Consider the following 55,481-nt stretch of genomic DNA (forward strand, 5'->3'; position numbering starts at 1 on the left):
AGATCTCGACGCATATCATCGTCGACCCAAAGTGGATCGCTGATGGTTTCTTCGGCCGTCTGCGCCTGTATTTCCGACATAGTCCTGCCGTGACGTGTTCTCATTCGGAGCACACCATGGCCCAAAATCATGAACAGAGGATTGGCGGGGACAGTCATTCCGTCGAACAGCGCAAGTATCCCCGACAAAATCGGGAAATCCGGCGCGCCGGATCGTTTCGGGCGCGCCGCCATCCGATCTCGGTTCAGCTCAAGTCGAGCACGATGCGGCCGTCGATCTTGCCCTCGATCATCCGATCGAAGATGGCGTTGATGTTGTCGAGCTTGTCCCAGGAAAAATGCGACTTCACCTTGCCTTCGCCGGCGAATTGCAGCGACTCTTCCAGGTCTTGGCGTGTGCCGACGATCGAGCCGCGCACGGTGATGCGCTTGAGCACCGTGTCGAACACCGGAAGGGCGATCTTGGAGGGCGGCAGGCCGACCAGCGACATGGTGCCGCGCGAACGCAGCATGTGGAACGCCTGCTCCATGGCGAGAGGCGACACGGCGGTCACCAGCGCGCCATGCGCGCCGCCGATCGCCTTTTGCACCTGCTCGGCCGCATCCTCCTGCCGGGCGTCGATCAGAAGATCCGCGCCGAGATCCCGGGCCAGCGCCAGCTTGTCTTCATGCACGTCGACGGCGACGACATGCAGGCCCATCGCTTTGGCGTATTGCACGGCCATGTGGCCGAGACCGCCGACGCCGGAGATCACCACCCATTCGCCGGGCCGCGCTTCTGTCTCCTTGAGGCCCTTGTAGACGGTGACGCCGGCGCAGAGCACTGGAGCGGCAGGGCCGAAATCCAGAGCGTCCGGCAGACGGCCGACGAAATCCGGATCGGCGAGACCATATTCGGCGAAGGAGCCGTTGACGGAATAGCCGGTGTTCTGCTGGCTGCCGCACAGCGTTTCCCAGCCGGTGCGGCAATGCGGGCAGTAGCCGCAAGCGGTGTGCAGCCAGGGAACGCCGACGCGATCGCCTTCCTTGACGCGCTTCACGTTCTTTCCCGCCTTGGCGACATAACCGACGCCTTCATGGCCGGGAATGAAGGGCGGGTTGGGCTTGACCGGCCAATCGCCATGGGCGGCGTGCAGGTCGGTGTGGCAGACCCCGGTGGCCTGGAAACGGACCAGGATCTGGTCGTCATCCGGTTCCGGGATCGGCAGTTCCTCGATCACCAGTGGCTTCTTGAACTCCCGCACGACGGCGGCTCGCATGAGATTGGACATGTCCGGCTCCTGATCAAAAGGGTCCCGTCGACTCGCCGCATGCGGACAAGCCCGGTGATGACGTGATCTGTGGTTGCACGGGCAATCTATCTGGATGGCGAGGGCGGGCCTTGATCAGGGTCAAACGATTTGCCTGTCGTCAAAAATTCATGAAGCGGACGCCGTGCCTCATTGACGAATTAGGGCGATCGTCCTAATTTTCATATTAGGGCATTTGTCCTAATGCCGAAGGGAGCAAATCATGGCGGGACGGCGCACGAGAAGCGAGATTGTCGCGGCGGCGGACGAGCTGTTCTATCGCATGGGATTCGAGCCGACCTCGTTTGCCGACATCGCGGAGAAAGTGAATATTTCGCGCGGCAATTTCTACCATCATTTCAAGACGAAGGACGAGATTCTCAACGAGGTGATTCAAAAGCGCGCCGCCGATCGAAGGACGATGCTGGACGCGTGGGAGCAGGAGGAGTCGACGCCCGAGAGGCGGATCGCCCGCTTCATCGATATTCTCGCGATCAATTGCGACAAGATCCGTCTGCATGGTTGCCCTATCGGCACTTTGACCGGCGAACTCGCCAAACTGGATCATCCTGCGCGGGAGGAGGCGACGGCGTTGTTTACGCTGTTCAGAAACTGGTTGAGCCGGCAGTTCGCGCAATTGGTTCCCCATAAAGAGGCCGATCGTCTCGCGATGGAGCTTCTCGCCCGCAGCCAGGGCGCGGCGACCCTCTACAACGCCTTTCGCGACGACGATTTCCTGCGTCGTGAGATCGCGGCGATGAAGGCGTGGCTCGCCGGGATATCCGCCGGGCGCAAATCTGCGCATGACTAGAAAATAACGATATATCAAATACCTGAAGGGGATTTCATCATGTTCGTCGTCTTTCTCAAGTTTTCAGCGGACCGCAGCCGCGCCGGCGCATTGCTCGACGGGCACAATGACTGGCTGCGGCGCGGCTTCGACCAGGGCCTGCTGATGATGGCCGGCAGCCTGCAGCCCAACCTAGGCGGCGCCCTGATCGCGGCGGGCGGCGACCGCGCCGTGATCGAGGCTTTCGTCGCCGAAGATCCCTTCGTGGCCGAGGGCGTGGTCGAGATCGAGATTTACGAGGTCGCGCCGAAACGGTTCGACGAGCGGCTGGCGTTCCTCGCCGCCTGAGCGGCGAACCTCGTTTTCTCGCCGTTGCAAAGGAATTTTTCGAATTCGTCGCTCCCCATTAAGACTGGTTAACGGGTCGTTAACCTTAATCGTCTTTACTCAATCCTAACGAATCCTGCCTGTGCCCGGCGCGCTGGCGTCAGCTTCAAGCAAGGGCGGATTTCTAGTTTCGGCGTTTGAGTTTTCGGGGATTTGGAATGAGCGAAAAGCATGTGGCGGTGTTGATGGGCGGATTCTCCTCCGAGCGACCGGTTAGCCTGTCGTCCGGATCCGCTTGCGCCGACGCTCTCGAGGCGGAAGGCTATCGCGTCAGCCGCGTCGATGTCGGTCGCGACGTCGCCTCCGTGCTCGCGGATCTCAAGCCGGATGTCGCCTTCAACGCGCTGCATGGCCCGTTCGGCGAGGACGGCTCGATCCAGGGCATTCTCGAATATCTGGAAATTCCCTACACCCATTCCGGCGTGCTCGCCTCCGCGCTCGCCATGGACAAGGGGCAGGCCAAGAAGATCGCCAAGGCGAACGGCATTCCTGTGGCCGAATCGAAGGTGATGAACCGTTTCGATTTCACCGCCGCCCATCCGATGAAGCCGCCATATGTGGTCAAGCCGGTGCGCGAGGGGTCGAGCTTCGGCGTGGTGATCGTCAAGGAAGATCAGAGCCATCCGCCGCAGGTCATCACCTCGACCGACTGGCGCTATGGCGATGCCGTCATGGTCGAGCGTTATGTCGCCGGCCGCGAACTGACCTGCGGCGTGATGGGCGATGTCGCCCTCGGCGTCACCGAAGTGGCGCCGCAAGGACACGCTTTCTATGATTACGATGCGAAATATGCCGCCGGCGGCTCTGTCCACGTAATTCCGGCGCAGATTTCACCAAAAATTTACCAAACTGTCCAAATGCTGGCCCTCAAGGCGCACAAGGCGATGGGCTGCCGCGGGGTCTCGCGTTCGGACTTCCGCTACGACGATCGTTTCTCGGAGGACGGAGAGCTGATCTGGCTGGAAATCAACACCCAGCCGGGCATGACTCCCACGTCGCTGGTGCCCGAAATGGCCGCTTATGCCGGTCACTCCTTTGGCGAATTCCTGCGATGGATGGTGGAGGACGCGTCGTGCCAGCGTTGAAACTCCTCGGCTCTCGAAAAACTACGCCGACGACAAGCTCTGGGCCGATGGTCCGGGCGAGGGCGGCGACAAGATGATCCTGCCGCGGCCCCTGCGCCGCGTGGTTCGCTTCATGGGCAGCCTGGCCGCCGGCCGGGTCAATATTCCGCGCCATCTCGGCAGCGTCTCGCTGGTCGCGTTTTACGGGTTGACGGCGACCTACGCCTTCTCGCTGAGCGGCGAGACCCCGGATGTCGCCCAGGCGGTGAGTTCGGTCGCCGGTTTCGCCATCAACAATGTCAAAGTGTCGGGCAATTACCACACCTCGGAAATCGACATTCTCGAAAAGCTGGGCCTAGACGGCGCGACGTCGCTGATGTCTCTCGACGCCCAGCGCACGCGCGAGGCGCTGAAGAGCCTTCCTTGGGTGCGCGACGCCGAAGTTCGCAAGATCTATCCCGACACCGTGGCGGTGAAGCTCGTCGAACGCGACGCCTTCGGCATATGGCAGCATGGCCAGGACCTGTCGCTGATCGAAAAGAACGGCAGCGTGATCGCGCCGCTGCGCGACAACAAATTCGCGCATCTGCCGCTGTTCGTCGGTCGCGACGCCGAAACCGGCGCCGAGGCCATCATGGTCGACTTCGACAAATGGCCGGATATCAAGGCGCGGGTGAAAGCCTATATCCGCGTCGCAGGCCGTCGCTGGGACGTGCAGCTCGACAATGGCGTGCTGATCAAGCTCCCCGAATACGACATGGATCGCGCCATGGCCGAACTCGCCGAACTGAACCGCGATCACCAGTTGGTGGAGCGTGACATCGTCGCCGTCGATTTCAGGCTCGCCGATCGCACCACCATTCAGCTGAGCGAAGGCGCGACGGAGCGCCGCGGCAAGGCCGTCGCGCTCCGCGCCAAGGCGCTCAAAAAGGCGGAGGATCAGATATGAGCATCTTCCGTCCCGCGGGCTCCGCCACGCCGCGCCTCAAGCCTCTGAACAACAAGCGCGCCCATACCGTGAGCGTTCTCGATATCGGCTCCACCAAGGTGGTCTGCATGATCGCCCGGCTGACGCCGCGCGAAGCCTCTGAAGTCCTGCCGGGCCGCACCCACAAGATCGAGATCATCGGCATCGGCCATCAGCGTTCGCGCGGCATCAAGTCCGGCGTCATTTCCGATCTCGACGCGCTGGAAGGCGTAATCCGCAATGCGGTCGACGCCGCCGAGCGCCAGGCGAAGCTGACGGTCGACAGCCTGATCGTCAACGTTTCCGCCGGCCGCCTGCAGAGCGACATCTATACCGCCTCCATCGATCTCGGCGGCCAGGAAGTCGATCAGGAAGACGTCCGCCGCGTGCTGGTCGCCGCCTGCCATCAGTCGCAGCGCCACGATCGCGCCGTGCTGCATTCGCTGCCGACGGGCTTTTCGCTCGACGGAGAGCGCGGCATCGCCGATCCGGTGTCGATGTTCGGCGACACGCTGGGCGTCGACATGCATGTGCTGACCGCCGAACGCACGGCGATCAAGAATATCGAGCTCTGCGTCAACCGCGCGCATCTGTCCGTCGAAGGCGTGGTGGCCACGCCCTACGCCTCGGGGCTGGCGGCGTTGGTCGAGGACGAGCTGGAGCTCGGCTGCGCGGCCATCGACATGGGCGGCGGCGCGACGACGATTTCGGTCTTCGCCGAAGGCAAGCTGGTGCATGCGGACGCCATCGGTCTCGGCGGCCATCACGTCACCACCGATCTCGCCCGCGGCCTGTCGACACGCATCGAAGAGGCCGAGCGCATCAAGGTCATGCATGGTTCGGCTTTGTCCAACTCCACCGACGACCGCGAACTCGTCTCGGTGCCGCCGATCAGCGAAGAAGATCACGAGCAGCCGAGCCAGGTGCCGAAGGCGCTGATCTCCAAGATCGTCCGCGCCCGCGTCGAGGAAACGCTCGAAATGATTCGCGACCGCATTCGCAGCTCGGGCTTCTCGCCGATCGTCGGCAAGCGTCTGGTGCTGACCGGCGGCGCAAGCCAACTCACCGGCCTGCCGGAACTGGCGCGACAGATCTTCGCCCGCAACGTCCGGATCGGCCGGCCAATGGGCGTCAAGGGTCTGCCGCCGGCCGCGAAGGGACCGGCATTCTCCACCGCCGTGGGCCTCTGATTTATCCGCAATTCGCGGATATCGAGATCCACGCCGCGGAGCATGGGCTTCTGTCTTCGCTTGCGGGCGGCAATGGCCGCATCGCGCGCATGGGGCATTGGTTGAAGAGCAGTTTTTGAGTTTCGCCGCGAGCGGGAGACCGCTCGCGGCGCGGAAGATCCCAACGCCCGACCGCCGGCGAAGCCGGTCCGGAACGGCATGTCAGGAATAAAGACCGGAACGGCGGTACGGTCGGAATACAGGAAGGACTGAGAACATGACCATCAAATTGCAGAAGCCGGACATCACCGAGCTGAAGCCGCGCATCACCGTTTTCGGTGTCGGCGGCGGCGGCGGCAACGCCGTGAACAACATGATCAGCGCCGGCCTGCAGGGCGTCGACTTCGTCGTCGCCAATACGGACGCGCAGGCGCTGGCCATGACCCGCGCCGAACGCATCATCCAGATGGGCGTTCAGGTCACCGAAGGTCTCGGCGCGGGCTCCCAGCCCGACGTCGGCCGCGCTGCCGCCGAGGAATGCCTCGATGAGATCATCGACCATCTCTCCGGCACGCATATGTGCTTCGTCACCGCCGGCATGGGCGGCGGCACCGGTTCGGGCGCAGCCCCCGTCGTCGCGCAGGCGGCCCGCTCCAAGGGCATCCTGACGGTCGGCGTGGTCACCAAGCCGTTCCACTTCGAAGGCCAGCGCCGCATGCGCATCGCCGATCAGGCGATCACCGAGCTGCAGAAGTCGGTCGACACGCTGATCGTGATCCCGAACCAGAACCTGTTCCGCATCGCCAACGACAAGACCACCTTCGCCGACGCGTTTGCGATGGCCGACCAGGTGCTCTATTCGGGCGTCGCCTGCATCACCGACCTGATGGTCAAGGAAGGCCTGATCAACCTCGACTTCGCCGACGTTCGCTCGATCATGCGCGAAATGGGCCGTGCGATGATGGGCACCGGCGAATCCTCCGGCGAAGGCCGCGCGCTGGCCGCCGCGGAAGCCGCGATCGCCAACCCGCTGCTCGACGAAACCTCGATGAAGGGCGCGCAGGGCCTGCTGATCTCCATCACCGGCGGTCGCGACATGACCCTGTTCGAAGTGGATGAGGCGGCAACCCGCATCCGCGAAGAGGTCGATCCCGACGCCAACATCATCCTCGGCGCGACGTTCGACGAAGCGCTCGAAGGCATCATCCGCGTCTCCGTGGTGGCCACTGGCATCGACCGCGCGCAGAATGCGGGGGACGCCCGCCCTTTTGAAGTTAAGCCGGCAGCAAGGCCGGTGATCCGCACCCAGGCGTCCGCGCCTGTAGCGCCGATCTCGCAGCCGGCTCCGCAGCCGGTCATGCAGCAGCCCGTGATGCCGGCGCCGTCCGCGCCGGCCCCGCAGCCGGTGATGCAGGCTCCCCAGCCGGTCGCGCCGCGCCATGACCCGGTGGCCGAAACCATCCGCGCCGCCGAAATCGACATGGAGCGCGAACTCGAAATCGCCGTCACCCAGCCGCTGATGCGCGATCTCGAACAGCCGGCCCAGCCTGCCCAGGACAGCTTCCGTCCGGCGAGCCGCCTGTTCGCGACGCCGGCTCCCGAGCCGATGCAGATGCAGCAGCGGCCGGTCCAGCCAGCGCCGCAGCCGATGGCCCCGATCATGGAGGCGCAGCCCGCGCCGGCGCAGATGCGCGCTCCGGTCGCCCCGACGCCCCAGCCCGCTCCGGCTCCGCAGATGCGCGCCGAGCCTTCGCTGATGGCCCAGGTGCGCGCCGAGGCCGACACGCTTCGCATGCCGAAGGTCGAAGACTTTCCGCCGGTGGTGAAGGCGGAGATCGAGCATCGTTCGTCGCCAGCCGCCCAGGCGCATGCCGAGGAACGCGGCCCGATGGGGCTGCTCAAGCGCCTGACCTCGTCGCTGAGCCGTCGTGAGGACGAGCCCGCTGCTCCGTCCGACATGACCTCCGGCGCGCCGGCGGCGTCTTCCCAGCAGCGTCGTCCGCTGTCGCCGGAAGCCAGCCTCTATGCGCCGCGTCGCGGCACGCTCGACGACCTCGGCCGCGCCGCGCGTCGTCGCAGCCGCGCAGCCAGGAAGAAGAGCTGGATATCCCGGCCTTCCTGCGCCGCCAGTCCAACTGAGACCCCGACACGATCCTCAAGGGGCCTGGTTCACGCCGGGCCCTTTTCGATTCGGGGCGTCCGGCGTGCCTCATATCGGCGCAGCCATGGGTTCCGCACGCGCGCCGGCCGTCCACGCCATATCTCGACGGATATGCTCCATGCGCTTCGAAGGTCTTTCCGCGCCTCTCCCGGAGAGGCGGAGACCGAGACTTGCAAGGCTTGCGCCCGCCTCGGCATTCGCTTGCGTCGTCAAGGACTTGCGATCCGTTACAGGCGGAAAGAAACATTGATTTGGATTGCGCGCGCCGGCTCGGTATTTTCACGATGGATCTGCTTGGAGGGAGCGATCCAGTCGAATTGCGGGCGAAAGCGCGCGGAATGCATGGTTAAATCCGGGTTGCCGGATGGACGGGCAGAAGGCCCGTTCGGAAATGTGGGGCCAAATGGCATCAGGACTGGCTGGATTTGAAACGACGTTCGCAAATCCCTTCACCATTCGCGGCATAGGCGTCCATTCGGGCGCGGATGTGACCGCAGTCTTCAACCCCGCCGACGCGGGCACCGGCATCATTTTCCAGCGCACCGGTCCGAACGGCGAAGTCACCGAACTGAAGGCCGTGTCCGCCACCGTCGGCAACACGGACCTTTGCACGGTGCTCGGCACGCATCCTGCGCGCTCCGTCGCGACCGTCGAGCATGTCATGGCCGCGCTTTATGCGCTTGGCATCGACAACGCCCTCATCGAGATCGACGCCGGCGAAGCGCCTGTCATGGACGGCAGCTCCGCCATGTTCATCGACGCGATCGAGCAGGCCGGCATCCGGACGCTGTCCAAGAAGCGCCGCTATATTCGCGTGCTCAAGCAGGTGCGAATCGATGTCGGTTCGTCCTGGGCGGAATTCCACCCCTATGACGGCACGCGCTTCGAAGTGGATATCGATTTTCCGAGCCCGACCATCGGCAAGCAGAGCTGGAAGGGTGATCTGACGGCGGCGAGCTTCAAGAGCGAATTGTCGCGCGCCCGCACCTTCGGCTTCATGCGCGATGTCGAGCGTCTCTGGGCCGCCGGCCTCGCGCTCGGCTCCTCGCTCGAAAATTCCGTGGTGATCGGCGACGATCATCGGGTCATCAATGTCGAGGGACTGCGCTATCCCGATGAATTCGTCCGTCACAAGACGCTGGACGCCGTGGGCGATCTCGCGCTCGCCGGCGCGCCGTTCCTGGGCCTGTACCGTTCATATCGCGGCGGCCACAAGGTCAACGCCATGGCGCTGAAGGCGCTGTTGTCGGACGCCTCCGCCTACGACATTGTCGAATCCGCCGGTCAGCGTCCGCGCGTCGCGGCGCCCGAGATGATCGCCGTCAACCGGCAGGAATACGCTCCCTGGACCGCCTGAGGTTCAATCTTGCGGACGCGCCGGATCAGCCGGCGCCCCGACCCGTTTTCGCCACAAATTTGCCCGATGGGGTAAACATGGCGTTGCGATAGCTGTTATTTTATGGCTAGTAACGCCACGAACGGAGAGGCGAGGCAGAGGGGCTTTTCAATAAGCCGGGCCCGCTGGGGATTTGCAGGAAGTGAGATGATGAAACTATCCACGCGCGCTGTGCTTGTGACCTTGGCCATCAGCGCCTCCGGCATGATGCTGTCGTCCTGCACCAGCGATCCCGATCTCGACATCACCAAACTCGGCGTGCAGACCGACCCGCCCGACGTGCTCTACAACCAGGGTCTCGCCAATATCAACGCCGGCAAGCTGACCGAGGCGCAGCGCAAGTTCGACGCCATCGACAAGCAGCATCCCTTTTCCGAATGGGCGCGCAAGGCGCTGGTCATGGCGACCTTCGTGAAATATCGCCAGGGCGACAACGAAGCCGCCATCCAGTCCGGCGAGCGCTATATGAATCTGTACGCGCAGACCAAGGACGCCGCTTACGTCCAGTATATGATCGGTCTCGCCTACGCCAAGCAGATCCCGGTGGTGACGCAGGACCAGCGCGCCTCCGCCAAAACGATCGAAGCGATGATGAAGGTCGTCAACAACTATCCGACCTCGGAATATGTCGACGACGCCCAGGTGAAGATTCGCATGGCGCGCGACAATCTCGCCGGCAAGGAAATGCAGATCGGCCGCTACTATCAGGAGCGGAAGGAATATCTCGCCGCCGTGTCGCGCTATCGCAACGTCGTCGAGACCTTTTCCAACACCAACCAGGTCGAGGAAGCGCTGGCGCGTCTCGTGGAATGCTATTACGCGCTCGGCCTGACCGACGAAGCCCAGACGGCCGCCGCAGTGCTCGGCCACAACTATCCGGACAGCGAGTGGTACAAGGACAGCTTCGCGCTGCTCAAGACCCAGGGTCTGGAGCCGCGTGAAAACACCGGTTCCTGGATCTCGCGCGCCGGCAAGAAGTTGCTTCTCGGCGAATCGACCTGAAACACAATGGTCTGATCCATGCTCGTCCAGCTGTCGATCCGTGACATCGTCTTGATCGATCGGCTCGATCTCGCCTTCCAGCCCGGGCTTTCGGTGCTGACGGGCGAGACCGGCGCTGGCAAGTCGATCCTGCTCGACTCCTTGTCGCTGGCGCTCGGCGGGCGGGGCGATGGCGGGCTCGTGCGCCATGGCGAGGACAGGGGGCAGGTGACTGCGGTCTTCGACCTGCCCGGCAAGCATCCGCTCCGCGCCTTCCTGAAGGACAACGGCATCGACGACGACGGCGACGTGATCTTCCGCCGCGTCCAATCCGCCGACGGCCGCACCCGCGCTTTCGTCAACGACCAGCCGGTCTCCGTGCAGTTGATGCGGGAGGCGGGGACGAAGCTCGTCGAAATCCATGGCCAGCACGACGACCGCGCCCTGGTGGACACAGAGGCGCATCGCCTGCTGCTCGACGCCTTCGCCGGCCTGACCGAGGAATGCGAGGCGCTGGCGGCGCTTTACAAGACCTGGAAGGATTCGAGCCGCGAGCTGAAGACGCACCGCGCCAAGGTCGAAGCCGCCGCCCGCGAGGCCGATTATATCAGGGCCTCGGTCGAGGAGTTGGAAAAGCTCGCTCCCGTCGACGGCGAAGAGGAAGACCTGGCCGAGAAGCGGGCGCGGATGATGAAGGTGGAGCGGGTCGCCTCCGACATTTCCGAAGCCTCGGACTATCTCAACGGCACGGCCTCGCCGGTGCCGCATATCGCCTCGCTGGTGCGCCGTCTCGAGCGCAAGTCGCAGGAAGCGCCGGGCCTGCTGGAGGAAACCGTGCAGGCGCTGGACGAGGCGCTCGACCGTCTGTCGGACGCGCAGAATCTCGTCGAATCGGCGCTTCGCCGCACCGAGTTCGATCCCAAGGAGCTGGAGCGAGTCGAAGAGCGGCTGTTTGCGCTGCGCGCCGCCTCGCGGAAATATTCCGTGCCGGTCACCGGCCTGCCGGCGCTGGCCGCCAGGATGGTCGCCGATCTCGCCGATCTCGACCAGGGCGAGGAAAAGCTCAAGCGGCTGGAAGAGCGCGAGAAGGAAAACGCCGTCGTGTTCCTGACCGCGGCTCGGGCGCTGTCCGACAAGCGCCGCAACGCCGGCGCCGCGCTCGCCGAGGCCGTGATGGCGGAATTGCCGGCGCTCAAGCTCGAACGGGCCCGGTTCATGGTGGAAGTCACCGCCGATGAGAAAGAGGCGACGGCGTCGGGCATCGACCGCGTCGAATTCCACGTCCAGACCAATCCCGGCACGCGGCCCGGCCCGATCATGAAAGTGGCCTCGGGCGGCGAGCTCTCGCGTTTCCTCCTCGCGCTCAAGGTGGCGCTCGCCGATCGAGGCTCCGCGCCGACCCTGGTGTTCGACGAAATCGACACCGGCGTGGGCGGCGCCGTCGCAGACGCCATCGGCCAGCGGCTCAAGCGCCTGTCGGCGCGCGTTCAGGTGCTCTCCGTCACCCATGCCCCCAGGTCGCCGCCCGCGCCAACACGCATCTCCTGATCGCCAAGGGCCCGGTGGAAGGCGGCGACGGCCGCATCGCCACCCGCGTGGCCACCATGGCCGAAGACGAGCGCCGTGAGGAAATCGCCCGCATGCTGGCCGGCGCCTCGATCACCGAAGAGGCGCGCGCGGCGGCGGCGAAGCTGCTGGCGGGCGAGGGGTGATTTTCTCCTCCAATGAATCCGGGTTCGCCGGCGATGGCTTGGCTTGCGCCTTGGGGTGCGTCATGCTTTCATAAACCAGCGAAAGGCAAATGGGCGCCTGGGAATTTTGCCATGACGAAACAGGTCACCATCACGATTGAGGACGAAGCGTTCAGCGGTCTGACGCACGCCGCCGGCGGGCGTCCTCTGGATAGCTATATCCGTGAATTGCTTGAGCCGCATTTTCGACGCGCGGAGTTGGAGGCCGGCTATCGCGCTATGGCCGAGGACACTGGTCGGGAAGCCGAGGCGAAGGAATGGCTGGCGGGGCTTTCCGGAGACATCGGCAATGAGGCGGGGTGAGGTCTGGTGGGTTGCATTCGATCCTTCCATAGGCTCCGAGATTCGAAAGACACGACCTGCGATCATCGTCAGCAATGACATCGCAAATCACTATTTGGCGCGAGCCGTCGTTCTTCCCCTTACAAGTAATGCGGACAGAGTTTATCCCGGCGAAACGCGCGTGTCAGTCGATGGAAAAATCAGCAAGGTCATGGCCGATCAAATTATGGCGGCCGACAAAATCCGCCTTCGCGCCAAGATTGGGGAACTGAGTTCGTTCGACCTCAAAGCCGTTGAAGACGCGCTTGCGCTTCACTTGGGTCTGGCGCTCAAAAGCTAAGTCTGGCAAATCGGGAGCCTGAAGAGACTGTCCCGACTGACCAGGAAGCCGCCATGCCCGACACCGCCACGCCCGTCGAACTGATGCAGCCGGAGGCCGCCGCCGAGGAGATGGCGTTCCTCGCCAAGGAGCTGGCGCGTCATGACGCGCTCTATCACGGCAAGGATGCGCCGGAGATTGCGGATGCGGAGTATGACGCGCTCAAGCGCCGCAACGAGGTTTTGGAAAACGCTTTTCCGGATCTCGTGCGCCCCGACAGCCCGTCGCGTCAGGTTGGCGCCGCGCCGGCGGCGGGGTTTCAGCAGGTTAGGCATATCAGGCCGATGTTGTCGCTCGACAACACGTTTTCGGACGAGGACGTCGCCGATTTCGTGGCCTCGGTCTACCGCTTCCTCGGCGTGCTGCCGGATGGCTCGATCGCCTTCACCGCGGAGCCGAAGATCGATGGGCTCTCCATGTCGCTTCGCTATGAGAATCGCCGTCTGGTGACGGCGGCGACGCGCGGCGATGGCGCGGTGGGGGAGAACGTCACCGCCAATATCCGCACCATTTCCGAAATCCCGCAGACGCTGCCAGAAAGCGCGCCGGATGTGGTGGAGGTGCGCGGCGAGGTCTACATGGCCAAAGCCGATTTCCTCGCGCTCAACGCCAAGATGGAGGCCGAGGGCAAACCCACTTATGTCAATCCGCGCAACACGGCGGCGGGGTCGCTCCGCCAGCTCGATCCCAAGGTAACGGCGACGCGCAAGCTGCGCTTCTTCGCCTATGCCTGGGGCGAGATGAGCGCCATGCCCGCCGACACCCAGCACGGCATGGTCGAGGCGTTCAAGTCCTGGGGCTTCCCCACCAATCCGCTGACCCGTCGGCTGAATTCCGTGGAGGCCATCCTCGCGCATTACTACGAGATTGGCACAATGCGGCCCGATCTCGACTATGACATTGACGGCGTCGTCTACAAGGTCGACCGGCTCGACCTGCAGGAGCGGCTGGGTTTCCGTTCCCGCAGCCCGCGCTGGGCCACCGCGCATAAATTCCCCGCCGAACAGGCGATGACGACGCTGGAGGCCATCGACATCCAGGTGGGCCGCACCGGCGCGCTGACGCCAGTGGCGCGGCTGACGCCGATCACTGTGGGCGGCGTCGTCGTCACCAACGCCACGCTGCACAATGAAGACTACATCAAGGGCTTGGGCAATTCCGGCGAGCCGATCCGCGAGGGCCGCGATATCCGGGTGGGGGATCTGGTCATCGTCCAGCGCGCCGGCGACGTGATCCCGCAGATCGTCGATGTGGTGATGGACAAGCGGCCGGAAGGGGCGGAGCCATACCGATTCCCCAAGACCTGTCCGGTCTGCGGCAGCCATGCGGTGCGGGAAGTCAACGAGAAGACCGGCAAGGTGGACGCCGTGCGCCGCTGCACCGGCGGCTTCGTCTGCACCGCGCAGGCGATGGAGCATCTCAAGCATTTCGTGTCGCGCGACGCCTATGACATCGAAGGTCTTGGGGCGAAGCAGATCGAGTTCTTCTTCACCACGGACGATCCGGCGCTCAGGATCGAGACCGCCGCCGACATCTTCACGCTCGAACGCCGGCAGTCGGCGTCGCTGCTCTCGAAGCTGGAAAATCGCGACGGCTGGGGCAAGACCTCGGTGGGCAAACTCTACGCCGCGATCAACTCGCGCCGCGAGATCGCGCTCAACCGTTTCATCTACGCGCTCGGCATTCGGCATGTGGGAGAGACGACGGCCAAGCTGCTGGCGCGCGCCTACGGGACCTATGAGGCCTTTGCCACGGGCATGAAGGAGGCGGCCAGCCTGTCGGGCGAGGCTTGGAACGAGCTCAACGCCATCGAGGGCATCGGCGAGGTCGTGGCCCGCGCCATCGTGGAATTCTACAAGGAACCGCGCAATCTCGCGGTCATCGGTCGTCTCCTGGAAGAGGTGACGCCGCAGGCGATGGAAGCCCCGGTCGCCTCCAACAGCCCGGTTGTCGGCAAGACGGTGGTGTTCACAGGCTCGCTGGAGCGGTTTACCCGCGACGAGGCCAAGGCGCGGGCCGAAAGCCTGGGCGCCAAAGTAGCGGGCTCGGTGTCGAAGAAGACAGACTATGTGGTCGCCGGACCCGGCGCGGGCTCAAAGCTCGACAAGGCGCGCGAATTGGGCGTGGCCGTGATGACCGAGGACGAATGGCTGACGTTCATCGCCGGCTGAACCTACCGCAAAAACACCGACAGCAATTCGTCGAGTTCGCTTTCGAGCGCGGCGAGTTCCTCGCTGGTTTCCACCACCTCTTCCGCCGGCTCCTCGATCGGCTGCACGGCGGCGGCGTGCTGTTCGGCTTCATCATCCGACCAGTCGTTGGCGGCCATGGTCTGGGAGGCCGCGCGGCCGCGCGGCGTGTCGTCGGTCGTCTGGTCGACGGCTTGGTTGAAGCCGTCACTGACCGCGCCGCGCTGATTCTGGAAATAGGTCGGGTAATAGCCGCCGAGTAGCGGGGAGCCGAGAGAGCTGATCATTCCCATCTCATGTCCTTCCGTCGAGTCGCCCTAAGGCTGTCTTTGGAAAACCCTGCGCCGCGAGGATTGTACGAAACTTGCGTCGTTAACCTTTTGTTAAGGATTTCGGCGCCTCGCCGCGTCCGCTGTGGCTGATTTCCACCAGTTTGCGCCAATGAGCCGCTATAGCGGGCCGGTTGTTTCCTTCCGCCCGACTCGGCGGTAAACAGGGGCCTAGATTTCAAGATCCGCCGGAGTGCGCCATGTTCCAGACCTTCGAGACCACCGCCGATCCACAATTTGGCGCCGAGCGCGTCGCGCGGCTGAGGGCAAAGCTCGCGGAGCTGGGCGTGGACGGCTTTCTCGTGCCGCGCGCCGACGAGTTCCAGGGCGAATATGTGCCGGCATGCGCCGAACGCCTGTCCTGGCTGACAGGCTTCACCGGCTCCGCCGGCGTGGCGCTGATCCTCAAGGACGAAGCCGTGGTCTTCGTGGATGGTCGCTACACCACCCAACTCAAGGAGCAGGTCGACGGCGCGGTGTTCACCGACGGCGATCTGGTCGGCGAACCGCCACAAAAATGGCTGGAGAAGAACGGCCCTAACCGGCTGCGCCTCGGCGTCGATCCTTGGCTGCATACGAAGGCGGAGATCGACAAGCTTGCCAAGACGCTTGGCGCGCGCGGCGGCGAACTGGTGATGCTCGAGACCAATCCGCTCGATGCGATCTGGGACGATCGTCCCGCCGAGCCGCTCGGCGCGGTGACGATCCAGCAGTTCGACCATGCCGGCGAACTGGCGGTCGACAAGATCGCCCGCATCGCCGCGCTCGTTGCGGAGAAGGGCGCAAGCGCGGTCGCGCTCACTGATCCCTCCTCGGTGGCCTGGGCCTTCAATATCCGCGGCCAGGATGTGCCGCATACGCCGCATCCCTTGGCGCGCGCCATCATCCACGCGTCGGGCGAGGCCGAGATCTTCCTCGACATCCGCAAGACCGGCATTGAGGCCCGCGCCTATCTCGCCCAGATGTCGCTGCAGAAAGAGCCGTCCGCCTTCGCGGAGAGCCTGACGGCGGCGGCGGTTGCAGGCGCGGTGATGCTCGATCCCGATCTCGCGCCCTATGCGCTGCATCTGCTGATCGAGGCCTCGGGCGGTTCGGTGATGGCCGGGGACGACCCGGCGAAACTGCCGCGCGCGCGCAAGAACGACGCCGAGCTCGCCGGCTCGCTGAAGGCGCATCTGCAGGATGGCGCGGCCATGGTGGAATTCCTCGCCTGGCTCGACGCGCAGGCCCCGGATAGCCTCGACGAGATCACGGCGGTCAAGGCGCTGGAGGCGTCGCGCATCCGTGTCGGCGCGCGCATGCAGAACCCGCTCAAGGACATTTCCTTCGACACGATTTCAGGGGCGGGCGAAAACGCCGCCATCATCCATTATCGCGTCACTGAGCCGACCAACCGCAAATTCCGCGCGGGCGAGATGTTCCTGCTCGATTCCGGCGGCCAATATATCAACGGCACCACCGACATCACCCGCACCATCGCCATCGGCGAGGTTCCTGAGGAGCAGAAGCGTTTCTTCACCCTGGTGCTGAAGGGTATGATCGCCATTTCCACGGCGCGCTTTCCCAAGGGCACCCGCGGCGTCGATCTCGATCCGCTCGCGCGCATCGCCTTGTGGAAGGCGGGCGCCGATTACGGCCACGGCACCGGCCATGGCGTCGGCTCCTATCTCTCGGTGCATGAAGGGCCACAGCGCATCTCCCGCGCCGCGATGCAGGAATTGCTGCCGGGCATGATCCTGTCCAACGAACCCGGTTTCTACCGGCCGGGCGCTTACGGCATCCGCATCGAAAACCTCATCTATGTCACGGAGCCCGAAATGATCGAGGGCGGCGACCGGCCGATGCTGGGCTTCGAGACGTTGACCTTCTGCCCGATCGACCGTCGCCTGATCCTCTCGCATCTCTTGACGCGCGAGGAACTGCTGTGGCTGGACGCCTATCACGCCGAGACGCGCGAGAAACTCCTGCCGCTGATCGAGGACGAGGCGGCGAAGACCTGGCTGAAGCGGGCGACGGCGCGCTTGGGGTGAGGCGAGGCCCAGCTAGCATGCGCCGCGAGACGCGGCGCTCATGCGTAAATCTCATGGCTGGAACAAACTAACCCTCAATCCATTCGGGCCAGATTTCGATATCGCCACCGGGTAGACATAGCGATGGCGCACCCGGGGATGAGGCACGCTCTGTGCAAAGGTGTTCTTCACGAACAGCAAAGCGCGCTGGTCCACCTTAGCATTGCCGGTGCTCTTGCTGACGACGATGCTCTCGACTTGCCCTGCGCCGTTGGTTTTGACCATGATCTGACCAGTCGCCGGAGGTCCCATGCAGGACGCCAGCAAAATCAACAGAAAAGGAATGAGAGCCGTTCGACGCGGACAGCCACGGAAAATACGCATGAGAACCCAACGAAGTTGAAGCAATAGAAATTTGCAAAAATCTTTCATATTTACGCTATCAACGGCGTTCGATCGGTTCAATGGAAAACAATTTGTCCGCCGCCCTTTTCGTTCGGCCCTTGTCCGGATAATGCAAGCTGAACGTATTGCTGCTGCGAAAGGATGATCCATGGACCGCGCGCATGATCCGAGCGAATTGGAAATGGTCGTGCTGATGACGCCGGACATGGCGAATTTTTCCGGGAAGGTGCATGGCGGCGCGCTGCTCAACCTGCTCGACCGCGTCGCCTATTCCTGCGCCTCGCGCTTTTCCCAGCAATATGCGGTGACGCTGTCGGTCGATCAGGTCGTGTTCCGTCAGCCGATCCATGTCGGCGAACTCGTCACCTTCCGCGCCTCGGTGAATTACGCCGGCCGCACCTCGATGGAAATCGGCATCCGCGTCGAGGCCGAAGAAATCAGGAGCGGCGAACGCCGCCACACCAATTCCTGTTATTTCACCATGGTCGCGGTCGATGCGGCGGGCAAGCCGACGTCGGTGCCGAAGCTCGCGGTCGACAGCGATGTCAAGAAACGGCGTGAGAAGGCGGCGCTCGACCGCCGCGCGTTGCGACAGGAATTCGAACATCGCTTCAAGAAGGTCAAGGCTGGGGAATAAGAAAACTCACCCCACCAGATGCCGGTAGGCCACCACGAAGATCCAGGCGATGACCAGCATCACCAGCGACGGCGCGCGCAGCCCGATCAGGGCGGCGACGATCATGGTCAGCGTCACGTCGAGACCGTCATAGACGAAGGCGGGCGCCACGAGGGCGGCGAGGACGGCGGCGGGGACGGCGTTGAGCGCCGCTTCCATGCGCGGCGAGATCGTCTTCATCGAACGGATCAGCACATAGCCGCCGGCGCGGGTGAGATAGGTGGCGACGGCGGCCGCCAGGATGGTGAGGGCGAAAGTCGGATCCATATCAGGCCTTCCTTTCGCGGACTGGCAGAAGCGTGGCGACCAGGATGCCGAACAGCGCGCCGATGCTGATATGCCAGGGCGAGCCGACCAGATGCTTGGCGAGGATGGCGGCAAGTCCGCTCGCCAGCACCGTCGGCAGCCAGTTGTCCTTCTTGCGGAAACCGAGGGTCAGACCGAGGAAATAGACGGTCAGCAGCACGTCGAGACCGAGCGCGCGGGGATCGCCGACCAGCGAGCCGAAGATCGCCCCGAGCACGGCGGTGATCTGCCAGGTGATGTAGAAGGTCAGCCCGAAGGAGAGGTACCAGGTGAAGGTGAGCGGGACGCCGCTTTCTGCCCGCTTCAGGCTTTCGGCGAATTGCGGATCGACCATCAGGAAGAAGGCGACGAGTTTCTTGCCAAGCGAGAAATGCTCGATGTGATTGGCGAGCGCAGCAGAATAGAGGATATGGCGGAAATTCACCGCGAAGATCGAGGCCACCACCAGCCAGGGCGCGACGTTGTGGCGGAAGAGCTCTATGCCGACCAGCTGGCTCGCGCCGGCGTAGATCGTCATGTTCATCAGCAGGATCTCGCTGATCGACAGGCCCATATTGGTCGACACGGCGCCGAGCAGCACGCCGAAGGGCAGGGCGCTTAGCAGCGACGGCAGCGTGGCGCGCATGCCGGAGAGTATTTCATCGCGATTCATGAGGTTTTCCGTCGAGAGGCCGACGTCTTTTAGCCGTTCGGGCCGTCAAGACAATCTCGACTTGTTGATCGGTTCATAAGACTGCGTGATGAACAGGCCGTTGGGCCTCATCCACCGCGGCGAGACCGGCGCGCACGCCGCAGGCGGCAATCACCCAGAAGCTCGCCATCAGCAGCATGCATTCGGCGCGCATGGCCTCGGACAGATAAAATCGTTTGCCGTCGTCGCCTGACGGCCGCAGCGCGCCTGCTTCGACCGCGGCGCGGAACAGCAGCTTGATCTGCGGCCGCGACACCGCGAAGGCCTTGGACAGGGAGGCGATGGAGGCGGTCATGGGCTGATCGACCGGCAGTCCGTCGTCGTCGGTCGACAACATGAGGCTGAACAGGATCAGGAAACCGGCTTTCTTGTCGGCGAACATCCTGGCGAGCGGGCAGGAGGCCATCGGCCGCTCGCGCCCCAGATAGGCCTGGCAGGCGCCGATGATGAACGCTTTCTCGAAGACGGGATCGCCGAGCCGCGCGAGCCCGAGGCGGCCTTCTGGCAAGACAAGGCTCATCGACTTGAGCGTATTGGCGATGCGTTCGCGGAAGGCGGCGCGCAGTTTGTCGGTTGGCGTGAGCCGGAGCGAAATGGCCGCGCCGCGCTTCGGTGATCGTCTCCACATGTTTGGCGAACCGCATGACCCCCAGCATGGCGGAGGCGCGACCCTGGCTGCAGAGGCCGGTGTCGGCGCAGGCGGCCTTGAAGCGATTGACCGTCAGCCCGGAGCCGGGAATGGCGGGATCGTAGAGAGCGTCGAAATAGAGCGCCATCCAGGCCATCATCACCCGACCGCGATCGCTGGCGACCAGATTGAGAAGCGGTCTGTGTTCGAAATGAGCGACATAGCGCCGGGCAAAGTCGCGCACGGCGCGCGGCATGTCGGGCAAGGCCAAGAGGACGCCGATGTCGTCCCGGAAACGGGAGGCCTCGCCGCTGATGTCGATGGCTGCGTCGGGTGTCACGCTTTCCCTTCCTCGTCATGGCGTCGCTTCTTCCGGCGAACGGACCAAAGACAGTATGACATGTTCCTGGGAGGCGGGTGAGCCAAATTTTTGCAGTTGCTTTTCCCGGGATTGGCTTTCATGCCCATAGCGGCGGATCTCGGGGCGGCAGTCCCGAGGCGCCAAGGCGAAGGCGCCCGGTCACGCGGTCCGGCGTATGATTTCTCGGCGTCTCACCCCGGAACGCCGATGGCCCGGCGCGGACTTGCCCCCGCGTCGGGCGCCCGTTTCAAACGCGCCGCGACAATCGTTACAGCTTCTGACGCTTCATCTGGAACGTATGGTCTTCGCCCGGGAATGTTCTCGCCTTGACTTCTTCGGCATAGGCGGCCGCGGCGGCGGAGATCTCGGGCGCGAGATTGGCGAAATGCTTGACGAAGCGGGGCTTGAAGGTTGTGAACACGCCGAGCATGTCGTCCGACACCAGCACCTGGCCGTCGCAGGCGGCGGACGCGCCGATGCCGATCGTCACGGCTTTCAGACCTGCGGAGATTTCGCGGGCCACCGGCTCGATCGTGCCCTCGATGACCATGGAAAAGGCGCCGGCGTCGTCGATCGCGCCGGCGTCGCGGCGGATCTTCTCCGCTTCGGCGTCCGACCGGCCGAGCGAACGATAGCCGCCGGTGGCGTTGACCAGCTGCGGCATGAGGCCGACATGGCCCATCACGGGAATGCCGCGGCTCGACAGGAAGGCGACGGTCTCGGCCATTTCCTCGCCGCCTTCGAGCTTGACGGCGGAGGCCCCGGTCTCCTTCATGATACGGGCGGCGGTGCGGAAGGCCTGTTCCTTGCTCTCCTGATAGGAGCCGAACGGCAGATCGACGACTACGCACGCCTCCTTGGAGGCGCGCATCACCGCCTGGCCATGGGCGATCATCATTTCCACGGTCACCGATACGGTCGATTCCATGCCGTAGACCACCATGCCGAGGCTGTCGCCCACCAGCAGCAGGTCGCAATGCGGATCGAGCAGCTTGGCGATGGGCGCGGTATAGGCGGTGAGGCAGACGACGGGGCGGACGCCCTTGAGCGCCTGGATCGATGCCGCGGTGCGGCGTTTCTGCTGGGGCTGGACGCTCATGGGCGGTCTCCGTTCAGGCGGGGCGGGCCGAGGCCCCGGCGGGGACCAGCACGCGGTTGTCCAGCAATCGGGTGGTCCCGAAGCGGATGAAGAGCAGGATGAGGGCAGGGGCGTCGCCGATGCAATCGAGACGCTCAAGCGTCTCGGCATGGCGGACGGCCACGACGTCGGGGGCGGCGAGCGGTTCCTTGCCGATGAATTCGGCGACCGACCTCTCCAGAGCGGCGGGATCGCGTTCGCCCTCGTCGATCAGGCGCTGGGCTTCATCCAGCGCCCGCGGCACGACGGCGGCGGCGCGGCGTTCTTCCTCGGTGAGATAGACATTACGCGAGGAGCAGGCGAGACCATCGGCCTCGCGCACCGTCGGCACGCCGATCACCTGCACGGGCTGGGCGAGATCCTCGGCCATGCGCCTGATGATCTGCAGTTGCTGGTAATCCTTTTCGCCGAAATAGGCTCGGTCGGGACCGGCGATGTTGAAGAGCTTGGTGACGACGGTGGCGACGCCCGCGAAATGGCCGGGGCGGACTTCGCCCTCCAACTGCGCGCCCAGCTTCGGCACGTCGACCACCGTTTCCATCGGTCGGGGATACATGTCGCTCACCCCGGGCGCGAAGAGAATGTCGACGCCGCCCTCGCGCAGCATGGCGCTGTCGCGCTCCGGCGCGCGGGGATATTTGTCGAGATCCTCGTTGGCGGCGAATTGCAGCGGATTGACGAAAATCGAGGCGACCACGACGTCGTTTTCCGCGCGGGCGCGGCGCACCAGCTCCATATGCCCCTTGTGGAGATAGCCCATGGTGGGCACGAGGCCGATGGTTTTTCCGGCGCGGCGATGGTCCCGCAGACGCTCCTGCATGGCGGCGATCGTCGTGATGATCTGCACATGTCCTCCCCGGCGGTCTTCCGCCTTGTTGCGAGGTGGTATAATCGTTGCAGTGCAAAAGCACAATATGCAGGCACAGACACGCTGAATCTGCTCGCTTTTCCGGCTGTTCAAGGGATAAAGGCGTTCGCGCATGCAAAATATGCATGGCTCCCATTCCGACTTGCCTCTTACAAAATCAATTCGAGTGAATTATCTTTTGATCATCGTCAGGACGGAAACGGACTGACGAGGACATAAAAAGTTTCGGCCTAGCGGTCACAAACTCTTCATGTTCCCAAGGACTGGCGGCATCCTCCTCCTCCCAAGCCGCACGTTCTGGACATGATATTGTCTTTCGGAAGCACTCCTCCTCCTCCCAGCTTCCGGAAGACTGGTCAGCCTTGCTGATCGAAGGCGGCGCCCTCCTCCTCCCGGCGCCGCCTTTTTTTGTGCGCGATCGGCGGGACTTCTTTGCGGATGGGGAGGGGAGGCGCTCTCAGCGCCTCAGTTCGATCGTCACCCAGCCGTTCATCCAGGTCGTCTTCACATGCTTGAGGCCGGCGCCGTTATAGGCGGCGATCACCTTCCAGCGCTGCGCGGCGAGAATGCCCGACAGGATGACCGTGCCGCGATCGGACAGGTTCCGGACCAGTTCCGGCGCGAGCTTCATCAGGGGACGGGCGAGGATGTTGGCGATGATCAGGTCGAAAGGGCCGTGCTCGCTGAACACCGGATGATGAAAGCCGGGCGCGGTGGCGAGATGAACGCCCTCGGCGATTCCGTTGAGCCTGACATTGTCGCGCGCCACGCGCACCGCAACCGGATCGATGTCGGTGGCGACGACGGGTATGCGCGCCATTTTGCGCACGGCGATGGCCAGCACGCCGGAGCCGGTGCCGAGATCGAGCGCATTGGCGACCTTGCGCGATTTCAGCACGCGGTCGATGGCGTTGAGGCATCCGGCGGTGGTGCCGTGATGGCCGGTGCCGAAGGCCTGGCCGGCGTCGATCAGCAGGCCGATATCGTTGACCTTGACCTTGTCCTGGTCATGGCTGCCATGGACGAGGAAACGACCGGCGCGGACCGGCTTCAGGCCCTCCAGCGATTTGGTGATCCAGTCGATGTCGGGCAGCACCTCGCGCTCGACCGTGAGATCCGGAAAGGCCTGGCTGACCAGTTCGCCGAAGACGACGGCGATATCGGCCTCCTGTTCGGCGGTCATATAGATCGAGGCTTCCCAGATCTCCTTGACCTCGTCCACCTCCTGGGTGGCGATGGCGTAGTCCTCCTCGCCGAACAATTCGGACAAAGCGTTGAGTACGGCTTCGGCCACGGGCTCGGTCGTGGTCACATAGAGGCGGATTTCGCTCACGGTCAGTTTCTCGCAATCAGATTCTTGAGTTTTTGGACGGCGACATCGGGATTTTCGCCATAGGCGATGGTTCCTGCGAAGCGACCCTGCCTGTCAAGCAGGAAGACCGACGCCGTATGGTCCATCGTATAGTCTTCGTCGGGTTTCGCCGGATCCGTCGGCACCTTCTTGAAGAAGACCTTGAAGCTCCGCGCCATGGCCTCGACCTTGGAAGGCTCGCCGGAAATGCCTGTGATCCGGTCGGTGACGTTGGAGAGATACGTCCCCAGCGCGCCTGCGGCGTGTCGCGGGCGGGGTCGATCGACACGAAATAGGCCTGCATCTTCGACTTGTCGGGATCGACCGATGTCAGCCATCCCGTGAGCTCGTAAACGGTCGTCGGGCAGATTTCCGGGCAATGGGTGAAGCCGAAGAACAGCGCGGTCGGCTTGCCGCGGAAGGCCTGCTCGGTGATCGGCTGGCCATCCTGCCGGGTCAGCGCGAAGGGGGCGCCGAAGGGCTCGTCCGACAGCGCCGTCTCCTGTTGCTTCGCGGTTTGCCACAGCCAGACGAACAGACCCGCCATGACAGCGGCCAATACGAAGAGAACGATGCGGACGGTCTTCATGATGTCATTCCTTCCTGGCGCATGGCGAGGCTGCCATCGACGTTGAACAGGCATTGATCAAAAATCGGCGTCCGCTGCAAGGCGACAAATCGAAGCTTCGCAAATTTGACGAAGAGCCTTCGGCAGTGTGCGCCTGGGTTGCGCCCGCAACGTCTTAACAGTCGATTAACCCAGCAATATTAAACTGCGGCAGGAAAGTAGAATTGAGGTTACATCAACCGTTAACCACTTCGCAGCCATTGGTGAATTAGGGTGAGCTAAAGATTTATGTTGCAGACGGCGGGGCCAATGGAACAGAAGCGATCCCTCTCAGTCAATCAGCGCCTGCTGTCGATCGGAGCAGCGGCGATTCTCGGTTTCGGCGCGATGGTCGGCGTCGGCTGGCTGCAAAATCGCGCCGCAATCCAGACGCTCGAAGAGGGGCAGGCGCTGCGCGACGATGTCGCCGTCGTCCAGCAGCTCCGCATCGACAGTCTCAGCATCGTGCTGGCCGCGATGGATTCGATCGTCGACAAAGCCGACAAGAAGGTCGAGCCGGAGCGCATCGCCTTGATGTCGCAATCTCTCGATAAGCTGAAGCAGGCGGAGCCGATGGTGAAGGCTTTGGCGGCAGCGGTCGGAAAACCCGGCCTGCTTCAAAGCTTCTCCGCGGATTTGGAGGCTGTACGCGCATCCGTGCTGACCGATCTGCCGCGGCTCGTTGAGCAAGGCGCGCCCGATGGCGATTTCGCCGCCATCGACGACGCGATCGACGGCGCCGGCGAAAGGGTGAGCATGCTTCTGGCGGAACTCGCTCTGGATGGGAAAGCCAAAGCCGACGCCACCGTCATAGACGCGAAATCCGTGACTCACAACGCGCTCTACATGCAGATTCTGCTCGGCTTGTTCGGCATCGCCGTGATGTCGGTCCTGTTTCCCGTCCATTCCCGCGCCATCCGCCGCGGCGTCTACGCCATCCGCGACGGGCTCGAGCGGATGCGCAACGACGACCTCGATTCGGAAATCGAGGGCGGCGAACGCGGCGACGAATTCGGCGAGATGGCCCGCGCCGCCGAGGCCCTCCGCGCCGCCGGTCTGGAAAAACGCAGCTTCGCGCAGAACGCCAATCAGGAGCGCGACCGCAACGACAAGGAGCGCTCAGCGCGCGACGCGGCCCGCCGCGAAGAGGAGCAACAGGTCCGCTTCGCAGTCGACAATCTCGCCAATGCGCTGGCGCGTCTCGCCGACGGCGACCTGACGGTGCAGATCGACAAACCGTTCCGCGAAGACCTCGAGCGGGTGCGCGAGGATTTCAACCGCGCCATGGACAAATTGCAGTCCGTCATCGCCGAGGTGAAGAACAATTCCGCCTCCATCGAAGCCAACGCCTCGCAGATGCGCGGCGCCGCCGACGACCTCGCCCGCCGCACGGAGCAGCAGGCCGCGTCGCTCGAAGAGACGTCGGCCGCGCTCGAGGAAATCACCGCCACCGTCAAGAAATCATCCGAGCGCGCCGAAGAGGCGACCCGCATGGTCGACGGCACCAAGGCGAATGCGCAGCAGTCGAGCACCGTCGTCTCCGAAGCGATGAACGCCATGGAGCGCATCGAGACGGCCTCCAACGAAATCGGCAAGATCATCAACGTCATCGACGAGATCGCCTTCCAGACCAACCTGCTGGCGCTCAATGCCGGCGTCGAGGCGGCGCGGGCCGGCGAAGCGGGCAAGGGCTTCGCCGTCGTCGCCCAGGAAGTGCGCGAACTCGCCGGACGGGCCGCCGGCGCCGCCAAGGACATCAAGAGCCTCGTGGCGCGCTCCAGCGGCGAAGTGAAGACCGGGGTCGAACTGGTCACCGCCACCCGCGACGCGCTGGTCGACATCGCCGCCGAAGTGTCGCGGATCAACGAGATCGTCCGCGAGATTTCCACCACCGCTCAGGAGCAGTCGGTCGGCATCCAGCAGATCAACAGCGCCATCAACCAGATGGATCAGATGACCCAGCAGAACGCCGCGATGGTCGAGGAGACCAACGCCGCCAGCCATACGCTGGCGCAGGATGCGGGCGGCCTGACCTCGCTGATGAAACAGTTCCAGATTTCCGCCACCGCCGGCCGCTCGGCCGCCTTCTCCTCCGGCGGCTCCGATCAGGCCGCGTCGCAGCAGCGCCAATCCGCGCAGCCGTCTTCGCCGCCGGTGCGCGCCAAATCGCTATTCGCTCCGGCCAAGCCGGCCAGCGAGGCCTCGCGACCGCGTCCGTCGCCCGCCAAGAATCTGGTCGACAAGCTCGCAGGAGCTTTCGGCTCGAAACCCGCCGCTTCGGCGGTCTCCAGCTCCAACGCCAACAACTGGGAAGAGTTCTAACATGAGCATGACGATCAAGCAGTCCGGATCGCACCTCGAAATCGTGTCGTTTCACCTGGGCGATCAGGAATTCTGTATCGATATCATGGCGATCCGCGAAATCCGCGGTTGGGCGCCGGTGACGCCGATGCCGCATACGCCGGCCTATGTGCTCGGCCTGATCAACCTGCGCGGCGCGGTGATTCCGGTCATCGACATGGCCTGCCGCCTGGGCATGAAGATGACCGAGCCGTCCGAACGTTCGGCGATCATCGTCACCGATATCGGCGGCAAGCTGGTGGGTCTTCTGGTCGAGCAGGTCTCGGACATGATGACGATCAAGAACGACGATCTGCAGCCGGCCCCGGAAATCATTCCGGAAGCCCAGCGCGCCTTCTGCCGCGGCATCGTGGCGCTCGAAAAGTCGATGGTCTGCTTCCTCAACCTCGACACGGTGATCGCCGACGAGCTCAAGCAGGCCGCCTGAGCGGATACGACCTGAGCATACATTCAGCGCGGGAGCCCAGTTGGCGGGGTCCCGCGCCTTCAGCGTTTATGCGCCTTACTGCGGCTTGCCTTCCGTCCACGTGACCTGCTGATTGAAGAGCGGCACGGTGGAGATGGCCATCTTCGCCGATCCTTCGACCACTTCGCGCGAATGGATCAGATAGATCAGCGTGTCGTTCTTCTTGTCGTAGATACGGTTAACGACCAGCGATTTCCACACCAGCGACAGGCCCGAGCGGAAGACTTCCTCGCCATCCTCGTCCAGATCGATGTCGCCCAGGGTAATCGGCCCGGTCTGGCGGCAGGCTATGGAGCTGTTGGACGGGTCCTCGAACCAGTTGCCCTTGCGCAGACGATCGATGACCCCGCGATCGAAATAGGCGACATGGCAGGTGACGCCTTGAACCTTCGGGTCCTGAACGGCGTCGACGACGATGTCGTTGCCGGTCCAGTCGACGCCGACTTCGCCGACCCGATCGGCCGCAAGGACGGGCGAAGCGCCCGCCGCCGCCATCAACGCTCCGAATGCGGCGCGCTTCCAAATCTTCATGCTCGTCTCCTCGTGATGATCGCATCTGTCCCTGAGAGTGGTCACGCGGGCCACCGCTTTCAAGACCAGGAAAAATTTGTCGGCGCGTCTTCGCCTTTCCTGCTGACGATCGTCAATTGGAGGCGCAGCGACGCGAGCCGCGACAAGCACTTACCGCGGCGCGTCTTCTCAGCTGTCATGAAATGCGGTTGAGCGAGGTCAAGGCGGTGGCGTCCGGCGGGTGTAGCCTTTCATCACTGCTGATGAAGGAGGCGCGTCATGCGCAACATCGTCGAACTCTTCACGCCATTCGTCATCCTGCTCGGACTGATCGGAATTGCCGCCGCGATCGAACTCGCTGCGGGCCGGTCGGAGTCGACGGCAGGTCTGGACCCCCGCCACCAGGCGCGCATCCGCACCCTGAATGGTCGCTTCGCGCGCCGTCTGCCGATCCGCCGCTGAACACGAACAAAGCCATCATCCCACAGGAGGGAGAGCCATGTTTCGCCTTGTCGCCATGATTTATGTTCTGGTCGCCACCGTGATGATGGGGTCGGCGGTCACCGCGCTGCTTGCATCCCGCATGAGCGAAGGCTGGCAGATTGGCGCCGCCGCGCTCGCCGGCGCGGCGCTGGCGATACCGGTCGCCTGGCTGATCGGACGCCAGATCTACAACAGCATCGGCCGCCGCGCCTGAGAGCCAATCCCGGACTGGATCCGGGGCTCCGGGAGGGGGCCGCGAGACGAGGGGCGTGAGGTCTATGCGGCCTGGTTGCCCAGGAGACTCAAATGGGGGAAGCTCTCTCCCGAGCCCTGGACAAGATCGTCCGTCACTTTTTCCGCCCAGCGGAAACCGGCGATGGCCGCGTCCTTCGTCTCGAAAAATTGGTTTGACTGGATCAGCGCCGGACCCGCGCCCTCGACCACGCTGACGGCGCAGCCGACGCCGGCCCGACGGATGACGTTGCCGGTGACGGAGACATTGCGCAGATAGGGCCCCCAGCCGATCTGCAGGCCCCAGAGCGGCGCGTTCTCGACGACGTTTCCGGTGACGGTCGTTTCGGCTTCGGCGGATATGCCGATGCCGAAATATTGGCCCTCCTGCACATAGGGCCCTTCGGCGCGCAGGTTGCGGACGATATTGCCGCTGACCACGCCGAGACGTCCGCCTTCGTTGAAATTCACCACCGCGATGCCGTTGGCCGCGCCGTCGATCTGGTTCATGGCGATGATCGCGCCTTCGAAACCGAATTCCGAATAGATGGCCATTTCGCCCGACGCCAGGCACTGGTTGCCGAGGATCTGCACATTTGAGCCTGCATTGGAGCGGACGGCGGAGAAGGCGCAGTTGGAGATGTGATTGTTGGCGACGACGACGCCGTCGGCGCGGAAGACGTTGACGCCGTTGCCGTTTTCGCCGGTGCCGCCGGATTTGGCGGCGATGCGCTCGACGCGGTTGCCGGTGACGATCGTGTCGTCGGCGCCCTTGCTCCAGCGATGGACGAGAATGCCGCCATTGCCGCAATCGAAGACGTGATTGCCGGTGATCTGCAAGCCCGTCGATTCGACGGCGTAGAGGCCGCTTTCGCCCGCGCCCGACAGCGCGTTGTCGGCGATCCGCCCGCCCGAGCGCTCCACCCAGAGGGCGAATTTGGGGCTGCCGCGCAATTCCAGGTCGGAAATGTCGACGACGGGGACATTGCGGAGCGTCACCAGCCCATTCTGATCGTCGGCGAGCCACCGATTTGCGCCGTCGATCGTCAGACCAGCCATCATGACGCGCTTCGACCCCTCCGCCTGCATGAAACGACCCGAGCCGGTGTAGACGAGCTGCGTCGCGCCCGGCACGCCGCTCAGCCGCACCGTCTCGGGCAGCGTGATGTCGGAGATTTCATAGCGTCCCGGCGGCAGGAAGATCGGCGCGTCGCGCTTGGCGGCGGCGTCGAGCATGGCCTGGAAGGCGCGGCTGGCCGGATCGACTGCGCCGGGCCGCACGCCGAACTCCTCCGAATTGAGCGCGCCGCGAAAGCCGGAGACGTCCTGTGCCAGTGCGCTGCGCGTCGAGGCCGCGACAGCCGCCGCCGCCGTCAGCAGATTTCGCCTCGTCCATGCCGCGCCAGCCGTCATTGTCTTCTCCCGTCAACCGCCGCAAGAATGGCCGAGATTGCCTAATCGCAGGTGAAGGCCCTGAGGGAGGCGGGGCTGCGATAGCGGAAAAGGCCAAAACTGCGGGAAAATCGCCAAGACGAAACACGGCCCGACAGCGAGTGTCGCCCTTCACCGCCCGGAACGGATCTGGCCGGGGCGGAGGCATGCAGCATGGGCAAGGGGCAAATCGAGGCCTTTTCGGATGGCGTCATCGCCATCATCATCACCATCATGGTGCTGGAGCTCCGCCCGCCTGAAGGCGATGACTGGCGGGCGATCTTCGATCTCTGGCCGGTTTTCCTCTCTTATGTGCTGAGCTTCGTCAATGTCGGGATCTACTGGAGCAATCATCACCACATGCTCTCGCGGGTGACCCGGGTGGATGGCCGCATCCTCTGGCTCAACCTGCATCTGCTGTTCTGGCTGTCGCTGATGCCATTCGCCACCGCCGTGATGGGCGAGGGCGCCTTTTCCCGTTTCGGCGTCGCGCTCTATGGCGCCGATCTCTTCCTCTGCTCCGCCGCCTATAGCCTGCTCGTCCGCGCCTTTCGCGCGCTGCATGGGCCAGAGAGCGATTTCGCTCATGCGGACGGCCGCGACGTCAAATGCGTCGGCTCGGCGCTCGGCTATGCGGTTGGCTTCGGCCTGTCCTTCCGCTCCCCCGCGCTCGGTCTCGCCGTCTATGCCGGCGTGACGGCGATGTAGTTCATCCCGGACCGGCGGTTCATGGGAGAGGGGCGTAGCCGACCAGCGGGCGCATATTGTTACTTAAGTATATTTTGGTAATATACAAAAATGATTGATTGGTCGCTGATCGTCGGTTTTGATTGGGATGACGGCAACGCTCGGAAACGCGTTGAAAAGCATGATGTTGGTCAAGCCGAGACGGAGCAGATCTTTTTCAACGACCCTTCGGTAATCGCGTCAGATACAGGCCATAGCCTCAACGAGGTCAGGTTTCACGCCCTGGGTCAGACTGATTTTGGCGGGCTGCTCCATGTGACCTTCACCTTGAGGTCGGACAACACCAAACTTCGGATCATTTCCTCGAGACCCATGAGTCGGAAAGAGAGAGAAGTCTATGAAAGAGACTGAAAATACGATTCCTGCTTTCCAGACCGAGGCCGAGGAACGGCAGTTTTGGGAAACGACTGACAGCGTCGAACGTGTCGATTGGAGCAAGGCGGAACGAGTTCGATTGCCTAACCTGAAACCTTCAACCACCTCGATTTCGCTGCGTTTGCCGACTCCTCTTCTGGAGCGGATCAAAGTTGCGGCCAACAAGCGAGACGTTCCCTATCAATCGCTGATCAAGGTGTGGCTTTCCGAGAAGCTCGACGCCGCCTCCTGAAGCGCGCGTCGCGCATAAGCTCCGCGCCAGTTGGCTGTGCGATGGCGGAAGGCGGAAAACCTTCTCGCGGAGTCCCGACATGAAGACGCGCACGATCAAGACACTCCTGGCTCTTACGCTTTTGTCTGTGCCCTTGGCCGGCTGCCTGAGCTCTCCCGAGGATCTGAATTTTTACGACACCGGCTCCACCGACGCCGATCGCTTCGTGGCGCAGACCTATCCGGTCTGGGCGCGTCCGGTGGTGGTGAAGAAGAAGACGATCTTCACCTCCGACGTCAACGAGATCAAGCCGACGGTGGTCTATCAGGACACTGCGGGCTATCCGATCGCCTCCGCCGCCACGACCGGCGCAATGATGCAGCATCCGTCCTTGATGTATGCTCAGCCCAAACTGCGCGTCGCCGCCTATGCCGAATTCGAAGAGGGCGGCCGCCGGATTGCGGCGGTGCCGGTGGAAAATGTCGATCCCGAATTCCTGCGCAAGGAAGTCGCCTACAAGACGTCGGAACAGCCCGGCACGCTGGTGGTCGATACGCGCTCGCGCCATCTCTATCTCGTGCTCGGCAATGGCCGCGCCATGCGCTACGGCGTCGGCATCGGTCGCCAGGGCTATGCCTGGAAGGGTCGCGGCGTGATCCAGTTCAAGCGCGAATGGCCGCGCTGGACGCCCTCCGGCGACTACGTCGCGGAGAAGCCCGAGATGAAGATGTTCTCGGCCTCCTATGGCGGCCTGGTCGGCGGCGTCAACAATCCGCTCGGCGCCCGTGCGCTCTATATCTTCGCCGACGGCAAGGACACGCTGTTCCGCGTCCACGGCACGCCGGACTGGAAGTCGGTCGGCAAACAGGTTTCGTCCGGCTGCATCCGCATGTTCAATCAGGATGTCGTCGATCTCTATCGCCGCGTCGGCCGCGGCGCGCAGATCGTGGTCAAGTGATCACGCCTCTTCGAGATTGCGCCTGACCCGGCGCAATCCGTCCATCAGCGCCTGCATCTGCTGAAGGTCGCAGCCGATCGCCTGGCCGATGGTCTTCAACACATCTTGCGCCCTCGTTTTCAGGATCACGCCCGACGTGGTCAGCGCGATCATCACCTGGCGTTCGTCCTCGCGGCTGCGTTCGCGCCTGATATAGCCGGTCTTTTCCAGTCGTTTCAGCAGCGGCGACAGCGTGCCGGTGTCGAGCCCCAGCGCAGCGCCGATCTCTGTCACACTCGCGGCGCGTTTTTCCCATAGAACAAGCATCACGAGATATTGCGGATAGGTGAGGCCGAGCTCTGTGAGCAGCGGCCGGTAAGCCTTTGTGAAGGCGTGGCTCGCCGCATAGATGGCGAAGCAAAGCTGGTTGTCGAGGCTCAAGGGGTCGTCGGTCATGGCAGTCTCCTGATCCCATCCATACACGCCGAAGTGAATTTTGTAAAATTATATTGCGCACAACATAATTGTGCACTATATAGCTTATGTCAAATCCAAACAGGGAGACAGAAATGCCCATTCTCTACACCACCCGCGCAACCTCCACCGGCGGCCGCGTCGGTTCCTCCAAGACGGATGACGGCAACCTCTCCGTCAACCTGACCTCGCCGAAGGAACTCGGCGGCGACGGCGCGCCCGGCACCAATCCGGAGCAGCTGTTCGCAGCCGGCTATTCCGCCTGCTTCCTCGGCGCGCTGAAATATGTCGCCGGCCAGGCCAAGGTGAAGCTCTCGCCCGAAACCCATGTCACCGCCACGGTCGGCATCGGCCCGCGCGAAGACGGCACCGGCTTCGGCATCGAAGTGTCGCTGTCGGTCGATGTTCCGGATGTCGATCGCGCGGTTGCGGAAGATCTGGTCGCCAAAGCCCATATCGTCTGCCCCTACAGCCATGCGATGCGCACTTCGACCGAAGTTCAGGTCACGCTCGCCTGATCCGGATCAACCGATCCGACGCAAATCCTGCCGCAGGCGATCCATGTCGCCCTGCGGCATTTCTGTATCCAGCGCCTCGTGTTCGGATTTCCACACGGGCAAGGCGCGGGCGAGGACATCGAGGCCGGCCTCCGTCAGCAACAGCAGCCGGGCGCGGCGATCCTTCTCGCTCGGAATAACTTTCAGGAGGCCGTCGCGTTCCAGGGGCTTCAGCGCCGCCGTCAGCGTGGTGCGGTCCATGGCGAGAAGGTCGGCCACCGCTGACAAAGGCGGCGGCTCGGGCCGGTTGAGCGACATCAGCAGAGAAAATTGACCATTGGTGAGGCCGAACGGTTTCAGCGCCTTGTCGAAGCGGCGGGCCAGCGCGCGGGCGGCGCGCTGGGCATGCAGGCAGATGCAGTGATCCTTGACGAACAGCGTGGTTTGAAAGGGGACGGCGCGTTGAATTGACATGGCCTATATATGTTGATATCAACGTAAATGTCAAGTCCAACGGCGAGGAGGAAGCCTGATGGAGCATGAAGTCGTATCGCGTGAACAGTGGCTGGAGGCGCGCAAGGCGCTGTTGGTGAAAGAGAAGGCGCTGACCCGGCAGCGCGACGCCGTCAACAAGGACAGGCTGGCGCTGCCCTGGGTGAAAATCGACAAGGACTATGTCTTCGAGACGGAGACTGGGCCGGCGCGCCTTGCCGATCTCTTCGCCGGACGCAGCCAGCTAATCATCATCCATTTCATGTTCGGGCCGGACTGGGAGGCGGGATGCCCCGGCTGTTCCTTCGGAGCGGACCATATGGACGGCGCGCTCGTGCATCTCAATCATCACGATGTCAGCCTCGTGACCGTGTCGCGCGCGCCGCTGCCGAAGCTTCTCGCCTACAAAAAGCGGATGGGCTGGAAATTCCCCTGGGTGTCCTCGTTCGGCAGCGATTTCAACTATGATTTCCACGTTTCCTTCACGCCCGAGCAACTGGCGGCGGGGGAGGTCGACTATAATTTCACGACGATCCCGTCCGAGAAGGCGCATGACGAACTGCCGGGCCTGTCGAGCTTTTACAAGGACGCGGATGGGGCCATCTATCACACCTATTCGCAATACGCCCGTGGCGGGGAGGAGACGCTGGGAACGATGATGTTCCTCGATCATGCGCCGCTCGGCCGGAACGAGACATCGACGCTGAGCTTCATCCGGCGCAATGACGAGTATGAGGACGCGCCGAAGGCAGGCTGCTGCCATTCATAAAGCCAAACGACATTTTGAGCCGGGCGAGACCCGAGGGAGAAAACGATGCAAGGACAATTCATCTGGTACGAATTGATGACCACGGACACCGACGCCGCCGTCAAATTCTATGGCGATGTGGTCGGCTGGGAGGGGCGTGACGCCGGCATGCCGGGCATGGATTACAAGCTCGTCGGGCCGCCCGGCGTTCCCATGGGAGCAGCCGGCGTCATGCCGCTGACCGAGGATGTGAAAGCGCGCGGCGTGCCGTCCAATTGGACCGGCTATATCCATGCCGACGACGTCGACGCCATGGCGGAAACGTTCAAAGCCGAGGGCGGCGCGATTCACCGCGAGCCGGAGGACATTCCCGGCATCGGCCGCTTCGCGGTGGTGGCAGATCCGCAGGGCGCGGTCATCTGCCTGTTTGCGCCCGACACGCCGGATGAGCCGATGCCGGAAGGGCCGGCGCCCGGCTCCCCGGCTCCTTCGGCTGGAACGAACTGCATACCAAGGACGCAGCCTCCGCCTTCGAGTTCTACGCCCGCCACTTCGGCTGGCGAAAGGACATGGCGGTGGATATGGGGCCGGACTACGGCGTCTACCAGACCTTCGCCCAGGATGGACGCGCCATCGGCGGCATGATGAACAAGCGGCCGGAGATGCCGGTGTCCTGCTGGAGCTTCTACATCGCCGTCCCCTCCATCCGCGCCGGCGCGGCCAAAGTGGCGGAAAATGGCGGACAGGTGCTGATGGAGCCGCATCAGGTGCCGGGCGGCAGCTGGATCTGCGCGGCGCTCGATCCGCAGGGCGCGGCCTTTTCGCTGATGTCGCAGAGCGAGTGAGAGAAGAGAGGGGCGTCGACGCGCGCGACGCCCCTTCATCCCGTCATTTACTTCAGGGTGACCTGCCCAAGCGCCGCCGCGCTCGACGCTAAAGCGGTGCGGGCTTCGTCCCAGGACCGGTCGCCGTCATAAAGGGCGGAACGCAGATAAGCCCAGGTCAGCCGCTGGGTCGCCGCCAGGCGATCCGGATCTTCGTCGTCGGTCTCCTTGGCGTCGTAGCCGGCGATGCCGCCCAATCCATGCTTGCCGCCGTGGAGAGTCAACATTGCCTCCGCGCCCGGCGCATGGTGAAAGGCGTCGGCGTGCCAGGACGGGCCGCGATGGGTGAGGTGCGGGCTGTCGTCGGCGTCGCCGACCACCACCAGCGTTTTCGTCGTCAATGTCGAGTAATCCGGGTTCAGACTGGTGTAATGAGTTCTGGCGTGCTCGCTCAGACTATCGCCGCCATTGCCCGGGGCCGCCAGCAGCACGCCCGCTTTCACGCGCGGCTCCATCATCTCCACATTGATCGCCCGGTCGTCCGCCGTATCGGTGAGGCGTGCGCCGAGCATCAGCCCCACGGTCTGGCCGCCGAGGGAGTGGCCGACAGCGGCGATCCTGTCGCGGTCCAATCTGCCGGCAAGCGCCGGCGCCATGGCTTCGATCTCATCGAGTTGGTCCAGGATGAGTTTGAAATCCTCGACCCGCGACCGCCAGAAAAACGGCGCGCCCGGCGCATCGGGACCGAGGCCCGCCACCTTCGAGTTGCCATGCGTCGGCTGGATCACAACGAAACCCCGTTCGGCGTAGAAATGGGCGAGCGGCGCATAGCCGTCCTTGGACGGAATGTAGAGGGAAGGGCCATGACCATGCGACAGCAGGATGATCGGCAAGCCGTCGCCGGTCATCGGCGCGGTGATGCGCACTTCGAGCGGCGCGCCGCGGTCCGGCGCCGCCAGGACGAGGGGGCTGATAGAGATGGTCGTTCGGGCCTCGGATGCGGGAAGCGCGCGGGCGAGCGAGATGAGTTTGTTCACGGGAATGATCCTTCAAGAGGTAGCGGAAGGCGGCGCGAACCGCTAGAGACAATGTAAGCGGAACAAGGCTCCATTATAAATGGATCATCGTTCCGCATATGAACCTGATATACGGAACGTTGCTCCGCTTTTCAAGAGGCGGTGATTGCTTTTCGCTGCGATGAGGGAGGTCCTGATGATGGAGCCGGACGACAACGGGGCTGCGGCGCGGCGCGGCGTGCGCGCCGACGCCCGCCGAAACGAAGACGCCATCCTCGATGCGGCCAAACAGGTCTTTGCGATTTCCGGTGTCGATGCGCCGGTGCGCGAGATCGCGGCCCAGGCAGGCGTGGGGGTCGGGACGCTTTATCGACGGTTTCCGCAACGCTCGGATCTCGTCGCCGCGGTGTTTCGCCGCGAGGTCGACGCTTGCGCCGCAGAAGGCCCGACATTCGCCGCGCTGCACAAGCCGGGCGAGGCGTTGGCGCTCTGGCTCAAGCGCTATACCGGCTTCATCGCCGCCAAGCGTGGATTGGCGGCGGCGCTGCATTCGGGCGATCCCGCCTATGGAGCCCTGCCGGATTACTTTCGCGCCAAATTCGAGCCGGTGCTGACTGCTCTTCTCACGGCGGCCGCAGAAGCTGGCGAGATCCGCGCCGATATCGCGCCCTATGATCTTCTTCGGGCCGTCGGCAATCTCTCGACAGCTACTGGCGAGGATGGCGCGGCGCATGCGGGCCGCATGGTGGATTTGTTGATCGACGGGCTGCGTTTCGGCGCAGGGCGGCGCGCCTGAGGCTCGTCTCAGATCGAGCGTCGTCGCACCTTGCCGTTCGCGCCAAATCATTCATGATGACGCGGACTAGCTTCCCTGAGTTCGTATAGGTTTTCGATGTACACGCCGCCCGCCTTTGTCGTCGACGATCCGGCCGAGATACGGCGGATGATGGCGTCCTGCCGCCTGGCCAATTTCGTCACCGCCACCGCCGAGGGCCCGATGGCGACATCGCTGCCGATGTTTCTGGACGAGGATGAAGGGGACGACGGCGTGCGCTACGCTCATCTCGCGCGGCCCAACCCGCAATGGAAGACCCCGACCATCGGGCCGGGGCTGGCGATCTTCATGGGCGCCGACGCCTATGTGACGCCGTCCTGGTATGCGTCCAAGGCCGAGCACGGCAAAGTCGTGCCGACTTGGAATTACGAGAGCGTGCAGGCCTCGGGGCCGGTGGAGTTCTTCGACGACGCCGAGCGCCTTCTCGACGTCGTCACACGGCTCACGCGCCGGCGCGAGAAAGACAGAGCCGAGCCCTGGGCTGTGTCCGATGCGCCCGAAACCTACATCGCCGGCCAGCTTCGCGGCATTGTCGGCCTGCGGATGCCGATCGAGAGATTGGAAGGCAAGCGCAAGATGAGCCAGAACCGCAGCGAGGCGGATCGGGACGGCGTCCGGCAGGGCCTGAGCGCCAGTGACGAGGCGATGGACCGCCTGGTAGGAGCGATGATCAAATAGAAGCGGGCCGCGCCTCCGTCACTGCTGCTTTTCGCCGGGCCCTTTGCCGTCGCTGCTGCGGGACCTCTCCTCGACGCGATCGGCTCCCTTCTTCAGATCCGAACCCTTCTCGGCCTCGACCTTGCGCTCCTCGCCGGCGGCGGCCTCATGCAAATCCCTGGATGACTGCTTGCCCTGCGGCGTCGGCGCCTGTTCGATTCCCATGTCGTCCTCCTTGCGGAACAAGTGTTGCGTCGCAGGAACGAGGCGCGGATCGGGAAGGTTCCCTGACCGCATCATTACGAGACGCGTGTTGTCTATCGTCGGGCCGCGTAAAGGCTTTCAGGATATCGATCAGATGCGTGCAACGGCGAACAATGGTGGTGAACATCCCATAAACCATACATCCTCGCGCGGTGTTAATACTTCCGTGCCATTTCTGCGTGAAATCATCATGAGGAATGGTTGTGGCGTCTGAAGCATCGTCGATCTCGATCAAGACAGCTGAAGGTTTCGCGGGCCCGGGCAGGGGCCTGGATGTCGACGCGCTGGCGATGCTGGAAAACGTCTCCCAATCGTCCGTCATCGACGACACGCTGCTCAGCCCCGAACGCGCGGTCGAGATGCGGCGCGCGATCCGGCAGGCGCTGTCGACGATCAACCGTTTGGATGTCGAAAAGCTGATCGCCCAGCAAGGCTGGCTCGCTCGCCTGACTGGCGCCGACATCGAGGCGCGGCTGAGGTTCGAGCTGGCCGCCAAGCAAGTGGAGGCGGCGCTGGAGGCGCTGGAACAAGCCTCGCGGCGAGAGAGAGCGCTCCTCGCCGCCATGGACGGAGAGAGCGCCGAGATCTTGCGGCGTCAGCCTGACATCGCAACAGCGATCACATTCGGCCAAAACATGCTCGCCGCTGATGGCGGGAGCGATCCAGGTCTTCGCGATCGTTTCGAGCGACGGCTCGCCAATCTTATGGCGATCCATGCCGCCAATGATCTGGCTCTCGCTCAATTCCACATCGCCATCACCGGGCTGACGGCGCTTCTCGATCGCTACACGGACATCGCCACCGTGGTGGTCCCCTCTGGCGTCAACATCTGTTCGCCATTCTGCATGCTCAGGCGCGCATTCGGCTGCAGGACGATCAGGTGCAGGACTTTCTATTGTGCCACGCCGCTCTCGCGGAATACTTCACTGGAGAACTTCGGATATGACCATTGCCCATGCCAGCGTTCAGGATTCCGCCGACCTCGTCTCCGACAGAGATGTGGTCGATACGCTCGCTGCGTCTATCGATGTCTATTCCCCGCGCTCCATTCTCGAATTCGGCTCCGCCGTCGCCGAGGCGACCAGCCGTTACACGGACGACATTCTGTCGAAGGCGCGCGCCTCCGATCTCGATGAGACCGGCAAGACGCTGACCGACATCGTGATGACGGCGCAGGATTTCGACATGTCCTCGCTGGACAATCCGATGGGGCGGCTGCCGCTGATCGGCGGGGCGCTCAAATTCCTGTCGCGGGGCAAAGAGCGCGCCGTCGCCCGTTTCGACAGCGTCAAAACGCAGATCGACAAGCTCGTGGCGTCGGTGGATGCGACCGCCGCCCGTATGGAAAGGCAGGACCGCGACTATTCCGCCATCTACAAGGGCATTCGTGAGGAGCATGCGCAACTAGGCCTGCATGTCCAGGCCATCGACCATCGCCTGATCGAGGTGGAGCGCGGGCGCGACAATCTGAAAACCTCCAATGACATGGCGGATATCGAACAGGCGGCGGTGCTGGAGGCCGCGTGTCAGTTCCTTGCAAAGCGGAAGGACGACCTTCTGGTGTTGCAGCACGCGGCAATGCAGAGCCTGCCGATGGTGCGCATCCTTCAAAGCAACAATCTCGCGCTGATCGACAAATTCACGACGATCCGCACGCTGACGCTACCTGCCTGGAAACGGACGTTCCTGCTGGCATTGTCACTGGACGAGCAGAAGCAGGCGGCGGGCCTCGCCACTGCGATCGACGAAGCCACCAATGTGATGATGAAGCGCAACGCCGAACTGCTGAAGCAGAATTCGGTCGCGGTCGCAAAAGCCAATCAGCGCCTGGTGATCGATGTGGAAACGCTGAAATCGGTTCATGACAACGTCATCCAGACCCTGGACGAAGTGCGGGCCATCCATCTGGATGGAAAAGCGTCGCGCAGCAAGGCCCTCTCCGAACTCGGCCGGCTTCGGTCGGAAATGTCCGCCACCGTTCGGTCTCTGTCGTCGCAGACAGTCGTAATCGATGGCTAAGGCGGCCAAGGGTTTCGGAACGATCGCAGCGGCCCCCGTCGCCGACGCTGGCGCGCCCGACCTCGTCGAACGGGAAGGCGCAGTTCGGGTCGTCGGAGAGCTCACGGCGTTTGGCGGTCTGCTGCTGGTTCTGGCGTCGTTCTTTTCCTGGCGGCTGATCAGCGGCTTTGGTTTCATCCAGAATGGCTGGATCGATCTGCCGCCACGGGCGGAAGCTGCATGGACATACGCCAAGCCGCTGATCTCCCATGTCGTTCCCAGCGAGTACAGGTTCGAGCCGCATGGGGGCGTGGTTTTCGCGGTGGTTCTCGGCTTCCTGGCGGCGAGCGCGCTCTCGCGCGGGCGGCGTGTTTTGGCCTACGCCATCCTGGCCTTTTGCCTCATTCCCTGGGCGGCTTTCGGCCTGAGGGTCAGGGGCGTGGGGTTTGCAGCGGGCCTGATCCTCATTGCTGGTCTCGTGTCCGCCCTGCGCGCAGGAGACCGGAGCCGCCTGGTGATCCATGCGATCGCCTGCGTCGCGACCTGGAGCTATTTTTCCCTCGACGTGATGCAGCCCGTCAGGCACGAGGAGAGAGCGGCTGTTCGTTTTGTCGTCACGAGCACGCCCGGAGCAATGAAGACGATGCCCGCGCCGAAGCCGGACGGTCCCAATAGGTTGCAGTCGATGGCGGAGCTCGACTGGCAAGGGGCTATGTCCGGCTACAAGGCCTATCTCCAGGCTCAGGACGCCTTTTTCGCGGTGAACCGCAACAGATCGCGCGATTTTTGCCGGTCGCGCGCAAGACGCTTATCGGCGACGCCTATGCCGGGATCAGAATGGATGGCCTCGAAAACTATCTGCTGAACGAGGGGATCGGCGCTCCAGACCGGATCGCCGCCTACCAGTTCCGGCGCATGGCGTTGTCGATCCTCTCGTCTTTTCTGCTCGGCTTCGGCGTGATAGCGATTGTCGGAGGATTGTCGCTCGAATGGATCGCCGCGCTCATCAAGAAGCGGCTTACGCGGATCGACCGATTGGCTCGGTCGCTGGAGCCTTCGGGCACGCCTGACATGCGGCGGCCTAGCCACGAGGCAGCCGGCGGATTGGCTGGCGACGGAAAGCCTGCGATCCCTGACGCGCCGAATCCGCTGGGCGGCAGCGACGACGGCGCTGCTGTTGATCTCCGCCAGCTTGGCGAGCGGTTTCGCCTATATGGTTTCGCCGCCGTCGGCGAGCTCCAATCATGGTTTCGACACGGTCCATATCCTGCAACCGGTCATGGCCGGGTTTTCAGATCTGGGCGGTTCAAAGGCGGCGCAGCATATGTCGCCGCGCTTGCCATGGGAGCAGTGGCTGCTCTATCTCGCGCCGCCGCTGCTCCTTGTTTTGGCCGCGCTCCGCCGGGTCCGTCTGCTTCGTCTCGCGCTGCTTGCGGTCGGCTTCTGCGGGTTTCTGGTCGTTTATATGTTCCCGCGCAGCGGCGCCGTCGAGATCCCGATCCAGGATATCAGAGCCCAGTCGCTTCAAGCCTATCTATCCGATCCCGGACCGTCTCCTGCAAATGGCGAGGGCGATGACGGCGCTGCGGAAGCCTATCATTATGCGTTGGCGCAAATCGCTTATATGGATGGGAGTGTCGTCGAAACCGCGCGGCAGATCGCGCTTGTGTGGCCATTGGGCGCTTGGAACTATCCATCGGTGCAATGGCGGATGGCGATCATGCAGGAATGGGTGGAGGCGCAAGGCGGACCAGACGCGGCGCCCGGCGAACGCGTGATCACGACGCGGCTCGAGGACGCCCGCCGTTTTGCCAGTCTCATCTGGCAAGTCGCCGCCATATTGGCGCTTCCGTCAGGTCCGGCGCTGATATTGCTCGGCATGCACCTTTGGCGGCGGATGCGGGTGAAACGTCTGATCGAGGATCATATCGCCCTGAACCTGCGTGGCAGGCTCGCCTCGCAGGCCGGCAGGTAGGGCTTTTGTTCTTCGCTGAGAAAGCCGCGTCGCGCTGGGTGCGCGGCCCCTGCGCACTTACCGCCGCAAGCTCCCCAGGATCCCCCGCACGATAGCCGCGCCCACCGCGGTGGCGACCGAGCGAGCGGCGGATTTCATGGCGGCTTCCATGATGGTTTCGCGCTGGTAGCCGGTTTTTTCTGCTGCTGCGCTTCGGGCTTTGCGTCGGTCCCGAAGCCGGGCAGGGTCCAGCCGCCGATGGTGATCGAGCCGGTCTGGTCCGCCGGCGCCTGGGGCTGGGCGGGGTCCGGCTGTTGGGTCGGGGCCTGCGCCTGCGCTGCGGCTTCGGCCTTCTTCGTGAGCATCTCGAAGGCGCTTTCGCGGTCGAAATCCTCGTCATACATGTCGCGCACCGGGCTGACCGACAGCACCTGGCGGCGTTCGTCCTCGTTGATCGGCCCGATTCGCCCCGATGGCGGCCGGATCAAGGTGCGCTCGACGATGGAGGGCGCGCCCTTGCCTTCGAGCGTGGAGATCAGCGCCTCGCCGGTGCCGAGCGTGGTGATCACGTCGGCGCAGCTGAAATCGGGATTGGGGCGGAACGTGTCGGCGGCGGTCTTCACCGCCTTCTGTTCATTGGGCGTATAGGCGCGCAGCGCATGCTGAATGCGGTTGCCGAGCTGGGCGAGCACCGTCTGCGGCACGTCCATCGGGTTCTGCGTGACGAAATAGACGCCGACGCCCTTGGAGCGGATCAGGCGCACGACCTGCTCGACGCGCTCGATCAGAACCTTCGGCGAATCCTTGAACAGGAGATGCGCCTCGTCGAAGAAGAAGACCAGCTTGGGCTTGTCGGGATCGCCGACCTCGGGCAGCTGTTCGAAGAGTTCCGACAGCAGCCAGAGCAGGAAAGTGGCGTAGAGGCGCGGATTCATCATCAGCCGGTCGGCGGCGAGCACTGAGATCGCGCCACGGCCGTCATTGGTGGTGCGCATGATGTCGGTGATCTTCAGCGCCGGTTCGGAAAACAGCTTGGTCGCGCCCTGCTGTTCGAGGATCAGCAATTCGCGCTGGATCGAACCGACCGAGGCCTTGGAGATGAAGCCGAATTTGGTCGAGATGTCCTGCGCGTTCTCGCCCATATAATTGAGCATCGCCTGGAGATCCTTGAGGTCGAGCAGGGGCAGACCGCCCTCGTCGGCGATCTTGAAGGCGATGTTGAGCACGCCTTCCTGCGCATCCGAGGCGTTGATGAGCCGCGACAGCAGCAGCGGGCCCATTTCGGTCAGCGTGGTGCGGACGCGGTGGCCCTTTTCGCCGTAGAGATCCCAGAAGATTGCCGGAAACTGCTGGAAATCATAGTCGATGAAGCCGATGTCCTTGGCGCGCTTGTCGAGGAAATCCTTGAACTCGCCCATGGCGGCGACGCCCGAGAGGTCGCCCTTGATGTCGGCGCAGAAAACCGGCACGCCGGCATTGGAAAAGCCTTCGGCCAGCACCTGCAAGGTGACCGTCTTGCCGGTGCCGGTGGCGCCGGTGATCAGTCCATGGCGGTTGGCGAATTTCAGATCGAGATATTCCGGCTTGTTGACAGAATCGTCGGGCTTGCGGCTCGTTCCCAGATAAATCTTGCCATCGACCAGCATATCGTCCTCCGGATAGTGTCAGATGCCCTGTACATAATTGAAACATGAGGGATTTGCTATAGAGGGAAGAGAGGCGGCGAACGTTGCGGACGCCTCACGCGATGGGGAAGAGACGGCGCCGCCGCCTTGCCCTCGGGCGCAACAGTTATTACATTGACGTAAACGTCAACTCAGGAGGATAAAATGGCGGATTTGGTGACCGAGGTCGCGGATGCGGTGGGAATTGAAGCGGATGTGGCTTCCCAGGCGATCGGCTATATGTTGGCGTTCCTGCGCAAGGAAGGCGATGACGCTGCGGTGGAAAAAATGATCGCCGCCATTCCCGGCGCGGCTGAGCTCGCCGATGGCGCAAGCGCGGGCGGCGGCGGAATATTCGGCGCCATGCTCGGCGGCGGCATCATGGGGCTGGGTCAGAAGCTGATGAGCCTCGGCCTCGGCATGGGTGAAATTACCGCGCTGGCGAAACAAACCATGGCGGTTGCGCGTCAATACGCAGGAGACGAGACCGTCGACGCCGTAATCGCCTCGGTTCCCGGTCTTTCGCAGTTCGTCTGATCCTCGGCGAGCCTGCGCGACAGGATTTCTCGCCTTGCCCCTTTTGCTGGGCGAGATATGTGCTAGAAGCAAGGCAGCCTTGCGGAAGTGGAGATTAGGTTAGATGCAACTGGATGAAATGCGTTTGGAGGAGCATGCCGGCTATCTTTGCAAAACGATGTCTCGTCTGATGGCGTCTCTTCTGCAAGACCGGCTCAAAACTCTCGGCATTGCTCCGGCGCAATTTGCGGTCATGCTCGCGATCGATCAAACCGGATCTCCGCTCCAGAAGGATATTGTCGAAGCGCTCGATCAGGAACAAGCGACGGTGGCCAACACGCTGGCGCGCATGGAGCGTGACGGCCTGGTGGTGCGAAGCCCCTATGAAAAGGACGCCCGGGTCCAGAAAGTCTCGCTCACTCCTCGTGCCAAGGAGATCTGGTCGGAAGCGCTGGAAAAGGCGACCGAGCTCAACGAATTGGCCCTTTCGGCGCTGACGCGGGAGGAGCGTGACAGCTTCATTCTGCTGATGCAGAAGGTCATCTACAAATTGCGGGCCGAAAACGGCAAGCCGCCTCAGGAATGGGAAGAGCGCTGCGGGCGCAATTTCTCGGGCTGTCCGGAAATGCTGGCGCGTGAATGCGCCGAAACCGAGGTGGAGATCGCCTGAGCGATCGCCCCTCTCTGCGCGGCAGGGTTCATCTCGAATGTCGAAAGGCCGGCTTGGACCGGCCTTTCTCATAGATGCGGCTTATTCGGCGTCGCTGTCCATGTCGGCGTCGCTATCGTCGGCGGTCGACGCCGGCGCCTTTTTCATTGCGTCGGACTGGGCCGCATCCGCCTTGGCCGGTTTCGGCCGCATGACGCGAACGACGTCCTTGCTGAGCACCGTGCCGATTTCGGCTTTGCCGGTCTTCTTGTCGACGACGCAGAGAGCCGCGCCGCGGGCCTTTTCCGCTTTCAGCCGTCCATGCACGAGCGCCAGACCATAGGTTTCGCTGCCGGTAGGATCGACCACCACTTCGACGCGGCGGAATTCGGCCTTGGCGGCCTCGGCGCATTTCGTCTTCACGTCTTCGTTGAATTTCGCCCAGGCGTCCGGCGAGGAGGCGGAGGCCGTCAAGGGGCGCCGCCAGCATGGCGGCCGCGGCCAGGACGAGGATGTTACGGGATGGCATCGAGATGTCTCCAGTTGATTTTCTGACGGTGACACACCGCCCGAAGCGACAATGCTTTCGTATTGAGGCGGTTTCGTGGGCGGGAAATTATTCTGGGCGAGCGGTTGCCATCAGCCGTGCTCAAACCTATGTTCCCAACGGGTTTTCAACCTTCCACAAGGAATAACAGGAGAGACCGCCATGGCGTTCGAATTGCCGCCGCTTCCCTATGATTACGAAGCTCTCGCGCCCTTCATGTCGAAGGAAACGCTGGAATATCATCACGACAAGCATCACATGGCTTACGTGACCAACGGCAACAAGCTCGCCGAAGAAGCCGGCATGGCCGGTCTCTCGCTCGAAGAGATCGTCGTGCAGTCCTACGGCAAGAATGCCGGCCTGTTCAACAATGCCGGCCAGCATTACAACCACATCCACTTCTGGAAGTGGATGAAGAAGGACGGCGGCGGCAAGAGCCTGCCGGGCGCTCTCGAAGCCGCGATCAATTCCGACCTCGGCGGCTACGACAAGTTCCGCTCCGATTTCATCGCCGCCGGCACCACGCAGTTCGGCTCCGGCTGGGCCTGGCTCTCGGTCAAGGACGGCAAGCTGGAAATCTCCAAGACCCCGAACGGCGAGAACCCGCTCGTGCATGGCGCCAAGCCGATCCTCGGCGTCGACGTCTGGGAGCACTCCTACTATATCGACTACCGCAACGCCCGTCCGAAATATCTCGAAGCCTTCGTCGACAGCCTGATCAACTGGGATTACGTGCTGGAAATGTACGAAGCCGCCGCCAAGTAAGGCGAGACGTTTTTAAGAAAATCCCCGCCGGCGCCGCCAGCGGGGATTTTTGTATTTGTGAACAAAGTGTTTACAAGCCGAAGACAATATACGTTGCGCGCGCCGCCTCGCGGGAATCGCCCTGTCAATGGGCGCTTACCTCCGGCGACTTCACAAAAAAATCATTTTGTTTCACGACCAATCCATCCGACTGCTTTTTCGTCGGCGCCGCTCGCGCGCCGGCGCGATCGGGTTGAGATCACACTCCAGGAGAAGACGCATGCTCAGGAAATTCGTCGCCGTTTCGGCGCTCTGTCTCATCTCCGCCGCCACGGCCGTTTCGGCCGCCGGTTTCGGCGAAGAACGCGAACATACGATGGAAAAGATCGGCGGCGCGATGGCGACGCTCGGCAAGGTCGCCAAGGGCGAGAGCGCTTATGACGCCGAAGCGGTGAAGGGCGCGCTGACCACCATCAACACCTCGATCACCCATTTCAAGACGCTGTTCCCGGCGGGATCGGAAAACGATTCCAAGGAAGCCAGCCCGGCGATCTGGACCAACAAGGCCGATTTCGACGCGCATGCCGACAAGCTCGCCGCCGACAGCGCGACGCTCCTGGCGCAGCTTCCGGCCGACCAAGCTGGCGTCGGCGCGGCCATGGGAATGCTCGGCAAGGATTGCGGCGCCTGCCATCAGTCCTATCGCCTGAAAAAGTAAGGCCCGACCGGGCCGTCGCCGCCGGCCGAAGCGCCGGCGGCTTTCCCATGGAGACGACATATGGCGAAGCGCGCAGTCAAGATTCTGGCGGGCTTGATCGGGCTCGGCGCGATCGGCGCGGGCGCATTCCTGTTCATCACGCGGCCGCAGCCGTGGCCGGCGGAGCATTGGGCCCAGGCCGGCGCGGGCGACCCCGCACGCGGCGCGATCGTCTTTTCCATGGGCGGCTGCGTGAGCTGCCACGCGGCGCCGGGTTCCCAAGGCGAGGCCAAGCTGACGCTCGCGGGCGGATTGGCGCTCAAGAGCCCGTTCGGAACCTTCCATGTTCCCAATATCTCACCGGACGAGAAGGCCGGCATCGGCGACTGGACGCTGGCTCAATTCGGCGACGCCATGACGCGCGGGGTGGGGCCGGGCGGAGAGCATCTTTACCCCTCTTTCCCTTACGGCTCCTATAGCCGCATGAGCGTTCAGGACGTCGCGGATCTCTTCGCGTATCTGAAGACGCTGCCGAAGAGCGACCATGTCGCGCCGCCGCATGAACTCGGCTTTCCCTTCAATATCCGGCTGGCTTTGGGCGGCTGGAAGTTTCTCTATCTCGACGACGCGCCGCGGGTTGAACTCGCAGGCGCCGACGACAAGGTCAAACGCGGCCAGTATATCGTCGAAGGCCCCGGCCATTGCGGCGAATGCCATACGCCGCGCGATGCGCTGGGCGGATTCACGTCGGGGCAGTGGCTGGCCGGGGCCCCCAATCCCGAAGGCGAGGGGCGTATTCCCAACATCACGCCCGGCGGCGACATCGGCCAATGGTCCGAAGCCGATATCGTGACCTATCTGCAGACTGGCTTTACGCCTGAATATGATTCGGTCGGCGGCAGCATGGTCGAGGTGCAGCAGAACATGGCGAAGCTGCCGCAGGCGGATGTTGAGGCGATCGCGGCCTATCTGAAAGCTGTTCCCGCCCGCTGATGGTCCTCTCTACTGCGTCAGCCGCAGCATGGTCTTGGATGAACTTTCACCGATCGACTGGAATGCGGCGACCAGCGCGCCTGCGGTGTCGGCGGTGAAATAGGTGTCGGTGCTCGTTGCGCATTTTCTGAGCAGCGACTGACCTTTCGGCGGCGCCATCAGCGCGATCGTATAGATCACCACGCCCTCCGCTTTGGCTTTGTCGCAATATTGTTTGGTGGCGGTGTCGTCGGAGCCGTTGTTGTTGTCGCCGTCGGTCATGAAGACGATATAGCGCGAGGGATTGCCGCCGTTCTTCTGCTTGTGGATGGTTGCTTCCGTCGTGGCTGTGACGCTCGAATAGGCTTTGGCGAAAGCATCCGTGGAGGATGTGTTGCCGTCCGCCTCCAGCGCGTTGACGAAGCTCAGCGTGGCGGCCGTTCCCCATGCGAGGTTGGAATAGCCGCGCAGCTGCGAGTCATAGGAAGCGGCGCCGATGCGGACATATTTATTCTCGGGGTCCACCGTGTCGAGCTGTGTGGTCAAGCTGGCGACCGCGAGCTTCAGCGCGGCGATCTTCGAGTAGGTCAATGTGCATTGGTAAGACCACCAGCCCAGATAGCAGGTCGTGGTGTAGGTCGAATCCGTGTCCTCTCTCATCGATCCGGACTTGTCGAGGACGAGATAGAGCGACAGTGGGCTCTTTGTCGTCACTGCGGTTCCGCCGAGCACCGCGCTGACGGCGGCGACATTCACCCTGTCGATGCTGGCGATCTTGAGGAAACTCGTGGGCACGCCGCCGCGCACGGTGGCTTTGATCGTCGACGACGACATGTCGAGATTGATGTCGCCCACCGACAGGCTGTAGGCGGAGGCGCTGCCCTGCAGCACCGTCATCCAGTTGATCACCGACGCCTTCAATTGGGCCTCGTTCTTCGTGTCGATGTCTTTCACCGCGGCGATCAAGGCCGCGTCGAGATCGTTTTGGAGCTTCGTCTTGACGTTGAGGGCGCGCACGTAATCGAGGCTGCAGCCGACTGCGACCAGCAATGGCGTCAGGATGAGCGCGAAAGCCAGCGCGATGTTGCCGCTCTTGTTCGCAAGAAGCCGCGCCAGCCGGGCGTGGATGCGGTGAAGACTGTCTATCCGCATGAATATCTCTAAATTATAAATTGCTACTGAATTATTATACAACCTGATTCTATAATAAAGACTTAAAATTATAAATCTATAAATATCTGTGCCCGATCGGGCTTTTCGAAATGCAAAACGGGCCGTCGCCGGCCCGTTCGTCTGTCGCTTGCTCGGGCCCCGATCAGGCCTTGCCAATGACTTTCAGCGCGAAGGCGTATTCATAGGCGACTTCCTCCAGCCGCTGGAAACGGCCCGACGCGCCGCCATGGCCCGCGCCCATATTGGTCTTCAGCAGCACCGGATTGTTGGATGTCGTGTGCTCGCGCAGCTTGGCCACCCACTTGGTCGGCTCCCAATAGGTGACGCGCGGGTCTGTCAGGCCCGACAGCGCCAGGATCGGCGGATAGGCTTTTGCGCCGACATTGTCATAGGGCGAATAGGAGGCGATGTAGTCATATTCCTCCCTGCTGTCGATCGGGTTGCCCCATTCCGGCCATTCCGGCGGCGTGAGCGGCAGCGTGTCGTCGAGCATGGTGTTGAGCACATCGACGAAGGGCACGGCGGCGATGACGCCCGCAAACATTTCCGGCGCCATATTGGCGATCGCGCCCATCAGCATGCCGCCGGCGGAGCCGCCTTCGGCGACGATGCGGTCGAAGGACGTATATTGCTGGCGCACCAGGTAATCGGCGGCGGCGATGAAATCGGAGAAGGTGTTCCTCTTGTTCTCCATCTTGCCGTTTTCATACCAGGCGAAGCCCTTGTCCTTGCCGCCGCGCACATGGGCGATGGCGTAGACGAAGCCGCGATTGACCAGCGACAGGCAGTTGGTGTTGAACGAGGCGGGGATGGAAATGCCATAGGCGCCATAGCCGTAGAGCAGGCAGGGCGCGCCGCCGTCGAGCTTGGTGTTCTTGCGGTAGAGAAGCGTCACCGGCACCTTCTCGCCGTCCGCGGTGGGCGCAAAAACCCGGCGGGTGACGTAATCGTCGATCTTGTGGCCCGAGGGCACTTCCTGGGTCTTGAGCAGCACCCGTTCGCGGGTCTTGAGATTATAGTCGAACAGCTGCGACGGCGTGGTCATCGAGGAATAGGAGAAGCGGATCCAGTCCGTGTCGTATTCCATCGCGCCGATCAGGCCGAGCGAATAGGCTTCCTCGGCGAAGGCGATCGAGTGATCCTCGCCGGTGACGCGGTCGCGGATCATGATGCGCGGCAGGCCCTCATGCCGCTCCATCCAGACGAGATGGCCCTTGTAGGCCTCGACGGACAGGATCAGCGTGCCGGGGCGATGGGCTACGACTTCCGTCCAGTTCTCCTTGCCGGGCGCGTTCACTGGCGCCTGCATGATCTTGAAATCCTTGGCGTCGCCGTCATTGGTGAGGATATAGAAGACGTCGCCGCCTTCGCTCATCGAATATTCGATGCCTTCCACGCGCTCGGCCACCAGCATGGGCTCGGCGGTGAGGTTCTTCGTCGACAGAAGGCGATATTCAGAGGTCTCGTGATCGTGGATATCGATGAAGATGAAATCCTCGAGCATGGAGCCGCCGACGCCCATGAAGAAGCCGGGATCGCTTTCCTCGTAGACGAGACGGTCCGACGACTGCGGCTGGCCGAGAATGTGGTGGAAGACCTTGGACGGACGGTGGTTTTCGTCGAGCCGCGTATAGAAGAAGCTCTTGCCGTCCGGCGCCCAGACGCCGCCGCCGCCGGTGTTCTCCAGGAGATCGGCGAGATCCTTGCCGGTCTTGAAATCGCGGATCTTCAGGGTGAAATATTCCGAGCCCTTGTCGTCGAAACCCCAGATGCCCTTGTCGTGGCCGGGGGCGTGGTCGAGGCCGGAAAAGCGGCAATAGGCCTTGCCCTCGGCTTCGCGGTCGCCGTTAAGCAGGATTTCCTTCAGCCCGTCCTTGTCGCGCTTGGTGCGGAAGTAATGGGCGTGCTCGCCGCCCTTCACATAGAGCGTGCCATAGGCGAAGGGGCCGTCCTTCATCGGCACCGATGAATCGTCTTCCTTGATGCGCGCCTTCATTTCGTCGAACAGCTTCTTGCGCAGATCCGCCGTGTCGGCCATGGCCGCGTCCTGATAGGCGTTTTCGGCTTCGAGATAGGCGCGGATCTCCGGATCGAGGATCGAGGTGTCCTTGAACATCGACTGCCAATTGTCCGCCCTCAGCCAGGCATAGTCATCCGTCCGCGTGACGCCGTGCCTGGTGTCGGTCACGGGCTTCTTCGCGGCTCTGGGCGGTTCCGGCAGATTTTTGAAGGCGGGCAAGGCACACTCTCTTTTTGAATTAACCGATTGTTTGAATCGTTCGGGTCAGAGATAAAGCCGCGCGCTCCCGACTTCAAGCGCGAGGCTGCCGACGCGACCAGAGGCGAAGAGGAATGATGGATATGTCGACTTCGATGGCGCGGGCTTTCCTGGCGCTGGCGCTCCTGGCAGCCCAGCCCGCTCTGGCCGGAACGCCGGAGGACGCGACGCCGCCGGTCAAGCCGCTTTCCGCCATCGCCGCCAAGCCCGCGAACATTCACGGCCCGCGTCTTCTCGAGCCGAAACTGGTGATGTCGAAGATCCCCGGCGAGGGGCCGGCGGTGGCGCTGACTTTCGACGCCTGCATGGGCCAGACCGACGCGCGCATCCTCGACATGCTGATCGACAACCAGATCCCCGCCACGATCTTCGTGACCGCCCGTTGGCTGAAGCGCAATCCGGAGCCGCTTGCGCGGATGCTGGCCCATCCCGATCTGTTCGAAATCGAAAACCATGGCGAAAACCATGTGCCGGCGGTCGACCGGCCCGTCAGCATCTATGGCATCGCCGCCGCCGGCTCGCCCGAAGCCGTGGCGCGCGAGGTCGAGGTAGGGGCAGACGCGATCACGCTCGCGACCGGGAAGCGCCCGACCTGGTTTCGCGGCGCGACCGCCAAATACACCAAGACATCCATCCAGCAGATCCAGACCATGGGTTTCGAGATCGCCGGTTATTCCATCAATGGCGACGGCGGCTCGCTGCTCGGCGCCTCCGTCACCGCCAAGCATTTCGCCTCGGCCCGCGACGGCGACGTGATCATCGCCCATATCAACCAGCCGAGCCATGCGGCGGGCGAGGGCGTGGTCAAGGGTGTGCTGGCGCTGAAGGCCAAAGGCTACCGTTTTCTGCTGCTGCGCGACAGGCAGGAGACGCTGACCGCCAAGGGGTTTTGATCCCGGGGCGCGGCACGGGACCTATTCACACCCGAGCGTGCGGCGATCAGAAATCGCAGAATCCCGCGTCGATGCCGACCCCGTCGTCCCAGAGAATGCGCGCCTGGCAGCTCTCGCTGTCTCGCGGAACAATCGGTCCGAAGCACTCCGTGCGTTCTTCCGACGCGTAGAGCTCCACCATCCACTTATGTCCGATATAGGTATTGTAGCTGGCCGTTTCCCCGGGCTGGACGAGACCGTACTCTTTCAGGAAACCATCGAAATCAATCCAGAAGACCCTGAAGGCATAAGGGGTCTCGTTGTGAAAGTTGATCCCTGTCGCCTGTTCGGAGGCGGGCGACGGGTCGTGGGCCTCCTCGCAGGCCGCAGCCCGCGCCGCGGTTGCTGCCAACGGCGCAATGCTGGAAAGACTTGCAGCCGTCATCCATGCGATGGACATCGCTTTTGAAAAAGCGCTCATGCTTCACCTGTCGTGCGGTCGACGCCGAGATTTGTTGAATTATTCGCCGACAACACTTTTCAGCGCGGTCATCAATCCGACTTCGGGGTTTGCGGCGCAAGCCTCCGAGAGCTTGCCTGCGACCGCCGTAATCGCGTCGAAGTCGACACGTGTGTCCTCGGCTTTGCCGCCGTAATAGCCGTGCATCCAGAACATGACCAAGCCTGCCTCGTCTTCCGACCAGTTGGCGGTGTCGGAGCATTTCAGGGTCGACATGTCCAGCACTTCGGCATGCGACTGGGTGGAAACAGCCATCAAGATGCCGAAACCGAGCGTGGCGATTGCTTTTCTCATCGTATATCCCCTCTATTGGCGTGAGACGATAGATTTGTTTTTCAATTTTCGTCAACATCTTATACGGCGATGAAACATAAAATCGAAATCGGCCGTCGTCTTCACTGCGCCGGAAATACTTCAATTCAAATATTTATTTTATTATAAATTATCCGTCGCGGCTTTTTTCGGAGTTTCGCGATGTGTGGATAATGTCTAAAGGCCCATTATTGTCGCGCGATTGGAATTGACGATATTTCATGCGCATACTTGGTCGGGTGACTTCGGAGCGGCGGTTATGTCCTTGGAGCCTCGCCCGGTTTCCGGGGCATTCTCAGCATGCGTGGCGGCGTAATGCATGGCGGACCTCATCGACGTCCTGGGGAGGAGAGTGTGCACAGGTTTGGTCGATCGAAATAAAATCTGAAATCGACGGAAGGTCATGTGCGGCCGCTCTGGAACTCGTCGAGCGCCGGCGGCGCCTGCACTTGACGCCAAGCGATTTCACAACGATAGGGTCACCTCGATCGAGCGCGCCGTGCGCGCCACCCGGAACAGGAGACCACCCATGAGCAACCAGACCGTCGAAGCCGCCATCGACAGCATCTACGACTCGCTGCGCGCCGACAACGAAGATCTCGACCTGCGCATCGCCGCGCTGAAGACTGCGCTCACGGAGGCCGGCCTCAAGGAAGCCGTCTTCGATCCGTCCAAGCTCGTGCAGAACAATCGCTCCGGCCGCAAGCTGATGCAGGCCTATTTCCGCCAGCGCGGCGTGACGGTGAAGTTTTCGGCGTGACAATATAATGTGGAAACCAGCGTGGTTGTAAACATTGCGTGCGCATGTCGATCTCGTTAGAAAACATCTGTTATAAGATAGCTTTTCAATCTGCCGTTTTTGCTTTCAAACGTAAGTGCGGAAAATGTTATTTCGGCACTTACGTCAAACCTGTCTACTGCATTTGAGGACAAGCTTCGCACGATTTTGGAAATATTTTTCGGTGTTTTAGCGTTTTCTGCGAGTTTGAACGGTATAGGCCTTCCTTCTTCTTCGATATATATGCGACCGTTATACGTGTTTGAGTTGTAACTTGAGACCTTTCCGACAAGAACAATGGCGATGTCTGACAAACGTGTTACATTTACATACTCAAATGTTTCCAGTGTGAGTGTGGGCCCTGTTTTAATCTTTATAAGCGACTCACTGCTTTGTCCGATCTCAGCAGTTTCAGCTGAATGCGACTGGCTAATCGGCCGATGAAGCTCCTTTATCGAGTTTTCTGTCTTCTCAATCAGAGATTCAATTTTGCCTTCATCAAATTCTTTGGGAACTGCGTCACTGATGCGGCGCGCTTCCTCTAGTTGCTCTCCTAATGTTTTATCAAAGTCTACGTGAAACCCTAGGGTTCTGTGTAGTATGTAGTCATATGTCGATGTAAAAATATGTCCTAACACAGAGTCGCGAGAAGCTACCCCGCCGCTCAGTAAAAGTGAGCCTGTAACTACCGCAACTGTTTTCCAGCTTCCCTGTTCTGGCGGATAGCAAAGAATTTTTGCTCCTTTTAGCGCGGGAGCTTGTGTAATAATCTCACCATTAATCACTAGGTGAGCAGTAAGCGCTAACGTACGCTGAAAAGCGGAAAATGCAGCAGCGGCATCATAAAAATCAAGTAAATGATTGTCTGCAGATGAGCCTTCGAATGAAAGTGTAAATTCCAGTGCCATTGCCAATACTCCATGGAGTTGCAATCTGTACTGGAATCAATTCGCTATAACAAGATCTCACGCCCTCTCCACAAACCCGTCCAGCACCCGCTTCTGCCCAGCCCGGTCGAAATCGATGGTCAGCTTGTTGCCTTCGATCGCCGCGACATTGCCGTTGCCGAATTTGATGTGGAAGACGCGGTCGCCGATCGAGAATTTCGAGGGTTCGTCGATCTTGGATTTGGCGATCAGCTCGCCCTGGATGACGCGGCCGGTGGGACCGGCTTCGCCGTAGCCGACGCGTTCTACTGACACGCCTGACCTGTTGCCCCAATTGCTGCGGGTCGCCTCGGTCTTGTTGGCCTGGGCGCGCTGCCAGCCGGGCGAGGAATAGGACGAGGCGAACGGCTCCTGCTTGTCGAAGCGCGACTGGCCGTAAGGGTTGCCCCGGCCATAGCCGCCATAGCTCTGCTCGGCTTCGGCCACTTCGACATGGTCGGGCGGCAGTTCATCCAGAAAGCGCGAGGGGATGGTCGATTGCCACAGGCCGTGAATGCGGCGGTTGGAGACGAACCAGATATGCAGCCGCTTCTTGGCGCGGGTGAGGCCGACATAAGCCAGCCGGCGCTCTTCCTCCAGGCCGTTGCGGCCGCCTTCGTCGAGCGCGCGCTGATGCGGAAACAGGCCTTCCTCCCAGCCGGGCAGGAAAACGGTGTCGAATTCCAGTCCCTTGGCGGAATGCAGCGTCATGATCGAGACGGCGTCCATCTCCTCGTTCTGCTCGGCGTCCATGACCAGCGACACATGTTCGAGGAAGCCGCGCATGCTCTCGAAGGAATCCATCGAGCGGATGAGTTCCTTCAGGTTTTCGAGACGACCCGGCGCTTCGGCCGTCTTGTCGTTCTTCCACATGTCGGTATAGCCGCTCTCTTCGAGGATCTGCTCGGCGAGTTCGGTGTGCGGCATGGTTTCGAGCAGTTTCTGCCAGCGCTGGAAATTGGCCACGACATCGAACAGCGCCTTGCGCGCCTTGGGCTTCAGTTCCTCGGTCTCGACGATGTCGGCGGCGGCGGCCAGCATGGGAATGTTGCGGGCGCGGGCATAGTCGTGCAGATTGCGCACGGTGGTGTCACCCAGGCCGCGTTTCGGCGTATTGACGATACGCTCGAAAGCGAGGTCGTCGGCGGG

At 62.7% G+C, this 55,481-nt stretch carries 54 protein-coding genes and 7 pseudogenes (1 of these 61 running past the window's edge); 37 read left to right on the top strand and 24 right to left on the bottom strand.

The window, feature by feature from the left end; translation table 11 throughout:
* Positions 1–244: 244 nt before the first annotated feature.
* Positions 245–1,270 (bottom strand): alcohol dehydrogenase AdhP, encoded by a 1,026-nt coding sequence (gene adhP, locus H2O14_RS19740; RefSeq protein ID WP_182828989.1) that lies wholly within the window; start codon positions 1,268–1,270, stop codon positions 245–247.
* 241 nt (positions 1,271–1,511) lie between these two features.
* Between adhP and H2O14_RS19745 the strand changes: the two genes are divergently transcribed.
* The 12 genes and pseudogenes from H2O14_RS19745 to ligA all read left to right on the top strand — a co-directional run bounded on the left by H2O14_RS19745 (position 1,512) and on the right by ligA (position 14,786).
* The gene (locus H2O14_RS19745; protein ID WP_182828990.1) at positions 1,512–2,099 is read left to right on the top strand and encodes a TetR/AcrR family transcriptional regulator; all 588 of its coding nucleotides are present in this window, start codon (positions 1,512–1,514) and stop codon (positions 2,097–2,099) included.
* Between the two features lie 39 nt (positions 2,100–2,138).
* Positions 2,139–2,426 (top strand): YciI family protein, encoded by a 288-nt coding sequence (locus tag H2O14_RS19750; protein ID WP_182828991.1) that lies wholly within the window; start codon positions 2,139–2,141, stop codon positions 2,424–2,426.
* A 197-nt stretch (positions 2,427–2,623) separates the two neighbouring features.
* On the top strand, positions 2,624–3,550 hold the full coding sequence (locus H2O14_RS19755) for a D-alanine--D-alanine ligase (RefSeq protein WP_182828992.1): 927 nt from the start codon (positions 2,624–2,626) through the stop codon (positions 3,548–3,550).
* Positions 3,486–4,478 (top strand): cell division protein FtsQ/DivIB, encoded by a 993-nt coding sequence (locus H2O14_RS19760; protein ID WP_182828993.1) that lies wholly within the window; start codon positions 3,486–3,488, stop codon positions 4,476–4,478. The genes H2O14_RS19755 and H2O14_RS19760 overlap by 65 nt, the downstream gene beginning before the upstream one ends.
* Positions 4,475–5,805 (top strand): annotated as a pseudogene (gene ftsA, locus H2O14_RS19765) (cell division protein FtsA). Before H2O14_RS19760 ends, ftsA begins: the two are co-directional and overlap by 4 nt.
* A gap of 137 nt (positions 5,806–5,942) precedes the next feature.
* Positions 5,943–7,804, top strand: a pseudogene (gene ftsZ / locus H2O14_RS19770) (cell division protein FtsZ).
* 425 nt (positions 7,805–8,229) lie between these two features.
* A complete protein-coding gene (gene lpxC / locus H2O14_RS19775; RefSeq protein WP_182828994.1) occupies positions 8,230–9,183 on the top strand; it encodes a UDP-3-O-acyl-N-acetylglucosamine deacetylase in 954 nt (317 codons plus the stop codon).
* A 186-nt stretch (positions 9,184–9,369) separates the two neighbouring features.
* Positions 9,370–10,224 (top strand): outer membrane protein assembly factor BamD, encoded by an 855-nt coding sequence (locus tag H2O14_RS19780; protein WP_182828995.1) that lies wholly within the window; start codon positions 9,370–9,372, stop codon positions 10,222–10,224.
* 18 nt (positions 10,225–10,242) lie between these two features.
* Positions 10,243–11,915 (top strand): annotated as a pseudogene (gene recN, locus H2O14_RS19785) (DNA repair protein RecN).
* A 111-nt stretch (positions 11,916–12,026) separates the two neighbouring features.
* Positions 12,027–12,257, top strand: coding sequence for an addiction module antitoxin (locus H2O14_RS19790; RefSeq protein ID WP_182828996.1), 231 nt, complete (start codon positions 12,027–12,029; stop codon positions 12,255–12,257).
* Positions 12,244–12,576 carry a type II toxin-antitoxin system PemK/MazF family toxin gene (locus tag H2O14_RS19795; RefSeq protein ID WP_182828997.1) on the top strand — a complete coding sequence of 111 codons (333 nt, stop codon included), beginning with the start codon at positions 12,244–12,246 and terminating at the stop codon, positions 12,574–12,576. Before H2O14_RS19790 ends, H2O14_RS19795 begins: the two co-directional genes overlap by 14 nt.
* Positions 12,577–12,629: 53 nt before the next feature.
* Positions 12,630–14,786, top strand: a complete 2,157-nt coding sequence (gene ligA, locus H2O14_RS19800) for an NAD-dependent DNA ligase LigA (protein ID WP_182828998.1) — start codon at positions 12,630–12,632, stop codon at positions 14,784–14,786.
* A 2-nt stretch (positions 14,787–14,788) separates the two neighbouring features.
* On the opposite strand, the gene H2O14_RS19805 is transcribed toward ligA, so the two are convergent.
* Positions 14,789–15,091: a hypothetical protein gene (locus H2O14_RS19805; protein ID WP_182828999.1), complete on the bottom strand. Its 303-nt coding sequence runs from the start codon at positions 15,089–15,091 to the stop codon at positions 14,789–14,791.
* Between the two features lie 242 nt (positions 15,092–15,333).
* On the opposite strand from H2O14_RS19805, the gene H2O14_RS19810 reads away from it, so the two are divergent.
* Positions 15,334–17,163 carry an aminopeptidase P family protein gene (locus tag H2O14_RS19810; RefSeq protein ID WP_182829000.1) on the top strand — a complete coding sequence of 610 codons (1,830 nt, stop codon included), beginning with the start codon at positions 15,334–15,336 and terminating at the stop codon, positions 17,161–17,163.
* 51 nt (positions 17,164–17,214) lie between these two features.
* On the opposite strand, the gene H2O14_RS19815 is transcribed toward H2O14_RS19810, so the two are convergent.
* The gene (locus tag H2O14_RS19815; protein WP_182829001.1) at positions 17,215–17,427 is read right to left on the bottom strand and encodes a hypothetical protein; all 213 of its coding nucleotides are present in this window, start codon (positions 17,425–17,427) and stop codon (positions 17,215–17,217) included.
* A gap of 268 nt (positions 17,428–17,695) precedes the next feature.
* On the opposite strand from H2O14_RS19815, the gene H2O14_RS19820 reads away from it, so the two are divergent.
* Positions 17,696–18,184 (top strand): acyl-CoA thioesterase, encoded by a 489-nt coding sequence (locus H2O14_RS19820; protein ID WP_182829002.1) that lies wholly within the window; start codon positions 17,696–17,698, stop codon positions 18,182–18,184.
* Between the two features lie 6 nt (positions 18,185–18,190).
* Here H2O14_RS19820 and H2O14_RS19825 read toward each other — a convergent pair whose 3' ends face one another.
* The 7 genes and pseudogenes from H2O14_RS19825 to H2O14_RS19855 form a co-directional block, all read right to left on the bottom strand.
* Positions 18,191–18,490, bottom strand: a complete 300-nt coding sequence (locus tag H2O14_RS19825) for an AzlD family protein (protein WP_182829003.1) — start codon at positions 18,488–18,490, stop codon at positions 18,191–18,193.
* Position 18,491: 1 nt separating this feature from the next.
* Positions 18,492–19,181 (bottom strand): AzlC family ABC transporter permease, encoded by a 690-nt coding sequence (locus tag H2O14_RS19830; RefSeq protein WP_182829004.1) that lies wholly within the window; start codon positions 19,179–19,181, stop codon positions 18,492–18,494.
* A gap of 73 nt (positions 19,182–19,254) precedes the next feature.
* On the bottom strand, positions 19,255–19,848 hold the full coding sequence (locus tag H2O14_RS19835; protein WP_182829005.1) for a hypothetical protein: 594 nt from the start codon (positions 19,846–19,848) through the stop codon (positions 19,255–19,257).
* 629 nt (positions 19,849–20,477) lie between these two features.
* On the bottom strand, positions 20,478–21,308 hold the full coding sequence (gene panB / locus H2O14_RS19840; protein WP_182829006.1) for a 3-methyl-2-oxobutanoate hydroxymethyltransferase: 831 nt from the start codon (positions 21,306–21,308) through the stop codon (positions 20,478–20,480).
* A 13-nt stretch (positions 21,309–21,321) separates the two neighbouring features.
* Positions 21,322–22,194, bottom strand: a complete 873-nt coding sequence (panC, locus tag H2O14_RS19845; RefSeq protein ID WP_182829007.1) for a pantoate--beta-alanine ligase — start codon at positions 22,192–22,194, stop codon at positions 21,322–21,324.
* Between the two features lie 478 nt (positions 22,195–22,672).
* Positions 22,673–23,548: a 50S ribosomal protein L11 methyltransferase gene (locus H2O14_RS19850; protein ID WP_182829008.1), complete on the bottom strand. Its 876-nt coding sequence runs from the start codon at positions 23,546–23,548 to the stop codon at positions 22,673–22,675.
* A gap of 2 nt (positions 23,549–23,550) precedes the next feature.
* Positions 23,551–24,155 (bottom strand): annotated as a pseudogene (locus H2O14_RS19855) (SCO family protein).
* Between the two features lie 288 nt (positions 24,156–24,443).
* On the opposite strand from H2O14_RS19855, the gene H2O14_RS19860 reads away from it, so the two are divergent.
* Both H2O14_RS19860 and H2O14_RS19865 read left to right on the top strand, forming a co-directional pair.
* Entirely contained in the window at positions 24,444–26,495 is a 2,052-nt protein-coding gene (locus H2O14_RS19860) for a methyl-accepting chemotaxis protein (protein WP_182829009.1), read from the top strand.
* Position 26,496: 1 nt separating this feature from the next.
* Positions 26,497–26,961 (top strand): chemotaxis protein CheW, encoded by a 465-nt coding sequence (locus tag H2O14_RS19865; protein WP_137157961.1) that lies wholly within the window; start codon positions 26,497–26,499, stop codon positions 26,959–26,961.
* A 75-nt stretch (positions 26,962–27,036) separates the two neighbouring features.
* Here H2O14_RS19865 and H2O14_RS19870 read toward each other — a convergent pair whose 3' ends face one another.
* Positions 27,037–27,495: a CreA family protein gene (locus tag H2O14_RS19870; protein WP_246697678.1), complete on the bottom strand. Its 459-nt coding sequence runs from the start codon at positions 27,493–27,495 to the stop codon at positions 27,037–27,039.
* 294 nt (positions 27,496–27,789) lie between these two features.
* Between H2O14_RS19870 and H2O14_RS19875 the strand changes: the two genes are divergently transcribed.
* Together H2O14_RS19875 and H2O14_RS19880 are read left to right on the top strand one after the other, a co-directional pair.
* On the top strand, positions 27,790–27,972 hold the full coding sequence (locus tag H2O14_RS19875) for a hypothetical protein (protein WP_182829011.1): 183 nt from the start codon (positions 27,790–27,792) through the stop codon (positions 27,970–27,972).
* Positions 27,973–28,009: 37 nt separating this feature from the next.
* Positions 28,010–28,207, top strand: coding sequence for a hypothetical protein (locus H2O14_RS19880; protein WP_182829012.1), 198 nt, complete (start codon positions 28,010–28,012; stop codon positions 28,205–28,207).
* Between the two features lie 62 nt (positions 28,208–28,269).
* On the opposite strand, the gene H2O14_RS19885 is transcribed toward H2O14_RS19880, so the two are convergent.
* On the bottom strand, positions 28,270–29,637 hold the full coding sequence (locus H2O14_RS19885) for a TIGR03808 family TAT-translocated repetitive protein (protein ID WP_182829013.1): 1,368 nt from the start codon (positions 29,635–29,637) through the stop codon (positions 28,270–28,272).
* 192 nt (positions 29,638–29,829) lie between these two features.
* Here H2O14_RS19885 and H2O14_RS19890 point away from each other — a divergent pair, with 192 nt between their 5' ends.
* From H2O14_RS19890 to H2O14_RS19905, 4 genes are all read left to right on the top strand, one after another.
* A complete protein-coding gene (locus H2O14_RS19890) occupies positions 29,830–30,363 on the top strand; it encodes a TMEM175 family protein (protein WP_182829014.1) in 534 nt (177 codons plus the stop codon).
* A gap of 90 nt (positions 30,364–30,453) precedes the next feature.
* Positions 30,454–30,753 carry a BrnT family toxin gene (locus H2O14_RS19895; protein WP_182829015.1) on the top strand — a complete coding sequence of 100 codons (300 nt, stop codon included), beginning with the start codon at positions 30,454–30,456 and terminating at the stop codon, positions 30,751–30,753.
* Complete coding sequence (locus H2O14_RS19900; RefSeq protein WP_182829016.1) at positions 30,740–31,009, top strand: BrnA antitoxin family protein; 270 nt, start codon at positions 30,740–30,742, stop codon at positions 31,007–31,009. The genes H2O14_RS19895 and H2O14_RS19900 overlap by 14 nt, the downstream gene beginning before the upstream one ends.
* A 79-nt stretch (positions 31,010–31,088) precedes the next feature.
* On the top strand, positions 31,089–31,946 hold the full coding sequence (locus tag H2O14_RS19905; RefSeq protein WP_182829017.1) for a L,D-transpeptidase: 858 nt from the start codon (positions 31,089–31,091) through the stop codon (positions 31,944–31,946).
* Here H2O14_RS19905 and H2O14_RS19910 read toward each other — a convergent pair whose 3' ends face one another.
* Positions 31,947–32,381 (bottom strand): MarR family winged helix-turn-helix transcriptional regulator, encoded by a 435-nt coding sequence (locus H2O14_RS19910; protein ID WP_182829018.1) that lies wholly within the window; start codon positions 32,379–32,381, stop codon positions 31,947–31,949. It abuts the gene before it with no gap.
* A 113-nt stretch (positions 32,382–32,494) separates the two neighbouring features.
* Here H2O14_RS19910 and H2O14_RS19915 point away from each other — a divergent pair, with 113 nt between their 5' ends.
* Positions 32,495–32,917: an organic hydroperoxide resistance protein gene (locus H2O14_RS19915; protein ID WP_137157952.1), complete on the top strand. Its 423-nt coding sequence runs from the start codon at positions 32,495–32,497 to the stop codon at positions 32,915–32,917.
* 6 nt (positions 32,918–32,923) lie between these two features.
* Here H2O14_RS19915 and H2O14_RS19920 read toward each other — a convergent pair whose 3' ends face one another.
* Positions 32,924–33,370, bottom strand: coding sequence for a MarR family winged helix-turn-helix transcriptional regulator (locus H2O14_RS19920; RefSeq protein WP_182829019.1), 447 nt, complete (start codon positions 33,368–33,370; stop codon positions 32,924–32,926).
* A gap of 58 nt (positions 33,371–33,428) precedes the next feature.
* On the opposite strand from H2O14_RS19920, the gene H2O14_RS19925 reads away from it, so the two are divergent.
* Complete coding sequence (locus H2O14_RS19925) at positions 33,429–34,157, top strand: thioredoxin family protein (protein WP_182829020.1); 729 nt, start codon at positions 33,429–33,431, stop codon at positions 34,155–34,157.
* A 45-nt stretch (positions 34,158–34,202) separates the two neighbouring features.
* Positions 34,203–34,981, top strand: a pseudogene (locus H2O14_RS19930) (VOC family protein).
* Positions 34,982–35,028: 47 nt separating this feature from the next.
* Here H2O14_RS19930 and H2O14_RS19935 read toward each other — a convergent pair.
* Positions 35,029–35,997 (bottom strand): alpha/beta hydrolase family protein, encoded by a 969-nt coding sequence (locus H2O14_RS19935; protein ID WP_182829021.1) that lies wholly within the window; start codon positions 35,995–35,997, stop codon positions 35,029–35,031.
* Positions 35,998–36,172: 175 nt separating this feature from the next.
* Here H2O14_RS19935 and H2O14_RS19940 point away from each other — a divergent pair, with 175 nt between their 5' ends.
* Positions 36,173–36,772 carry a TetR/AcrR family transcriptional regulator gene (locus H2O14_RS19940; protein WP_409526931.1) on the top strand — a complete coding sequence of 200 codons (600 nt, stop codon included), beginning with the start codon at positions 36,173–36,175 and terminating at the stop codon, positions 36,770–36,772.
* 96 nt (positions 36,773–36,868) lie between these two features.
* On the top strand, positions 36,869–37,489 hold the full coding sequence (locus H2O14_RS19945; protein WP_182829022.1) for an FMN-binding negative transcriptional regulator: 621 nt from the start codon (positions 36,869–36,871) through the stop codon (positions 37,487–37,489).
* Positions 37,490–37,507: 18 nt separating this feature from the next.
* On the opposite strand, the gene H2O14_RS19950 is transcribed toward H2O14_RS19945, so the two are convergent.
* Positions 37,508–37,693: a hypothetical protein gene (locus tag H2O14_RS19950; protein WP_182829023.1), complete on the bottom strand. Its 186-nt coding sequence runs from the start codon at positions 37,691–37,693 to the stop codon at positions 37,508–37,510.
* 981 nt (positions 37,694–38,674) lie between these two features.
* On the opposite strand from H2O14_RS19950, the gene H2O14_RS19955 reads away from it, so the two are divergent.
* The 3 genes from H2O14_RS19955 (at position 38,675) to H2O14_RS19965 (ending at position 41,705) form a co-directional block, all read left to right on the top strand.
* Positions 38,675–39,751 carry a toxic anion resistance protein gene (locus H2O14_RS19955; protein ID WP_182829024.1) on the top strand — a complete coding sequence of 359 codons (1,077 nt, stop codon included), beginning with the start codon at positions 38,675–38,677 and terminating at the stop codon, positions 39,749–39,751.
* Positions 39,744–40,595, top strand: coding sequence for a hypothetical protein (locus H2O14_RS19960; protein WP_182829025.1), 852 nt, complete (start codon positions 39,744–39,746; stop codon positions 40,593–40,595). The genes H2O14_RS19955 and H2O14_RS19960 overlap by 8 nt, the downstream gene beginning before the upstream one ends.
* Before the next feature lie 312 nt (positions 40,596–40,907).
* Positions 40,908–41,705 (top strand): hypothetical protein, encoded by a 798-nt coding sequence (locus tag H2O14_RS19965; protein WP_182829026.1) that lies wholly within the window; start codon positions 40,908–40,910, stop codon positions 41,703–41,705.
* A gap of 57 nt (positions 41,706–41,762) precedes the next feature.
* Here the strand turns inward: H2O14_RS19965 and H2O14_RS19970 are convergent.
* Positions 41,763–43,330: pseudogene (locus tag H2O14_RS19970) on the bottom strand (helicase HerA-like C-terminal domain-containing protein).
* Positions 43,331–43,513: 183 nt separating this feature from the next.
* Here H2O14_RS19970 and H2O14_RS19975 point away from each other — a divergent pair.
* Together H2O14_RS19975 and H2O14_RS19980 are read left to right on the top strand one after the other, a co-directional pair.
* Positions 43,514–43,885 carry a hypothetical protein gene (locus H2O14_RS19975; RefSeq protein ID WP_182829027.1) on the top strand — a complete coding sequence of 124 codons (372 nt, stop codon included), beginning with the start codon at positions 43,514–43,516 and terminating at the stop codon, positions 43,883–43,885.
* Between the two features lie 169 nt (positions 43,886–44,054).
* The gene (locus H2O14_RS19980; protein ID WP_210275482.1) at positions 44,055–44,534 is read left to right on the top strand and encodes a MarR family winged helix-turn-helix transcriptional regulator; all 480 of its coding nucleotides are present in this window, start codon (positions 44,055–44,057) and stop codon (positions 44,532–44,534) included.
* An 81-nt stretch (positions 44,535–44,615) separates the two neighbouring features.
* On the opposite strand, the gene H2O14_RS19985 is transcribed toward H2O14_RS19980, so the two are convergent.
* Positions 44,616–44,987, bottom strand: coding sequence for a hypothetical protein (locus H2O14_RS19985; protein WP_182829028.1), 372 nt, complete (start codon positions 44,985–44,987; stop codon positions 44,616–44,618).
* A gap of 235 nt (positions 44,988–45,222) precedes the next feature.
* On the opposite strand from H2O14_RS19985, the gene H2O14_RS19990 reads away from it, so the two are divergent.
* The 3 genes from H2O14_RS19990 to H2O14_RS20000 all read left to right on the top strand — a co-directional run bounded on the left by H2O14_RS19990 (position 45,223) and on the right by H2O14_RS20000 (position 47,494).
* Positions 45,223–45,825, top strand: a complete 603-nt coding sequence (locus H2O14_RS19990) for a superoxide dismutase (protein WP_182829029.1) — start codon at positions 45,223–45,225, stop codon at positions 45,823–45,825.
* A 259-nt stretch (positions 45,826–46,084) separates the two neighbouring features.
* Positions 46,085–46,522, top strand: coding sequence for a c-type cytochrome (locus H2O14_RS19995; protein ID WP_182829030.1), 438 nt, complete (start codon positions 46,085–46,087; stop codon positions 46,520–46,522).
* Positions 46,523–46,582: 60 nt separating this feature from the next.
* Positions 46,583–47,494: a cytochrome c gene (locus H2O14_RS20000; protein ID WP_182829031.1), complete on the top strand. Its 912-nt coding sequence runs from the start codon at positions 46,583–46,585 to the stop codon at positions 47,492–47,494.
* 9 nt (positions 47,495–47,503) lie between these two features.
* On the opposite strand, the gene H2O14_RS20005 is transcribed toward H2O14_RS20000, so the two are convergent.
* Positions 47,504–48,625 (bottom strand): TadE/TadG family type IV pilus assembly protein, encoded by a 1,122-nt coding sequence (locus H2O14_RS20005; protein WP_182829032.1) that lies wholly within the window; start codon positions 48,623–48,625, stop codon positions 47,504–47,506.
* A 163-nt stretch (positions 48,626–48,788) separates the two neighbouring features.
* Positions 48,789–50,885 (bottom strand): S9 family peptidase, encoded by a 2,097-nt coding sequence (locus H2O14_RS20010; protein ID WP_182829033.1) that lies wholly within the window; start codon positions 50,883–50,885, stop codon positions 48,789–48,791.
* 122 nt (positions 50,886–51,007) lie between these two features.
* Between H2O14_RS20010 and H2O14_RS20015 the strand changes: the two genes are divergently transcribed.
* A complete protein-coding gene (locus H2O14_RS20015) occupies positions 51,008–51,817 on the top strand; it encodes a polysaccharide deacetylase family protein (RefSeq protein WP_246697461.1) in 810 nt (269 codons plus the stop codon).
* Positions 51,818–51,863: 46 nt separating this feature from the next.
* Here H2O14_RS20015 and H2O14_RS20020 read toward each other — a convergent pair whose 3' ends face one another.
* Both H2O14_RS20020 and H2O14_RS20025 read right to left on the bottom strand, forming a co-directional pair.
* Positions 51,864–52,277, bottom strand: a complete 414-nt coding sequence (locus tag H2O14_RS20020; protein ID WP_182829034.1) for a hypothetical protein — start codon at positions 52,275–52,277, stop codon at positions 51,864–51,866.
* A gap of 39 nt (positions 52,278–52,316) precedes the next feature.
* Positions 52,317–52,610 carry an HdeA/HdeB family chaperone gene (locus H2O14_RS20025; RefSeq protein WP_182829035.1) on the bottom strand — a complete coding sequence of 98 codons (294 nt, stop codon included), beginning with the start codon at positions 52,608–52,610 and terminating at the stop codon, positions 52,317–52,319.
* Positions 52,611–53,157: 547 nt separating this feature from the next.
* On the opposite strand from H2O14_RS20025, the gene H2O14_RS20030 reads away from it, so the two are divergent.
* Positions 53,158–53,388 (top strand): hypothetical protein, encoded by a 231-nt coding sequence (locus H2O14_RS20030; protein WP_182829036.1) that lies wholly within the window; start codon positions 53,158–53,160, stop codon positions 53,386–53,388.
* 56 nt (positions 53,389–53,444) lie between these two features.
* Here H2O14_RS20030 and H2O14_RS20035 read toward each other — a convergent pair whose 3' ends face one another.
* Both H2O14_RS20035 and H2O14_RS29550 read right to left on the bottom strand, forming a co-directional pair.
* Positions 53,445–54,314 (bottom strand): hypothetical protein, encoded by an 870-nt coding sequence (locus H2O14_RS20035; RefSeq protein WP_182829037.1) that lies wholly within the window; start codon positions 54,312–54,314, stop codon positions 53,445–53,447.
* A gap of 57 nt (positions 54,315–54,371) precedes the next feature.
* A pseudogene (locus tag H2O14_RS29550) lies at positions 54,372–55,481 on the bottom strand (ATP-dependent helicase) (it continues 1,564 nt past the right edge of the window).

Source organism: Rhizobium sp. G21 (genome assembly GCF_014158035.1).
Taxonomy (GTDB): domain Bacteria; phylum Pseudomonadota; class Alphaproteobacteria; order Rhizobiales; family Rhizobiaceae; genus Rhizobium_E.

Bases quoted from the DNA above. Each gene is read 5' to 3' on its own strand.
- adhP (WP_182828989.1), bottom strand. From the start codon at position 1,270: ATGTCCAATCTCATGCGAGCCGCCGTCGTGCGGGAGTTCAAGAAGCCA.
- H2O14_RS19745 (WP_182828990.1), top strand. From the start codon at position 1,512: ATGGCGGGACGGCGCACGAGAAGCGAGATTGTCGCGGCGGCGGACGAG.
- H2O14_RS19750 (WP_182828991.1), top strand. From the start codon at position 2,139: ATGTTCGTCGTCTTTCTCAAGTTTTCAGCGGACCGCAGCCGCGCCGGC.
- H2O14_RS19755 (WP_182828992.1), top strand. From the start codon at position 2,624: ATGAGCGAAAAGCATGTGGCGGTGTTGATGGGCGGATTCTCCTCCGAG.
- H2O14_RS19760 (WP_182828993.1), top strand. From the start codon at position 3,486: ATGCCGGTCACTCCTTTGGCGAATTCCTGCGATGGATGGTGGAGGACG.
- lpxC (WP_182828994.1), top strand. From the start codon at position 8,230: ATGGCATCAGGACTGGCTGGATTTGAAACGACGTTCGCAAATCCCTTC.
- H2O14_RS19780 (WP_182828995.1), top strand. From the start codon at position 9,370: ATGATGAAACTATCCACGCGCGCTGTGCTTGTGACCTTGGCCATCAGC.
- H2O14_RS19790 (WP_182828996.1), top strand. From the start codon at position 12,027: ATGACGAAACAGGTCACCATCACGATTGAGGACGAAGCGTTCAGCGGT.
- H2O14_RS19795 (WP_182828997.1), top strand. From the start codon at position 12,244: ATGAGGCGGGGTGAGGTCTGGTGGGTTGCATTCGATCCTTCCATAGGC.
- ligA (WP_182828998.1), top strand. From the start codon at position 12,630: ATGCCCGACACCGCCACGCCCGTCGAACTGATGCAGCCGGAGGCCGCC.
- H2O14_RS19805 (WP_182828999.1), bottom strand. From the start codon at position 15,091: ATGATCAGCTCTCTCGGCTCCCCGCTACTCGGCGGCTATTACCCGACC.
- H2O14_RS19810 (WP_182829000.1), top strand. From the start codon at position 15,334: ATGTTCCAGACCTTCGAGACCACCGCCGATCCACAATTTGGCGCCGAG.
- H2O14_RS19815 (WP_182829001.1), bottom strand. From the start codon at position 17,427: ATGGTCAAAACCAACGGCGCAGGGCAAGTCGAGAGCATCGTCGTCAGC.
- H2O14_RS19820 (WP_182829002.1), top strand. From the start codon at position 17,696: ATGGACCGCGCGCATGATCCGAGCGAATTGGAAATGGTCGTGCTGATG.
- H2O14_RS19825 (WP_182829003.1), bottom strand. From the start codon at position 18,490: ATGGATCCGACTTTCGCCCTCACCATCCTGGCGGCCGCCGTCGCCACC.
- H2O14_RS19830 (WP_182829004.1), bottom strand. From the start codon at position 19,181: ATGAATCGCGATGAAATACTCTCCGGCATGCGCGCCACGCTGCCGTCG.
- H2O14_RS19835 (WP_182829005.1), bottom strand. From the start codon at position 19,848: ATGTGGAGACGATCACCGAAGCGCGGCGCGGCCATTTCGCTCCGGCTC.
- panB (WP_182829006.1), bottom strand. From the start codon at position 21,308: ATGAGCGTCCAGCCCCAGCAGAAACGCCGCACCGCGGCATCGATCCAG.
- H2O14_RS19860 (WP_182829009.1), top strand. From the start codon at position 24,444: ATGGAACAGAAGCGATCCCTCTCAGTCAATCAGCGCCTGCTGTCGATC.
- H2O14_RS19865 (WP_137157961.1), top strand. From the start codon at position 26,497: ATGAGCATGACGATCAAGCAGTCCGGATCGCACCTCGAAATCGTGTCG.
- H2O14_RS19870 (WP_246697678.1), bottom strand. From the start codon at position 27,495: ATGGCGGCGGCGGGCGCTTCGCCCGTCCTTGCGGCCGATCGGGTCGGC.
- H2O14_RS19875 (WP_182829011.1), top strand. From the start codon at position 27,790: ATGCGCAACATCGTCGAACTCTTCACGCCATTCGTCATCCTGCTCGGA.
- H2O14_RS19880 (WP_182829012.1), top strand. From the start codon at position 28,010: ATGTTTCGCCTTGTCGCCATGATTTATGTTCTGGTCGCCACCGTGATG.
- H2O14_RS19885 (WP_182829013.1), bottom strand. From the start codon at position 29,637: ATGACGGCTGGCGCGGCATGGACGAGGCGAAATCTGCTGACGGCGGCG.
- H2O14_RS19890 (WP_182829014.1), top strand. From the start codon at position 29,830: ATGGGCAAGGGGCAAATCGAGGCCTTTTCGGATGGCGTCATCGCCATC.
- H2O14_RS19895 (WP_182829015.1), top strand. From the start codon at position 30,454: ATGATTGATTGGTCGCTGATCGTCGGTTTTGATTGGGATGACGGCAAC.
- H2O14_RS19900 (WP_182829016.1), top strand. From the start codon at position 30,740: ATGAAAGAGACTGAAAATACGATTCCTGCTTTCCAGACCGAGGCCGAG.
- H2O14_RS19905 (WP_182829017.1), top strand. From the start codon at position 31,089: ATGAAGACGCGCACGATCAAGACACTCCTGGCTCTTACGCTTTTGTCT.
- H2O14_RS19910 (WP_182829018.1), bottom strand. From the start codon at position 32,381: ATGACCGACGACCCCTTGAGCCTCGACAACCAGCTTTGCTTCGCCATC.
- H2O14_RS19915 (WP_137157952.1), top strand. From the start codon at position 32,495: ATGCCCATTCTCTACACCACCCGCGCAACCTCCACCGGCGGCCGCGTC.
- H2O14_RS19920 (WP_182829019.1), bottom strand. From the start codon at position 33,370: ATGTCAATTCAACGCGCCGTCCCCTTTCAAACCACGCTGTTCGTCAAG.
- H2O14_RS19925 (WP_182829020.1), top strand. From the start codon at position 33,429: ATGGAGCATGAAGTCGTATCGCGTGAACAGTGGCTGGAGGCGCGCAAG.
- H2O14_RS19940 (WP_409526931.1), top strand. From the start codon at position 36,173: ATGATGGAGCCGGACGACAACGGGGCTGCGGCGCGGCGCGGCGTGCGC.
- H2O14_RS19945 (WP_182829022.1), top strand. From the start codon at position 36,869: ATGTACACGCCGCCCGCCTTTGTCGTCGACGATCCGGCCGAGATACGG.
- H2O14_RS19950 (WP_182829023.1), bottom strand. From the start codon at position 37,693: ATGGGAATCGAACAGGCGCCGACGCCGCAGGGCAAGCAGTCATCCAGG.
- H2O14_RS19955 (WP_182829024.1), top strand. From the start codon at position 38,675: ATGACCATTGCCCATGCCAGCGTTCAGGATTCCGCCGACCTCGTCTCC.
- H2O14_RS19960 (WP_182829025.1), top strand. From the start codon at position 39,744: ATGGCTAAGGCGGCCAAGGGTTTCGGAACGATCGCAGCGGCCCCCGTC.
- H2O14_RS19975 (WP_182829027.1), top strand. From the start codon at position 43,514: ATGGCGGATTTGGTGACCGAGGTCGCGGATGCGGTGGGAATTGAAGCG.
- H2O14_RS19980 (WP_210275482.1), top strand. From the start codon at position 44,055: ATGGCGTCTCTTCTGCAAGACCGGCTCAAAACTCTCGGCATTGCTCCG.
- H2O14_RS19990 (WP_182829029.1), top strand. From the start codon at position 45,223: ATGGCGTTCGAATTGCCGCCGCTTCCCTATGATTACGAAGCTCTCGCG.
- H2O14_RS19995 (WP_182829030.1), top strand. From the start codon at position 46,085: ATGCTCAGGAAATTCGTCGCCGTTTCGGCGCTCTGTCTCATCTCCGCC.
- H2O14_RS20000 (WP_182829031.1), top strand. From the start codon at position 46,583: ATGGCGAAGCGCGCAGTCAAGATTCTGGCGGGCTTGATCGGGCTCGGC.
- H2O14_RS20005 (WP_182829032.1), bottom strand. From the start codon at position 48,625: ATGCGGATAGACAGTCTTCACCGCATCCACGCCCGGCTGGCGCGGCTT.
- H2O14_RS20015 (WP_246697461.1), top strand. From the start codon at position 51,008: ATGTCGACTTCGATGGCGCGGGCTTTCCTGGCGCTGGCGCTCCTGGCA.
- H2O14_RS20020 (WP_182829034.1), bottom strand. From the start codon at position 52,277: ATGAGCGCTTTTTCAAAAGCGATGTCCATCGCATGGATGACGGCTGCA.
- H2O14_RS20025 (WP_182829035.1), bottom strand. From the start codon at position 52,610: ATGAGAAAAGCAATCGCCACGCTCGGTTTCGGCATCTTGATGGCTGTT.
- H2O14_RS20030 (WP_182829036.1), top strand. From the start codon at position 53,158: ATGAGCAACCAGACCGTCGAAGCCGCCATCGACAGCATCTACGACTCG.
- H2O14_RS20035 (WP_182829037.1), bottom strand. From the start codon at position 54,314: ATGGCACTGGAATTTACACTTTCATTCGAAGGCTCATCTGCAGACAAT.